The sequence below is a fragment of the Photobacterium kasasachensis genome (assembly GCF_050336885.1).
Taxonomy (GTDB): domain Bacteria; phylum Pseudomonadota; class Gammaproteobacteria; order Enterobacterales; family Vibrionaceae; genus Photobacterium; species Photobacterium kasasachensis.
The window spans coordinates 54148-111818 of record NZ_JAKJSH010000009.1 but is presented as its reverse complement, the minus strand read 5'-3'; the positions used below and the strand labels follow the sequence as shown (position 1 = coordinate 111818).

Below are 57671 nucleotides of genomic sequence, written 5' to 3'. Positions count from 1 at the left end.
ATGGGCTATCCATGTATCGGTCTGCCGGGCACCATTGATAATGACGTAGCAGGAACTGATTACACTATCGGTTACCTAACGGCGCTGAACACGGTTATTGATGCCATTGACCGTCTGCGTGATACGTCTTCTTCTCACCAGCGTATCTCAATAGTTGAGGTAATGGGTCGTCACTGTGGTGATCTTACCCTGATGTCTGCGATTGCCGGTGGTTGTGAATATATCATCACACCGGAAACAGGCCTGAACAAAGAAGAGCTGCTGGCGAAGATCAAAGAAGGGATCTACAAAGGCAAGAAGCATGCGATTATCGCACTGACTGAGCTGATGACGGATGCCAACGAGCTGGCGAAGTACATCGAAGATGAAACGGGCCGTGAAACGCGCGCGACAGTGCTCGGTCACATTCAGCGTGGCGGACAACCAACGGCATTTGACCGTATTCTTGCATCTCGCATGGGCGCGTATGCGGTTGATCTTCTGATGGAAGGCCAAGGCGGTCGCTGTGTGGGGATCCAGAATGAAAAAATGGTTCACCACGACATCATCGATGCGATTGAAAACATGAAGCGTCCAGTTCGCAAAGATCTGTACGATCTGGCTGACAAACTGTTTTAAGACAGGTTTTGCTTGATAGATAAAAGCCGACTTGAGAGTCGGCTTTTTTGTTTCTGTTGCTAGCGTGTGCCGGCTACTAAAAAGGCCTCCCGAAGGTGGCCTTTGTTATTCTTAATAATCAAACAAGATTATTTTTTCGCTTTAGCGGCTGCTTTTGCGATAGCTGCGAAGCTTTCTGCGTTCAGTGCCGCACCGCCAACTAGCGCACCGTCGATGTCCGGCTGTGCGAAGTATGCTTCAGCGTTCTCAGGCTTAACAGAACCGCCGTACTGGATTACAACTTTCTTGGCTACTTCTTCGCTCTTCTCAGCGATGTGTGCACGGATAGCTGCGTGAATACGCTGTGCATCGTCAGCTGTAGCGGCTTTACCTGTACCGATTGCCCAGATTGGTTCGTAAGCGATGATTGCACCGTCTAGGGCTTCAACGCCTTGGGTGTTGATCACAGCATCGATCTGACGAGCACATACTGCAAGCGTTTCGCCAGCTTCGTTCTGAGCTTCAGACTCACCGATGCAAAGAACAGGTGTCAGGCCGTGCTCTTTTAGGAAAGCAAATTTCTTCGCTACGAACTCGTCTGATTCGTTGTGGTATTCACGACGCTCAGAGTGGCCGATGATGATGTGGCTTGCACCGAAGTCTTTTAGCATCTCAGGAGAGATATCACCTGTGAATGCGCCGCTTGCGTTAACGTCGACATTCTGTGCACCAAGGATGATTTTGCTTTCACCTTTGCCGATTAGCTGCTCAGCTAGGTCAAGGTACATTGCTGGTGGAGCTACTGCTACGTCAACACCTTCAACACCTTTAAGTTCAGCATCAAGGCCCTTAAGTAGGTTAGATACCATTTCCTTGCTACCGTTTAGCTTCCAGTTACCCATAACCACAGGATGGCGCATAGCTTTTCTCCAAATCAATTTGATGTAAATAATAATACCAAAAAGCGTAATTCTCTGATCTGATCAGACAACTATGCTGTTTGGTATCCAGCCATTTTGTAAAAATATAACAGCCTTGGCTTATACTTTTACTGTCCAAAATCATTTCTGTGCTTGGTTGTACCTTTTTCAACAGAAAAAGTGAACTCTCGGCTGAAAATAATTTTAAATAATTTATTTTAGCAGATAAAAAAAGCAGAAAAAGACAGTGATCAATGGTTGAAAAATAAGCTAATTGCTTGGCTTGTCAGCAATAGATCAGGTAAGTTGGGTCTTCTGGGATACAGTTTCCTGTATTTTCAACGATTAACAGCATTTCTTAACGTCATGGAGGAAGATGTGCCGAATCTTGTCATGGAATATGCCGATCCGGTTGCCGAACGTGTCAATGTACCGGGGTTGTTGGAAGACTTACACCAAATCTTATTAACATGCGGCCTGTTTGAGCCCGACTCAGTTAAATGCCGCAGCTATCCCTGTCATACCTGGCTAGTTGGCACTGAGGGAGATCTCAATACCTTTATCCATATTGAGCTGAGTATGCTGTCGGGGCGCACTACGGAGCAAAAGCGGGAGCTGGCCAGAAGCTTGATATCGGTACTGGAGCAGCACGCAAGTACTATTAATAGCCTGACTGTCGATGTGCGCGACATGGATCGTGACAGCTTTATCAAGGTGAGCTGCTAACTTGCTGTCTGCAGGCTCATTCTTCCCGTTGCTGGGGCAATACCTCTTGCTCCTCTGACGGACGGGAGAAGGGCATTATCTTCGCCTGGTGTTCTGTTAGCGTCTCTGGCGCGTTCAGTGCCTGGGCAAAGCGTTTTAGCTGTACCTGCAGTTCGGCCATCAGCAGTATGTTGGTGTGGTTGGGGTTTTTCCCCTTGGCAATGACCTGGTTGATATGGCTCATCTGGGCCCGGAGCCGGGGTTGCATCTCGGCACTGGCATTGCTGATGATTTCTTCGCTCATCGACAGCCGTAGTGCTTCCAGCTCGTCAGGTGCCTGTTCCGCCATTGCTCGTAATTCATCAAAGGAAGGTAAATCCTGCATAAAGGCTCCCCCAATCTCGCCATCGGCGTCTATACCCACTAGATTCACCCTGAGCGATGAGTGGGCTGGTATGTGTTATGCCTTTAAAGGTAGCCAGTCCGTTTGTTGCGGACTGACTCAATTGTGAGACGTTGCATGAGATTGCAGTGAGACAAGGTGATCTTTGACCGTTAGCTAATGCCTACCAGTAGTGCTCCATGGTGATTTGACCGGGCTTGCGGCGCAGGTTCTTGGTAAGTCCCATCGACTCCAGCACGGCCTTGGTCTCACGGACCATTTCCGGGTTGCCGCAAAGCATGATCTGACTTTTTTCGGGGCTGAGCGGCAGGCCGATATGGCGCTCCAGCATGCCATCGGCTATCGCCTGCGGGATCCGGCCCGGAAGCGACAAGGGGGCTGGTTCGCGGCTGACAAAGGGCTGGACGATCAACTGTTCCGGATACTGTGCCTTGAGCTCGTTAATTTCAGCTTGATAACTGAGATCGGCGGCGTAGCGAACAGCATGGATCAGCACGACCTTGCGGAATCGACGCCAGACATCGGCTTCACGCAGGATAGACAGGTAGGGGCCGATAGCGGTTCCGGTCGCCAGCAGCCATAGGTGTTCGCTGTCAGGGACTTCATTGAGAGTGAAATAGCCATTGGCCCGTGCTGAAATAAACACGCTATCACCGCTATCAAGGGCATGGAGGCGTGGGGAGAGCAGGCCGTCGGCAACCCGGGTAGCATAGACCTCTATATTGTTATCGCTGGGGGGATTGACAAAGGAGTAGGCTCGCTGGACCATTTTGCCGTCAATTTCCAATCCAAGCTTAGTAAACTGCCCAGCCTTGAAGGGCTCTATATTTGCATGCAAGACAAGGCTAAACAGGTCACTATTCCAGTGACGATTGGTGATAACCTTCGCGGGGATCCAGTCGGCCATAATAATCTCCTAATTATGATTTTTGTATTCGATAAGCGCAGCGCCTCTCTCCGGCAATAATGTGTTCGTTTCGTTCGACGCGGTACTCGTTGCCCAACAGACGTTGGAAGACAGAAAGCTCTGATTTACATAGGGAAGGACAGCGCGTAGCGGCATGGCAGATCGGGCAGTGGTTTTCCACCAGAATGAAGTCTTCACCGTCCTGGTGAAGTTGGGCCATGTAGCCTTCCTGTTCCCTCAGGGTAGTAAGTATTTCCAGTTTTTCTCTTACATTATAGCTGTTTGCCAATGCATGCCGATATTGTTCAAAGGTTTGATTCTCTCTGCGTTCAACCACCTGGTTGAGCCCGTCGGTCCCAAAGAGCTCCTCGACAGAATCAAGCATTTGAATAATAAGTTCGCCATGGCGGTCGGCAAAGCGGCGGTGGCCCTTGCTGGTCAGGTTCCAGTGCCGGGTCGGGCGACCAACCTTGGCCTTGATATCCTGGTAATCAACCAATCCGTCTTCCTCTAGCCCCTGTAGGTGCTGGCGTACGCCCATGGTCGTCAGTTTGAATTCTTCGGCCAGCACCTTGGCTGTGACAGGGCCATCCTGCTTCATGCGATAGAGTATTTTTTCAATCGTTTTCATATCAGCTGCTACTTCCTTTATTGGTTTATTATGTAGCCAGTTAAGTAAATAAAGCAACAGCTTTACAAAGTTAAGTATAAACCAGAAGTGCCAAGCCGGTGGGAGAGCCTGCTGTTGGCTGTGCAGATAAAAAAAGGCGTACATCAAATGCACGCCTTCGTTACAACCTGAAGGGCCGGTTACAGAATATGCCCTTTGACAGCATCGTCTTTGCGTGCCAGATAATGGGTCGACTTGATACGTCGGATAGTACGGCATTTGCCGCGGATCAGCAGGGTTTCCGTCGTGGCGATATCGCCCTGGCGGCTGATTCCGTCAAGCAGATCACCTTTGGTAATGCCGGTGCCGGCAAAGATCACATTGTCGCTCTGGGCCATGTCTTCCATACGCAGCACGATGTTCGGTTCGATACCCATTTCGCGGCAGCGATCGATTTCAACCTGGCCCAGCTGGCGGTTTTCCTCGCTGTCGCCTTTGACCTCGTGGCGCGGCAGCAGGCGGCCGTGCATGTCGCCGCCCAGGGCGCGGATCGCTGCCGCCGAGACGACACCTTCCGGCGCGCCGCCGATGCAGTACATGACGTCAACTTCGCTGTCCGGCATACAGGTCAGGATAGAAGCTGCCACATCACCGTCAGGCACCGCAAACACGCGTACACCCATCGCCTGCATCTGGGCAATCACTTCGTCATGACGAGGCTTGGCCAGCGTGGTGACTACCAGGGTATCGAGCGTTTTTCCCAGTGCCGAGGCAATGTTTTCCAGGTTTTCAGTCAGCGGCAGGCTTAGGTCGATACAGCCTTTGGCCGTCGGGCCGACAACCAGCTTTTCCATATACATATCCGGTGCTTTCAGGAACGAGCCTTTCTCGCCGGCAGCCAATACGGCGAGGGCGTTGTTCTGGCCCATCGCCGTCATACGGGTGCCTTCGATAGGGTCAACGGCAATATCGACGGCATCACCGCCGGTTCCTACTTTTTCGCCGATATACAGCATAGGCGCTTCATCAATCTCGCCCTCACCGATCACAATTTCGCCCTCGATCTCGGTCTGGTTGAGAAGGGTACGCATCACTTCCACGGCAGCGCCGTCAGCGGCGTTTTTGTCGCCGCGGCCAAGCCATTTGTAGCCAGCCAGTGCTGCACCTTCGGTGACACGAGAAAATGCCATTGCTAAATCGCGTTTCATTGTTACTCCAGAAAGAAAAAAGGCCCAAAAAAAATCTGGCGCGATTTTATCACAGCTTGGGTGAAACGTTTGCGTTAATTTTTTGCCGTCGAAATGGCGCTATATTCGCGAAGATGGAGACGCTTGCACCCAGCGACGCGTGATTGCCAGCGTGGAAGCGAGAATAAAAAAGAAGGCCTGCATTGCAGGCCTTCTTGAGGGGGGAACTCAGAGGGAGTGTATGCTGTTAGATGTCGTCTTCGACAGCCCAGCTCTTGGCACACTCAACGGCACGCTTCCAGCCTCTGTAGCGGCGTTCACGTTTTTCTTCGTCACCGTCTGGAACGAAGTTGCGATCCAGTACGGCTTTGTCTTTCAGCTCGTCAATACTGCCCCAGAAACCAACAGCCAGGCCGGCCAGGTAACCTGCACCCAGTGCAGTTACTTCGGTAACAACCGGGCGGTGAACTTCGGTAGCCAGAATATCGGACTGGAACTGCATCAGGAAGTTATTGGCCACAGCGCCGCCATCGACACGAAGGGAAGCCAGGTTGATGCCGGAGTCCGTCTGCATTGCATCCAGAACATCACGGGTCTGGTAGGCCACACTCTCCAGCGTCGCACGAATAATGTGGTTGGAGTTAACACCACGGGTCAGGCCGACAATCGCGCCACGCGCATACGGATCCCAGTATGGTGCGCCCAGACCGGTAAAGGCCGGTACCACATAGGCACCGTTGGCACTGCCCACTTTCTCGGCAAAGTATTCTGAGTCTTTGGCATCGTCCAGCAGCTTCACTTCATCGCGCAGCCACTGAATTGAAGCGCCGCCCATAAATACCGCACCCTCGAGGGCATAAGCTACGTCACCGGTAGGGCCACAGGCCAAGGTGGTTAGCAGGCCATTGTGAGAGGTCACTTTTTCCTTGCCGGTGTTCATCAGAAGGAAACAACCTGTCCCGTAGGTGTTTTTTGCCTGGCCCGGCTCGACACACATCTGGCCGAACAGTGCGGCCTGCTGGTCACCGGCAATACCGGCAATCGGGATACGGGTACCGCCCTTACCACCAATGTTGGTCTGGCCGTACACTTCCGACGATGGCTTCACTTCCGGCATCATTGACAGCGGAATATCCATTGCCTTCAGAAGCTTCTCGTCCCATTGCATGGTGTTGATGTTGAACACCATGGTACGTGAGGCATTGGTGAAGTCAGTAACGTGGACACGTCCCTGAGTCATCTTCCAGATCAGCCAAGTATCAACGGTACCGAACAGAAGGTTACCGGCTTCGGCTTCTTCACGCGCCCCTTCGACGTTGTCCAGGATCCACTTGATCTTGGTGCCCGAGAAATAAGGGTCGACGACCAGGCCGGTATTGTCGCGAATATATTCTTCCAGCCCCTGTGCCTTCAGAGTTTCACAGGTGTCGGCGGTACGGCGACACTGCCAGACGATAGCGTTGTATACCGGTTTACCGGTGTTTTTGTTCCACACGATAGTGGTTTCGCGCTGGTTGGTGATACCGATACCGGCTACCTGATCGGAGCGGATACCGGCCTTGGCGAGAGCTTCAACCAGTGTCGAGCTTTGGGTCGCGTAGATTTCGAGAGGATCATGCTCAACCCATCCGGCTTTTGGATAGATTTGAGTAAATTCACGCTGTGACGAGCACACAATGTTTGCGTTGTGATCCAGCACAACGGCGCGGGAGCTGGTTGTACCTTGATCTAGTGCAACAATGTACTTTTGCTCTGTTGTCATGATGGTTTCCTCTAGTAGTAATTATATTTTAGGGTAGTAGAGAGATTTTTATGCTTTTGCTGCTTCGCTGTCACTTGCGCTTTCTTGCTCTTGTGCAACGGACTCAGCGTTGCCTGGCAGATAAGCACCAATGGCTTTCGGGTATAGCCAACCGCCGAAGCAGGCACCGAAGATAGGCGCCAAGATTGGAACGATCATATAAGGGATGTCTTTGCCGCCAGTGAGTGCCATATCACCCCAGCCGGCCAGGAAGGCAAAGAATTTCGGACCGAAGTCACGCGCCGGGTTCATGGCAAAACCGGTTAGTGGACCGAGCGAGCCACCGATCACCGCGATCAGAATACCAATCATCAACGGGGCCATCGGACCGCGAGGGGCTCCGTTTTTGTCATCTGTCAGGGCCAGGATGGCAAACATCAGTACGGCTGTGATTACAAACTCAACCGCAAAGGCACCACTGAAAGATAGGGCGGCATTCGGGTAGGTAGAGAAAATACCGGCGGTTGCCAGGCTTGCCTCACTGCCTCGAACAATTTGGTTGGTTGCTTCAAACTCTGCGAAAAGGTTGCTGTATAGGCTATAGATCAGAGCAGCGGTACAGAACGCGCCCAGTAGCTGAGCAGCAATGTAAGGCGCTACTTTGCGTTTGTCAAAGCCATGGAACAGTGCCAGGGCAATGGTGACGGCAGGGTTGATATGGGCACCGGATACACCAGCGGTACAATAGATGGCGATAGCGACACCTAGGCCCCACATGATGCTGATTTCCCACTGACCGAAGTTTGCACCAGTCAGTACAAGTGCTGCGACACAGCCAACACCGAAGAAAATCAATAGTCCTGTACCAATGAACTCGGCAATACATTCGCCAAGTAGCGTATGTTGTTTCGGGGTAGTCATTATTCAGTCCTTTTGTCGAATGTTGTAGGGGTATTTCTTTTATCTTTCTTATTCGCTCTTAATGTACTCGAACTAAACGTAATTGAAATGTTAAAGAATTAATTTTGTGCGTTCGAGCATAAAATTAGGTTCACTTTTGCGCGTTCGCGCAAACGGTTGCGGTTTTTTTGAACTCGATCAGCCTGGCTTGGGTGCACTGCAATTTGCTTGATATGCTGATTCAGGTATTTTGGTTTATCTTATTGAATTGGAATAAAAAATCCGGCCATGAAAAGGCCGGATGTGCCATAAGGGCAAGATCTTGGATAACTCCAAGAGAGATACGATCAAGATAAAAATTAGCATGGCAACCCTGCATTAAAATAGAGTTAGATCGCAATTCTAAGCATTTCGTCACGTTGCGCTCACACACCGTCGAGCATTTGTTCAGTTACTCGGCATTATGGTGAAAAAAGCTATGCTGGACGAATGTCGACAGGGTGGCCGGAGAGGACTGGCTGTATTTAGCTGGGGGCAGGCAAAATAACCGTCAGAATTGTGTAAATTTCACTCATTTGTTGCAAAGCGGCGGATTTGTAGATGCTAGAAGGCGGCAGCCTCGTTAGAATAGGCGCAACAGTAATGTAAACAGAGCCTGTGGGATATTACCTTAACGGTTTAAGGTAAAATGATAGGCGGAGATCAGGTGAACAATATGTCATTAGAAATGTTGGAAAAGCTAGAAGCCAAAGTACAGATGGCTGTTGATACAATTTCCCTGCTACAAATGGAAATTGAAGAACTAAAAGAACAAAACGATAGCCTATCGACTGAAGCTCAAGAGCTACGCTCTGGCCGAGAAGCGCTGGAACAAGACAACGAGAAGCTACGAAATGATCATCAGGCCTGGCAGGAGCGTGTACGCAACCTGCTTGGCAAGATGGACAGCGTCGAGTAAAAAAACAGAGCCTTTTGGCTCTGTTTTTTTATCTGTCAGGGACGCGATGTAATGAGAGGCTGGCAGCCTGATGGCTCCAGCTTGCTCGTTATCCTGCCTACTCGATATCCAGCGGCTCGGGTGAAAGGATAACGCCCGTCGTATCGGCATAGATGTGATCTTCCGGCAGGAAGGTGACCCCGCCAAAATTCACGGCGACATCAACTTCCCCTATACCTTGCTCATCGGCACCGACCGGAATGGAAGCCATCGCTTGGATGCCGAGCTCCATTTCGTCCAGATCATCGACGTTGCGGACACAGCCGTAGACAATAATTCCTTCCCATTCATTGGTGGCAGCCAGCTGTGCGATATCAGCATCAATGAGCGCGCGTCTCAGTGAGCCTCCGCCGTCGATAAGCAATACACGGCCCGCACCGGGTTGTTGCAGCACATCACGAATCAGCCCGCTATCTTCAAAGCACTTAATGGTTGTTACCTGGCCGCCGAAAGAGTTTCGGCCACCATAAGAGCTGAACATTGGCTCAACAACATCGACTTGGTCGAGGTAGATATCGCATAGTTCGGACGTATTATATTCCATAAGTTCGCTTCTTCTTGTGGCAATTGAAAAGGGTCGGTATACAGCCTGCTGAGCATGAGTCGTTGCTGATGGCTTTCTGCTAACCTGTTGAAAGTATAACTAGCCAATATGACATTGCAATAACGCCCCTCACAAAGCAGGGGCAAGTTAGCGCGTCAGATTCTAGCCGGCTGCCAGCACGACACCAGCGGCGAACAGCAGGTTTGTTAGCAGCGCACATTTCACCATGGTGGCCATCATCGGGCGCAGGGCGGCTCCGTCTGCTGACTGTAGTACCTGTTTCCCGTGCTTGAATAGCAGGGGGGCACTCAGGACAAACAGCCAGCCAAACGGCGAGTGCAGCTCAAGGGCGGCAAATAACGCCAGGCAGAGTACGCTGCCGGCCAGCAGGAACAAATGGTACTTGCGTCCCCAGTCGGGACCCATACGTACCGCCAGGGTGAGCTTGCCGCAGGCCCGGTCATTGTCGATATCCCGCAGGTTGTTGATATTCAATACACCAACGGCCAGCAGACCGCAGGCCGTGGCAGGCAGCATAATGACCGAGTCGATTTGACCTGCTTGCAGGTAGTAGGTGCCGGCAACGCCAAGCCAGCCAAAGAACATGAGTACCGAGAGATCGCCCAGGCCGCGGTAGCCGTAGGGCTTGTTACCGACGGTATAGGCAATGGAGGCTGCAATCGCCATCAGGCCCAGCAGCATAAAACCGAACATATCCTGGAGGTTGTTGCAGGCGATGAAGATCAGGCTCAGGCCGCTGGTGACGGTCAGCAGGATATTTAAGATCATCGCATTGCGCATCGCTGACGGGGTTACCAGCCCGGACTGGATTGCGCGTTGTGGCCCGAGGCGGTGCTCGTTGTCCGTTCCTTTGACGGCATCGCCATAGTCATTGGCCAGATTAGACAGGATCTGGAGTAGGAGTGCGGTCAGCAGGGCCAGGCCCGCTACTAAAGCAGAAAAACTTCCTTGCCATCCTGCGACTGCACTTCCGCATACAATCGATGCGACGGCCAGCGGCAAGGTTTTCGGTCTTGCGGCATCCAGCCAGATTGCGAGTGAAGATGAATTCATAATGTGCTTATTTCGGAATCAGTCGAAGGGCTATTATGGCGTATACACAGCGATGGGCAACTTTATCGGCAGATTGTTTGTTCAAGAACAAAAAAACGGCACCATAAGGCACCGTTTTGATATAGGAGAAGAACAAATAGATTGTTCAGGCTTACAGGATGAAGCGGCTCAAGTCTTCGTCTTCGACCAGCTCACCAAGACGCTCATTGACATAGGCTTCGTCGATAATCAGCTTGTCACCCGATTTTTCGGTCGCGTCGTAGGACAGCTCTTCCATCAGGCGCTCCATGACCGTGTGCAGGCGGCGGGCACCGATGTTTTCAGTACGTTCGTTAACCTGCCACGCGGCATCGGCCAGTTTGTTGATCCCACTTTCGGCAAACTCAATCTCTACCGATTCGGTGGCCATCAGCGCCTTGTACTGCTCGGTCAGTGAGGCATTTGGCTCGGTCAGGATACGCTTGAAATCGCCACTGGTAAGGGCTTCAAGCTCGACGCGGATTGGCAGGCGACCCTGAAGCTCAGGGATCAGATCCGATGGCTTCGCCACCTGGAAGGCGCCGGAGGCAACAAACAGGATGTGATCGGTCTTGACCATACCGTGCTTGGTCGATACGGTGCTGCCTTCTACCAACGGCAGCAAGTCACGCTGGACACCCTCGCGAGACACGTCCGGGCCCGATGACTCACCGCGTTTACAAATCTTGTCGATTTCGTCGAGGAACACGATGCCGTTGTTTTCAACCGCAAAGATGGCCTGCTCTTTCAGCTCTTCCTGGTTGACCAGTTTCGCCGCTTCTTCTTCGGTCGCCGCCTTCATCGCGTCTTTGATTTTCATCTTGCGCTTTTTGGTGGTGTTACCGGCCAGGTTCTGGAACATGCCCTGAAGCTGGTTGGTCATGTCTTCCATGCCCGGAGGGGCCATGATCTCGACACCCATCTGCGGGGCGGCGATTTCGATTTCGATCTCTTTGTCATCCAGCTTGCCTTCGCGCAGTTTCTTGCGGAAAGACTGGCGGGCCGTCGAGTTGCTGTCTGCTTCTTCGTTCTGGCCCCAGGCATCGCGCGCCGGCGGCAGCAGAATATCGAGAATGCGGTCTTCGGCCAGTTCTTCGGCGCGGAAGCGGACTTTTTCCATCGCCTGCTGGTGGGTCATTTTCACTGCGACATCAGTCAGGTCGCGGATGATGGTTTCCACTTCCTTGCCGACATAGCCCACTTCGGTGAACTTGGTCGCTTCAACCTTGATGAAGGGGGCGTTGGCCAGTCTGGCCAGGCGGCGGGCAATTTCGGTTTTACCGACACCGGTCGGGCCGATCATCAGGATATTTTTCGGGGTTACTTCGACACGCAGCTCTTCAGGAAGCTGCATGCGACGCCAGCGGTTACGCAGGGCAATGGCCACTGCACGCTTGGCTTTGTCTTGACCGATGATATGACGATCAAGCTCATGAACGATTTCGCGAGGAGTCATCTCAGACATTACGGCTTCCTTACTTGGTATCAAGCTCTTCGATTGTATGTTGGTGGTTGGTGAAGACACAGATATCACCGGCAATGTTTAGTGATTTTTCCGCAATTTCACGGGCGCTGAGATCGGTATTCTCCAGTAGGGCCGTTGCTGCTGCCTGGGCAAAATTACCACCTGAGCCGATTGCAATCAGATCATTTTCCGGTTGGACGACGTCACCGTTGCCGGTGATGATCAGAGAGCCGGTTTCATCGGCTACAGCAAGAAGGGCCTCTAGCTTGCGCAGCATACGGTCGGTGCGCCAGTCTTTGGCTAGCTCGACGGCTGACTTGAGAAGATGGCCCTGGTGCATTTCCAGCTTGCGCTCAAAACGCTCGAATAGGGTGAAGGCATCAGCCGTGCCGCCGGCAAAGCCTGCTAGAACTTTGTTGTTGTATAAACGGCGCACTTTGCGAGCGTTACCTTTCATAACGGTATTGCCCAGGGAAACCTGGCCATCACCGGCGATAACGACTTTACCGTTTCGACGTACAGATACGATAGTTGTCACGGTTTTACCTCTTTGAGTCTCTCCGGCCTTTGCCGGTATCGGTATTAATGCTTATCTGGGGGTGGGAAAAGTTTTTTTCAAGGTATCGATATTGGAAAAAGAAAAGGATGCGGTTGCATCCTTTTTCTTTTTTCTTATGTCGGTGGGGTGTCCTGAGCGGGGAGCCTATTCCCAGAACCAGATTGCGCACGGCTCGATACCGGCCCGGCGCAGCATATTGCGGTCACTCTCGGCTTTGCGCTTTTGTGGATAAGGACCGAGGATCACCCGGTACCAGTTACCTTTTTCGCCCTGGCTGATCTTGACCTGGCTGGTCAAGCCTTGGAAGGCGATCATAGCCTTGCGCTGTTCGGCCTGATCTTGGCTGCGGTAGGCGCCACACTGCATCAGGTAAGGGCGGCTAGGCTTCTGCTCTTTCTTGGCTTCAACCGGGACTTCCTTGTTTTCCAGCTCCTCGATATAGCGCCATTTCTCTTCCGGTTTCGGCGGCAGCTTTTTCTCTTGCGCCTTAACGGCGGGTTTCGGCTGTGGCTTCGGCGCGGGTTTTGGCTGAACGGTCTCGGTCTGTGGAGCCGGTGTCGTTGACAGGAAATACAGGCCGTAGCCGAGTGCGCTGACCAGGCACAATGCTATCAGTGCCCATTTTATCGGGAAGCCGCCGGAGGCGGGGGCTTTACGCGTGTTACGGGCTGGCTTTTTCGGCGAGCGTCCGCGTTTTACATAATCTTTTGTGGCCACGGTTAGAATAAACACAACGGGGAAAACAATTCTCGCTATGTTACAAAGTTGCGCTGGGGCTGACTAGTGCTGGGATCAGATCTGAACGAAATGCTTGCATGTCATTGGGTGAATTTTGTGAGCTTATGCCCAAAACATAAGCTCACATTGGGGGTGTGTTCCGGTTACTGGGCCGGTGGCGCCGCACTTTCCCGGATCACCAGCTTGGCATCGAGCAGGCGGGAGCCTGATGAGATCTCCTTGCCCTTGAGAATTTCAAGCAACATCAGCATCGACTGACGGCCGATTTCATAGCGTGGCTGAGACACAGTGGTCAGAGGTGGATCGCAGTATTCGGCGAACTGAATGTCATCGAAGCCGACAATCGATAAATCTTGTGGTACCCGGAAACCCAGACGCTTGGCTTGCTGCATAGCTCCGATGGCCATGACATCGTTATGGCACAACAGCGCCGTTGGTGGCTCGGGCAGGGACAGCAGGGCTGTGACGGCACGGGCACCGGCTGCGAACGTGAAATCGCCCTTGACGGTATAGGCCGGGTTGAGTTCGACGCCTGCACGACGCAATGCCTGTTGGTAGCCTTGCGATCGGAACTGGCACAGTGCTGCCGAGTCAGGCCCGGAAATTTGGGCAATGCGTTTGTGTCCCATCTGGGTTAGGTAGTTGACGGCCTCAAAGGCGGCAGTCAGGTTGTCGATATGAACGGTCGGAAGCTCAAGCTCCGGGGCAAACTCGCACGCCATGACCATAGGCGGCAGGTTCTTTTGCTCGGGTTTGCTGACATCGAACGGCAGGTCCGTGCCGAGCAGTAACATACCGTCAGCCTGTTTGGTGAAGACAAGATTGACGAATGAGTTCTCACGGGTTTTTTGCTGACCGCTGTCGCCTAGCAGTACCAGGTAGCCATGTTCCATGGCAGCTTCCTCGATACCCCGGATAATCTCTGTAAAGTAAGGATCACAGATGTCCGGCACGATAGTGACAATGGTTTTTGATTCGTTACGACGAAGATTCCTAGCCAGCGAGTTGGGTGAGTAGCCAGCATCCATGACGGCTTGTTCAACTTTTTTTCGGGTTGAAGCCGACACTTTCTCCGGGTTCATCAAGGCACGGGAGACCGTGGCTGTTGAGACACCGGCGAGCTGGGCAACATCCTTCATTGTCGCCATAATTACAGTTCCTCTCTATTTATATTTCTCTCATTATTGCCGGAGGATCATAGCCAAACCGGGCAGATACCTATACCAGCGAGCCTACTATTGTAGGCGCTCCGCAGGGGATTAAACATGCTCGAAATAGCATAAATTACATTCAAGGTGTGACATGAGTCGCATTGTTCATTTTAAGTTAAATCCTGCGGTTCGACATCAATCGACCACCTGACTTTCCTGGCCAGAGGCAGCAGTTGGATAGCTGGCTTGGCGATGGTCAGCATTTGCTGCAAGGTCTTGCGATCCGGCGTCTGGAGCAGTAACTGCCAGCGATAGCGGCCGGCCCGGCGTGACAATGGGGCAGGGTTGGGTCCCATCACCGGTGTCTCCTGGCAACAGAGCGGGCTGGACTCAAAAATGCCGCGAACTTGCTGTAAAAATTGCTCAACATGATCACTCTCGTTGGCTTCTGCGCGAAACAGGGTCAGATAGGTGTATGGGGGCAAAAATGCCTGCCTGCGCTCGTCAAGTGCACTGACGGTAAACTGGTCATAGCCTTTATGCAGCAGAGCCTGAAGCAGGGCGTGTTCGGGGTGGTGAGTTTGCAATATTACCTCACCGGGTTTGCTTGCACGGCCCGCCCGCCCGGCGACCTGGATGAACAACTGGGCAAGGCGTTCGGATGCCCGGAAGTCATTGCTGAATAAGGCACTGTCGACATCGATCAGGCTGACCAGGGTAACATCCGGAAAATGGTGCCCTTTGGCCAGCATCTGGGTCCCGATCAGAATTTGGTATTCATTGTTTTTGATCGCTTCAAGGTAGCTCTCGAGGCTGCCTTTGCGGCGGGTGCTGTCTCTGTCGATGCGTACGGTCTTGTATTCGGGAAACAAGGTTGCCAGCTGCTGCTCCAGCTGCTCGGTACCGACTCCGACGGCATTGAGCTGGGTAGAGCCGCAGTTGCCGCATTGCGGCATCATCGGGCGCTGGGTGGCACAGTGGTGGCAGCGAAGCTCTCCCGACTGCTGGTGGAAGGTGTAATAGGCATCACAGCGCTTGCATTCGGCGAGCCAGCCACACTCGTGGCAGATCACGGCCGGGGAAAAGCCGCGGCGATTGAGGAACAGCATGACCTGGTTGCCGGCCTCGAGGTGCTTGCGCATCCGGGCAATGAGCGGGGCAGAGAGCCCTGCCTCCAAGTATAGCCCTTTGACATCCAGCACCCCGTGCCGCGCCTGCTGGGCATTGCCGGCCCGGCGAGTCAGCGTCAGATGATGGTACTTACCGGTTTTGGCATTGTGGAGGCTTTCCAGGGCAGGGGTAGCCGAGCCGAGAATTATCGGGATGTTCTCCCGGTTGGCCCGCATTACGGCAAGATCCCGGGCATGGTAGCGCAGGCTGTCCTGCTGTTTGTAGGACGCATCGTGCTCTTCGTCGACGATGATGATGCCGAGGTTATCAAAGGGGGTGAACAGTGCCGAGCGGGTACCGATGATAATGCCAGCCTGGTTGTCCCTTCCGGCCAGCCAGGATGACAGCCGTTCGGTGTCATTCAGCCCGGAGTGAACCGTTTCCAGCGGGACGTTGAAGCGGCGGCGGAAGCGGTTGATGGTCTGCGGGGTCAGGCCTATTTCGGGCACCAGGATCAGTGCCTGCTTGCCGGCAGCCAGCACCGGTTCGAGCAGGTTGAGGTAGACCTCGGTCTTGCCGGAGCCGGTCACACCTTCCAGCAGGTAGCAGCCAAAGGCCGGGTTGGCATTGACGGTTGCGACCGCCAGTGCCTGCTCGTCGTTGAGCTTTGGCTTTTCCTCGGTGACGGCAAAGTCAGGTTGCCATTCCCTGCTGTCGGGGCGTTCTTCGAGAGATTCAACCCAGCCTTTGTCACTCAGTGTTTTCAGTATTGCCGAACTGACCTCCTCGGCCAGCAGGCTTTCGTGGCTGCTTTTACCATGGCGCAGGGTGTTGAGCACCTGCGCCTGTCGCGGGGCGCGGTTTAGCGCGGCCAGCGGCTGGTCGCGTCCGGCTTCGGTGATCTGCCACATTTTCAGGCTGCTCGGGGCTGCCTCCCGGCCCTTGCGTAATAGCGTCGGCATGGCATTGGCCAGCGTATCGCCGAGCGGGTACTGGTAATAGCTGCTGGCCCAGCTCAGCAGACCGAACAAGGGCGGATGCCACAGTGGCTCGCTATCCAGTACAGTGTTAACGGCTTTTAGCTGGCCCAGAGGAAAATCGGATTTATCCGTCAGTGATATAACGATCCCGATAAGCTGCTTCGGACCAAAAGGTACCTTGACCCGGCCGCCGATAACAGGGGACTGGCCTGGCTTTATCAAATAATCAAAAAGCTTATCCAGGGGGACAGGAAGAGCCACGCGGGCAATGTTGGGCGTCATAACTAACCGAGTAATCCACATATACTAAGATTAGGAAGTGTACATTGCTCGGCTGCGGGCGCAAAGCGGTGAAAAAAGGAGCGCATTAGTTGATCTGGGCGACGTGATTGATTACTATACGCCGCCTAATTTATCGTATTGGTGTCAGCTTGCTGATAGCCAAACGTTATACTGTTATTAACGCGTGTGGTGCCCGGCTTTGGATCGGGAGAGCGACACGGCCTTAGCTTTGAGGTTATCCCATGAAACAAGGTATTCACCCAGAATACACAGCAGTGAACGCTAAATGTTCTTGCGGCAACACTTTCGTATTTAACTCTACTATGAGTAAAGACATCAACCTTGATGTATGCGACAAGTGCCACCCTTTCTACACTGGTAAGCAGCGTCAGGTTAACACTGGTGGTCGTATCGACAAGTTCAACAAGCGTTTCGGTGCGCTTTCTAGCAAGTAATTGCCAGATGAATTTCGAAAAAGGGACGCGCAAGCGTCCCTTTTTTTGTCTGCAGGCGATACTCAACGCGGATGATTTTAGTCTTTTCCTCTGTACCTTTCTTTGTTTCTGGTTGTTTGACGTGGCAACTGGCACGTTTTCTACCCATTCTTCCGGTGTTTGTTCAAAATTCTGCTATACCTGAGTATTCCGGTGGGGATTAATTGGCTCGACCAGCGTTGCTGCGCTAGGATTTTGTATCGCTATAGAATATGATCTATCTCCCAATACCGAACTGAACATCATTTTCATTCAGGATCAAGACCACTATGTCTGAAGATTTTCGTCAACAAGCACTGCACTACCACGCTTACCCTGTTCCAGGTAAAACCGCTATTTCCCTAACAAAGCCGGCAGATACGGTTGAAGATCTGGCCCTGGCTTATAGCCCGGGTGTTGCAGAGCCTGTTCGAGAGATCGCTCAAAACGCAGAAAACGTTTACAAGTACACGGGTAAAGGCAACATGGTTGCCGTGATTACCAATGGTACCGCTATCCTAGGCCTGGGTAACCTTGGCCCACTGGCATCTAAGCCGGTGATGGAAGGTAAGTCATTGCTATTCAAACGCTTTGCGGGTCTGGATTCTATCGATATCGAAGTTAAGCACCGCACCATCGATGAGTTTGTTGATACGGTCGCCAATATTGCCGATACGTTTGGCGGTATCAACCTGGAAGACATCAAGGCACCAGACTGCTTTGAGATCGAGAAACGCTTGATTGAGCGTTGTGCGATCCCGGTCTTCCACGATGATCAGCATGGTACGGCTATTGTAACCGCCGCGGGTATGCTGAATGCCCTTGAGATCCAGGGCAAAAATATCAGCGAGTCTGTGATTGTCTGCCTGGGTGCCGGTGCTGCCGCTGTTGCCTGTATGGAGCTACTGATCAAGTGTGGTGCCCAGCGCGAGAAAATCTACATGCTGGATCGCAAGGGAGTTATCCATACCCGCCGTGACGACATCAATGAATACAAGCAGCTGTTCGCCAACAATACCGATAAGCGTACGCTGGAAGACGTGATTGAAGGCGCCGATATTTTCGTTGGCGTATCTGGCCCTAACTTGCTGACGCCGGAAGCGCTTAAGCTGATGGCCGATAAGCCGGTTGTGTTCGCCTGCTCGAACCCGGATCCTGAGATCAAGCCTGAACTGGCGCATGCCGTGCGTGATGACTTGGTGATGGGGACAGGCCGTTCCGATTACCCGAACCAGGTGAACAATGTAATTTGCTTCCCTTTCATCTTCCGTGGTGCCCTGGATGTACGCGCTAGCGTGATCAATGACGAAATGAAGCTGGCAGCCGTTCATGCCATTCGTGAGCTGGCCAAAGAGCCAGTGCCTGCCGAAGTTGTGAAAGCGGCGGGAGCTGACAAGCTGGAATTCGGTGCCGATTATATTATTCCTAAGCCGATGGATTCACGCCTGCTTCCTCGTGTTGCCAAGGCGGTAGCCCAGGCGGCCATTGACTCTGGTGTTGCGCAGATTGAGATGCCTGTGGGCTATATGGGGGGCGAGTAAGTCACCGTTTGGTTGAAATACTAAAAAACCAGCCCTAGGGCTGGTTTTTTTTTATCTGAAAACGGCAGTCTATATAAAACGTGCCAGTCTAGTATTATTCGTTGATGTCTTCGTATTTGATGCCCATTTCTTCCATCAGCTCCTTGGCTTCTGCCGGCAGATCGTCAGGGCGGTCTTTACGGATGTCATCGTCAGTCGGTAGCGGCTGGCCTGTGTAGGCATGCAGGAAGGCTTCGCACAGCAGCTCACTGTTGGTTGCGTGACGCAGGTTGTTGACTTGGCGGCGGGTGCGCTCGTCAGTCAGGATTTTGAGTACCTTTAATGGAATCGAAACGGTGATTTTCTTTACTTGTTCGTTTTTCTTACCGTGCTCCGCATATGGGCTGATGTATTCGCCATTCCACTCTGCCATTTTCTACCTTCTCAGCGATGTTGGATTCAATAAATTTAATATGGGTGAATTTTAGCGGGATTTACTGCCATAAGCAAAGACATATGGACGTCTAGAAGTGTTGACGTCCCAAATAAATGTGGTTAATGTTGTTGATTAAAAGTTATTCGAATGCAGGGCTTGCCCCAGACAAGGAAAGTAAATATGAGTGACAAGAAGCTTGCCACCGTTGCCGTACGTACCGGTATTGAATCAGACACGCAGCATAATGCTGTCGTTCCGCCAATTTACCTGACTTCTACCTATAGCTTCCCACAGCTGGGTGACCTTCCTCAATATGATTATTCACGTTCCGGCAACCCGACTCGAAATATGCTTGCAGATGCCTTGTCTGAGCTCGAGGGCGGAGCTGGCGGCGTGGTCACCAGTTGCGGGACGGCAGCGATCAATTTGCTGGTTTCTGCCCTGCTGGGGCCGGATGATTTGGTGATAGCCCCTCATGACTGCTATGGCGGCACCTACCGCTTGTTTAATACCCGGGCCGGTAAAGGTGACTTTAAGGTTGAGTTTATCGATCAGTCCGATCCGGATGTATTGGCGGCAGCACTGGCCAGGAAGCCTAAGCTGGTTTGGGTAGAAACCCCGTCTAACCCGCTGCTTCGGGTGGTGGATGTCGCCGAACTGTGTGAACAAAGCAAGCAGGTCGGTGCGTTGGTGGCGGTCGATAACACTTTCTTGTCACCTATCCTGCAGCAACCTATCGCGCTGGGTGCCGACTTTGTTGTCCACTCGACCACGAAATATATCAACGGTCATTCCGATGTGGTCGGTGGGGTGCTGATTTCCAAAGAGGCCGAGCAGGCCGAGAATATTGCCTGGTGGGCCAACTGTATCGGGGCGACCGGGGCGCCGTTTGATGCTTATTTGACCTTGCGTGGATTACGTACGCTGGCACCACGAATGAAAATGCACGAGGAAAACAGTGCGCAAGTGCTGGCCTACCTGCAGACCCAGCCGCTGGTCGGCCAGATCTATCATCCGAGCCAGCCTGATCACCCTGGTCATGATATTGCCGTCAAGCAGCAAAAAGGATTCGGCTCGATGCTCAGTTTCGAGCTGGCAGGAAGTTACCGTCAGCTTGAAGTGTTTGTCTCTGCATTGACGTGTTTTTCGCTGGCGGAATCGCTGGGAGGGACGGAAAGTCTGATTGCCCATCCGGCAAGCATGACGCACCGTGCCATGTCTGACGAGGCGCAGGTCGAAGCCGGGATCAAGCCGTCGCTGCTACGCTTGTCGGTGGGACTTGAAGATCCAAGCGATCTGATTGCCGATTTGGAACAGGCCTTCAAGCAAGCGGCGGAGGTAACTGAATGAGCCAGCCTGTAAACAGACAGACAGCCCTGCGGCAGTTACATAAGTTCGGCGGCAGTAGCCTTGCTGATCCTGATTGTTATCGTCGGGTGGTGACGATTTTGCAAGAGCACTCCGGCAGTGATGATTTGATTGTGGTGTCGGCCGCCGGAAAAACAACCAACCGCCTGATTGCCTGGGTCGAACTGCTGGGTAAGGATGGCCGTCAGGCCCACGAGGCCCTGCAAGAACTACGTGCCTTCCAGCAGCAGTTGATCACCGAGCTAGTAACAGGTTCGGTGGCAGATGAATTGCAGACTCAGCTACATTTTGAACTTAGCGAGCTGGCCCGGTTGGGCGAGTCAAAGCTCGACGAAGCAGCGATCGCAGCAATTTTGGGGCATGGTGAATTGTGGTCGGCACGTTTACTGTCCGCCTTGCTGGTACAAAATGGCTTGTCATCCGGACATCTTGACTCGCGAGAGTTTCTACGGGCGGAGCGCTCGGCCCAGCCGGAAGTGGATCGGGCCCAGTCGTGGCCGCTGCTTAAGGCGCAGCTGGCCCAGCATAGTCAGCACCGTATCGTGATCACCGGCTTTATGGCCCGTAACCAGAAAGGTGAAACCGTATTGCTGGGGCGCAATGGCTCGGACTATTCGGCGACCATCATTGGCGCGTTGGCTGAAGTTTCGAGAGTCACAATCTGGAGTGACGTTGCCGGAGTATACAGTGCCGATCCGCGTAAGGTCGGGGATGCCTGCCTGCTGCCTTTGCTGCGGTTGGATGAGGCCAGCGAGCTTGCGAGGCTGGCGGCACCGGTGCTTCACAGCCGGACATTACAGCCTGTTGCCCAGAGTTCGATTGACCTCACATTGCGCTGTAGCCACCAGCCCGAGTCGGGATCGACACGGGTAGAGCGGGTACTGGCATCGGGGCGCGGGGCCAAGATCATTACCTCGCTCGATGATGTCTGTCTGATTGAGCTGGACGTGGCTCGCTCTCATGATTTTGAGCCTATTTTGGGTGAGCTGGAGCGAACCCTGCAGCGGGCCCAGCTACTGCCATTGGCCCAGAGTGTCGAGGCCGATCAGGGACGTATTCTGCTCGCGTATACCGGTGAGGTCGTCAACAATGTATTGGGCCTGCTGCAAGACAGCGGTATTACCGCGGAGCTTCGTCTGCGGGATGGCTTCTCGGTGGTGGCCGCTGTCGGAGCCGGGGTGGTCAACAACGCCGTCCACTGCTACGGGTTTTATCATCAGCTAAAGAATCAGCCTGTTGAGTTCACGACCGAGCCGGACTCGGGGTTGAGCCTGGTGGCTGTGCTTAGAAAGATTGATACGGCCCCGCTGGTTGCGCAGATCCACCAGAGCCTGTTCCAAGCACAAAAGCGGATTGGTCTGGTACTGTGTGGCAAAGGTAATATCGGCAGCCGCTGGCTGGAGCTGTTTGACCGTGAAAAGGTGCAGCTGGAGAAACGCCATGGCATGAGCTTTACCCTGGTGGGGGTGGCCGATAGCTGCCGCCACTGGATTGACTTCCAGGGGATTGAACCGACCCGGGCACTGACAGCTTTTGATGACGAAGCGGTTGATTATGCCGAAGGCGAGCTGCTGAATGTGCTGGCTGCACACCCTTATGATGATGTGATGGTACTGGATGTGACAGCCAGCGCCGAGTTGGCTGCCAAATACCCGCAGATTGCCGAAAGCGGCCTGCATCTGATTTCCGCCAACAAGGTTGCCGGTTCTGCCTCGGGAGAGGACTATCATGCCGTGCAGGATGCGTTTGCCAAGAGCAGCCGTCATTGGTTGTATAACGCGACGGTAGGGGCCGGCCTGCCGGTCAACCATACGGTGCGGGACTTGCGTGAAAGTGGTGATGATATTATTGCCCTGTCGGGGATTTTCTCTGGCACGCTGTCATGGCTGTTCCAGCAGTTCGACGGTTCGCTGCCTTTCTCCCAGCTGATAGAACAGGCCTGGCAACAGGGGCTGACAGAGCCCGATCCTCGTCATGATCTCGATGGCAGCGATGTGATGCGCAAGCTGGTGATTCTGGCCCGTGAGTCCGGGCTGGACTTGGAGCCGGAGCAGGTCAAGGTGGAATCCCTGGTACCCGAGGAACTGGCTCCGCTGACACTGGACGGCTTTTTCGAGCAGGCTGGCGTGTTGGACGAGCTGCTCAATGAGCGGCTGGTCAAGGCGCAGAAGGAAGGCAAGGTATTGCGCTATGTGGCTCGTTTGGACAAAAACGGCAAGGCCGGTGTCGGAGTCGAAGCTCTGCCGCAGGAGCATGCACTGGCTAACCTGCTGCCTTGTGACAATATCTTTGCCATCGAAAGCCGCTGGTACCGGGATAACCCGCTGGTGATCCGTGGACCGGGTGCCGGTCGGGATGTGACTGCCGGGGCATTGCTGTCTGACATTAACCGGTTGGCAGCGATGTTATAGCTGCTTTTGCAGACAAAGATCGCCTAAGGAAATGCTGGTGTGGTCGAAGGTCTCGCCAAGAAAGCCTCTTATAGTATGAATCGCTAGTTTGTTGTGAAAAGCCCGCATCTTGCGGGCTTTTGCTTATTAGTGCGATGTTCGCTATGTTGAAGATCGTGCAAGATCAACTTGAGAAATATTCATGTTCACTTTGTTGACATTAAATTGGTTACAAGACATTCTGTAGACATATAGACGTCTAAACGGTTATTTAATGGCGTCACCATTTTAGGGAGCAGGCCCGGGGCCGGAACAGAAAGGAATAGACTATGGGGTATTCACACGCAAGTCACTTGGATTCGCTTAACCAGAACATCGCCGATCTTAACGGTGATATCAACGTTTCGTTTGAGTTCTTCCCACCAAGCAGCGAGCAGATGGAACAGACCCTGTGGAATTCTATTCACCGTTTGAAAACCCTCAAGCCGAAGTTTGTTTCTGTGACCTATGGTGCCAATTCCGGTGAACGGGATCGCACCCACTCCATCATTAAAGATATTAAAGAGCAAACCGGCCTGGTGGCGGCACCTCACCTGACCTGCATTGACGCTACCCGCGATGAGCTCCGCACCATTGCCCGTGACTACTGGAATAACGGTATCCGCGATATCGTGGCACTGCGTGGTGATTTGCCGGAGAAAGGCGTCAAGCCCGATATGTATGCCGCTGACCTGGTCGAACTGCTGCGAAAGGAAGCTGACTTTGATATTTCGGTAGCGGCCTATCCGGAGGTGCATCCCGAGGCAAAGAGTGCCCAGTCGGATTTGATTAATCTAAAGCGCAAGGTTGATGCCGGAGCGAGCCGGGCAATCACTCAGTTCTTCTTCGATGTCGAAAGCTACCTGCGTTTCCGTGACCGCTGTGTCGCTGCCGGGATTGATGTGGAAATTGTACCGGGCATCCTGCCGGTTTCCAACATGGTTCAGGCCAAACGCTTTGCCCTGGCAAACAATGTGAAGATCCCGGGCTGGCTGGAGAAGCAGTATCAGGGACTGGATGACGACCTGCTGAGCCGCCAGATGGTCGGTGCCAGCAATGCGATTGACATGGTGCGAGTACTGAGCCGCGAAGGGGTCAAGGATTTCCACTTCTATACCCTGAACCGTGCAGAGCTGACGTATGCTATCTGCCATACGCTTGGCGTTCGTGCCGAGGCCGGTGTCCAGGCGTAAGCAAGCTTTCCTTCCTGTACTGATAGCCATTAAAAAAGCCGCTTTATTAGCGGCTTTTTTCGATAATGGGATAAGGGTGCCAAGTTAGCCGTTAAGGGCTACCTTGCTGTCTGCACTGTCCATGTCCTTCAGCTCAACCAGTACTTCTTCAGCCCAGTCAATCCACGCCTGACGGTTGTGGATCCCACGGCGAAGCGTTAGACGATCAAGGCGTGCCTGACGGTCCATGTTCTTGTAGTCACCGAAATGGACTTTCTCCAGTTCGTGGTAGTGGTTCATCAGCGTGTGAGACTCTTCAATCAGCCCTTCCAGCTGCTGTTGCATCGGCACAGAATTGTGCACGCCACAAACCAGTAGCTTGGCAGAGAACTCATCGCGGATGGTTGGGTTGCGAGCAGGCTCCTGGAACCACTCAAACAGTGCCTGACGGCCCAGATCAGTGATGGAGTATACTTTACGATCCGGCTTGCCTTCCTGCGGTTCCAGTTTGCAGGTAACCTGATCGTTGGTTGCCATTTTGTTTAGCTCTCGGTAAACCTGCTGGTGGCTTGCCTTCCAGAAGTAGCCGATGCTGTGGGAAAATTCTTTTGTTATATCGTAACCGGTTGCGTCGCGGTTGCTCAGCACGGTCAAAATTACGTGTGGTAGTGACATCTCTTCTATCCGTTAAAATACTACAAATAAAAAACAATCAGACCGACGTTACCCTTCGCTCTTTGGCGTTTGTTATAATCGTCTTGTTGCAGTGCCTGATCGAGATCACGTAGCATACACATCAATGTGATCTTTATCGACACCAGAAGGTGATAATAACCATTTTGGGCAGCGTCCAATTGTTCATCTTGTGATGTTTGTCTATATCTTAAGGTTTCCGATGCACTGCAATATATTGTGATTCATCCATGTTCACAGTGCATGTGATTACTTTAGACTATGCGACTAGTTACATTACGTCTCATTATTGAGTCACTGTAATAAAAAAAGTGTGTAAAAGGTATAAATGGCATATCGGGCCTGATCAGGCTGAGGCGAAGGATTGGGTTTTGATGAGATCAGAAAAACAAAGGCCTCCACGCGGGAGGCCTTAATGTAGCACTTAGATGTTCGGGCAATCAGGTTAGCCTGTGTTGCGCATGCCTGTCGCGATACCGGCGATGGTTACCATCAGTGCCTCTTCCAGCATCGGAGATGGCTCATCTTGCTGACGGGTACGGTACAGCAGCTCGGCCTGAAGCATATTCAGCGGCTCAACATAGATGTTACGCAGGCGGATAGCCTCTGCACCCCATGGGTCCTGTTCCATCAGGTGAGCACTGTTCTCGACATTCAGAACGGCCTTGATGTCTTCCTGCAGCTGATCGCGCAGTTTCTGACCCATAGGCCATAGTGACTTGTCAGTCAGGCGCTGATCATAGTACTCGGCAATCCCGATGTTGGTTTTGGTAAATACCATTTCCAGCATGCCAAGGCGGGTCGAGAAGAATGGCCACTCGCGACACATATCTTCCAGCTGTTGGGCATGACCCTTATCAATCGAGAACTGAATCGCCTCACCGGCACCGAGCCAGGCTGGCAGTAGCAGACGGTTCTGACTCCATGCAAAAATCCACGGAATGGCACGCAGGCTCTCTACGCCGCCTTTCGGGTTACGCTTGGCCGGACGTGAGCCCAGCGGCAGTTTGCCCAGTTCCAGCTCCGGCGTGGCCGCGCGGAAGTACGGGACGAACTCTTCGTTGCCGCGTACCACGTTGCGGTAGGCTTCGCAGGAAACTTCAGACAGCACATCCATCAGCTCACGCCAGTCTTGCTTCGGCGCTGGTGGCGGTAGCAGGTTGGCTTCCAGAATCGCACTGGTGTACAGGCTCAGGCTGTTGACGGCAACTTCCGGCAGGCCGAGCTTGAAGCGGATCATCTCACCCTGCTCGGTAACGCGCAGGCCACCTTTCAGGCTGCGTGGCGGCTGTGACAGCAGTGCAGCGTGTGCAGGCGCACCACCGCGGCCGATAGAACCGCCACGGCCGTGGAACAGGGTCAGTTCGACACCGGCTTCTTCACAGACATCAACCAGGGCTTCCATCGCGCGGTACTGGGCCCAGCCAGCCGCCATCACACCGGCATCTTTGGCCGAGTCGGAGTAGCCGATCATGACCATCTGGAAATTCTGGATAAAGCCACGGTACCAGTCGATACTCAGTAGCTGCTTGATGACCGATTCGGCATTGTTGAGATCGTCCAGAGTTTCGAACAGCGGACAGACATCCATTCTGAACGGACAACCTGCTTCTTTCAGCAGTAGGTGGACAGCCAGAACATCTGAGGCAGTACGGGCCATGGAAATCACATAGGCACCCAGGGCTTCACGTGGCTGCTCGGCAATCGCCTTACAGGTTTCGATCACTTCCTGGACATCAGGTGAAGGCTGCCAGTCACGAGGCAGGAGCGGGCGTTTGGAGGCCAGCTCGCGCACAAGGAAGGCGACCTTGTCCTGCTCGCTCCACTGATCGTAGTCGCCGAGGCCCAGGTGACGGGTCAGCTCGGAAATAACATCAGAGTGGCGGGTACTTTCCTGGCGGATATCCAGACGTACCAGGTGGACGCCGAAGCACTTGATGCGGCGCAGCACATCCAGCAGCAGGCCGTCGGCAATGATGCCCATGCCGCATTCGTGCAGCGACTGGTAACAGGCATAAAGCGGATCCCATAACTGGTCGACATGCTCGATAATGCCGAAGTTAGGCACGCTCAGGCCTTTAATCTGAGCGTCGAGCACGTCACGGGTATTGGTGAGCTTGGCACGCAGATCCTTGAGGATGGCACGGTAAGGTTCGTGTTCGTCCCCGGCCAGCTCGCGTACCTGGTCGTTGCATTTGACCATCGACAGCTCGCTGACCAGCTCCTGAATGTCGCTCAGGTACAGATCGGCGGCTTTCCAGCGAGACAGTAGCATGACTTCGCGGGTGACCGACGAGGTCACAAACGGGTTGCCGTCACGGTCACCACCCATCCAGGAGGAGAATTTCACCGGCGAGGCATCAATCGGCAGACCTTCGCCTAGGTGGGTTGTTAGCTTTTCGTCGAACTGGCGCAGGAATTCCGGTACGGCCTGCCACAGGGAGTTTTCGACAACGGCAAAGCCCCATTTGGCCTCGTCAAGCGGGGTCGGGCGCTGCTGGCGGATCACATCAGAGTGCCACGCCTGGGCGATTAGCTGCTCGAGGCGCTGTTCGACACGCTGGCGCTCGCTTGGAGACAGCTCGCTCAGCTCCAGCTTGGAGAGGCATTTGTTGATCTGCACCAGCTTGTGGATCATGGTACGGCGGGCAATTTCGGTAGGGTGCGCCGTCAGTACCAGTTCGATGTTCAGATCTCGTACTGCCTGAATAGAATCAAACTGGCTGATATCACTGTTGCTGAGTTTGCCAAACAGGGTATCGATAGAGTCCGGGCTGCAGATGTGTTCTTCGCAGTGGCGGGATACCGTGTGATACTGCTCGGCAATGTTGGTTAGGTTTAGGAACTGGCTAAAGGCACGAGCTACCGGCAGTAGTTCGTCATCAGGCAGGTTTTGCAACTCATCGATCAGTTTCTCACGATCATCCTGATTTCCTGCGCGGGCAGATTTAGATAACTTACGTATGGCTTCCACTTTATCTAGCAATGGCTCGCCATGCGCATCTTTAATGGTATTACCCAGCAGGTGGCCGAGCATACTGACGTTACTTCTTAACGCGCTGTACTTTTCGTTCATATCGCATCCATCTCGTAATTTTGTTACATCCAAATCGCAATTGCGTTAGTGACAATCTATCCGTGATCCCACTTTCAGGTCAACTTTGATTACATTTAGCCGCCATAAATTGAAGCTAGATTGATATTTGTCATGATATGAAATCCAGTATGTAACAAATTTTCGTAAAAATGGGTCATAAGACACGCATTTAGTGTGCTATCTGCGCCGTATAGTGTGCTCTCTGCGCATAGTGCTATAACTTTCGTCGCTTAGCGGGTATTAGATCTGACAATTCTAATTAACATTTTTTTTATTCCTGCTGTTGACAGGCCAAGGATTAATCGGTAAACATATAAATGCAATCAAGATGAATAAAAATTTAGCTATTTATTGATGCCAATCTCGACGCAAAGTGTCAGCGCAAAGAATAGCTAAAGATGCTGAATGTAGGAAGTTATTAACATGAACCAGGCGACTATTCACAATCTGAATTCCCTCCGACGACGCTAAGTCTCACCGCCTGGTGCGCTCGTGCACCCCTTCATCCGCTGTATCTGCAGCATAGTTTCAAACACCAAGTATTAACTACTTAATGCATTAAAAACGGAATTTCATATGTTGAACACCTTCATTATCGGTGCCAGCGGTTATACCGGCGCAGAGCTGGCGAAAATGGTGCACACCCATCCACAATTGAATCTGGCGGGCTTGTTTGTATCGGCCAACAGCCTTGATGCCAACAAGCCTCTCAGCGAGCTGCATGGACAGCTCAAAGGAATTGTCGACCTGCCGCTTCAGCCTTTGACAGACCCTGATGCGGTTGCTGCCAAGGCAGATATCGTCCTGCTGGCCACGGCCCATGAGGTTAGCCACGACTTGGCAACGATTTTTCTCTCCAAAGGCTGTCAGGTGTTTGATTTGTCTGGCGCGTTTCGGGTGCAAGGCGATGACTTCTATACCCAGTACTACGGTTTCGAACATCAGCATCAGCATTGGCTTGAGAAGGCGGTTTATGGCTTGGCCGAGTGGAACAGCGAGGCGATAAAGCAGGCGCAGCTTGTGGCCGTACCGGGCTGCTACCCAACGGCATCGCAGCTGGCGCTGAAACCGCTTCTGGAAGCTAATCTTATAGATAAAGACCAATGGCCTGTTATCAACGCGGTGAGCGGTGTTTCCGGCGCAGGCCGTAAAGCCACTATGGTCAACAGCTTCTGCGAGGTCAGCCTGCAGGCCTATGGCATCTTCGGACATCGACATCAGCCGGAGATTGCAACACACCTTGGCTGCGATGTGATTTTCACCCCGCACCTTGGCAATTTCAAGCGCGGGATCCTGGCAACGATTACGGCCAAGTTGGCCGCGGGCGTTGATGCCGGGAAAGTGGCCGAGGTTATGCAGCAAGCCTATCAGGGCACCAATACCCAACATGCCGTCAGGCTGCTGGGCGAGCAAACGGCGAGTATTCAGGATGTTGTTAACACTTGCTTCTGCGATATTGGCTGGAAGGTACAGGGTCAACACATAATTTTAACATCGGCAATTGATAATTTATTGAAAGGTGCTTCATCCCAAGCGATGCAGTGCATAAATATTCGAAACGGTTTCCCGCAATTAACGGCGTTGGTTTAGGAGGTAGCACCATGAGTCAGGTCCCTTTGGTAATTAAGTTAGGTGGTGCTGTGCTGTCATGCACGGACACGCTGGAAAAACTGTTCGGTGCGATCAGCCATTATCAGGAAAAAGCCCAGCGACCACTATTACTGGTTCACGGCGGCGGTTATCTGGTTGACGACCTGATGGAAAAACTGCAGCACGAGACTGTAAAGAAAGAAGGCCTGCGGGTGACCCCGAAAGAGCATATTCCCTTCATTGCCGGCGCGCTGGCCGGTACGGCCAACAAAGTTTTGCAGGGACAGGCGATTAAATCAGGCGTAGCTGCTGTGGGCCTGAGCCTTGCCGATGGCGGCCTGTGCCAGATCACTGAGCTGGACCCGGAGCTGGGTTCAGTCGGCAAGGCTGCCCCGGGCAATAGCGAACTGGTGAAGTTGATTATGGCCTCTGGCTATTTGCCGATTGTCAGCTCGATTGGCCTTGATGGTGATGGCGAACTGATGAACGTCAATGCCGATCAGGCGGCGGTTGCGGTGGCGGCGGCGCTGGATGCTGAACTGGTTCTGCTGTCGGATGTCAGCGGCGTGCTGGACGGCAAAGGGCGGCTGATTGCCAGCCTGACTGAAAACGAAGCCGAGGCGCTGATCACCCAGGCCGTGATCACCGATGGCATGGTCGTCAAGGTACGGGCTGCTTTCGAAGCTGCGAAAGCACTGGGACGGCCGATTGAAGTGGCGACCTGGCGTTACCCGGACAAGCTGGAAGCCTTGTTCGATGGCCAGAGTATCGGCACCAAGTTCTCGGTGTAAGCCGGACTGAAACAGAATTTATTTGATTAGAACACCCATTATATTAAAACGCCTGAGCGGTATGACCGTCGAGCAGGCAAGCAGGAGAGCATTATGAGCAAGGTAACTAAAGTAGTATTGGCCTATTCCGGCGGTCTGGACACATCAGCGATTATTCCATGGCTGAAAGAAAACTATGACTGTGAAGTTGTGGCGTTTGTGGCCGATGTCGGCCAGGGTGAGGCAGAGCTGGAAGGGATTGAAGAGAAGGCATTGGCCTCGGGAGCATCTTCTTGCTTCATTGCTGACCTTAAGGACGAAATGGTCGCTGACTATATCTACCCGAGCCTTAAGACCGGTGCTATCTACGAAGGCAAGTACCTGCTGGGTACTTCAATGGCACGTCCGATTATCGCCAAGGCACAGGTTGAATGTGCACTGGAAGTCGGTGCTGATGCCGTCTGCCACGGCTGTACCGGTAAAGGTAATGACCAGGTACGTTTTGAAAGTGCCTATGCGGCCCTGGCACCACAGCTGACAGTGATTGCGCCTTGGCGTGAGTGGGATCTGCGTAGCCGTGAGGCTCTGCTGGACTATCTGGCCGAGCGTGACATCCCATGTACGGCGTCACTGGAAAAAATCTACTCGCGTGATGCCAATGCCTGGCATATTTCGACTGAGGGCGGGGTACTGGAAGATACCTGGAACCAGCCTAACGAGCTGTGCTGGGTCTGGACCAAAGATCCTGAAGATGCGCCAGAAAAACCAGAAACCGTGTCAATCCTGATTGATAAAGGTGAAATTGTTGCGGTTGACGGCGAAGCGATGTCACCACTCAACGTTCTGACCTACCTCAACGAGAAAGGTGCCGAGCATGGCGTCGGCCGTATCGACATCGTCGAGAACCGTCTGGTGGGGATGAAATCCCGTGGCTGCTACGAAACTCCGGGTGGCACGATTATGAACGAGGCACTGCGTGCAGTTGAACAGCTGGTTCTCGAAAAGGAATCGTTTGAGTTCCGTGAGTCTATCGGCCTGAAAGCCTCGCACCTTATCTATGACGGTCGTTGGTTTACCCCGCTTTGCAAATCACTGCTGGCAGCTGCCGATGAGCTTGCTCAGGATGTGAGCGGTGAAGTTGTGGTGAAACTCTATAAGGGGCAAGCTACAGTTGTTCAGAAGCGCTCGTTAAACAGCCTGTACTCGGAAGAATTTGCCACCTTTGGTGAAGATGAGGTTTATGACCACAGCCATGCTGAAGGCTTTATCCGCCTGTACTCGCTGGCCAGCCGTATTCGTGCGTTAAACGAACAAAAGAAAAATAAATAATTCAAAGCAATGAGCAAGTCGAGTAGCGAAGCATAGGAGAAGTACCATGGCACTATGGGGCGGACGTTTTAGTCAGGCAGCTGACACACGGTTCAAGCAGTTCAACGATTCACTACGTTTTGATTACCGTTTGGCGGAGCAAGACATCGTTGGTTCTATTGCATGGTCAAAGGCACTGCGTCAGGTGAATGTCCTGACGGACGAAGAGCAGCAGCGGCTCGAGCTGGCGCTGAACGAGCTTAAGCTGGCGGTGATGGAAGATCCGGAGCAAATCCTGCGCTCTGATGCCGAGGACATTCACAGCTGGGTTGAGCAGCAATTGATCAGCAAGGTGGGGGATCTGGGTAAGAAACTGCACACCGGTCGTTCGCGTAACGATCAGGTTGCGACGGATCTGAAGCTATGGTGTCGTCAGCAGGGCCAGCAGCTACTGTTGATGCTCGATAAGCTGCAGAACCAGTTGGTCTCGGTCGCCCGTGACCATCAGGGGACGGTATTGCCTGGCTATACCCATTTGCAGCGGGCCCAGCCGGTGACGTTTGCCCACTGGTGTCTGGCCTATGTGGAAATGTTCGAACGTGATCATTCGCGGCTTCACGATGCGCTTAATCGTCTTGATACCTGTCCGCTGGGTTCGGGGGCGCTGGCCGGTACGGCCTATCCGATTGACCGCGAGGAGCTGGCTCATAGCCTGGGTTTCCACCGGGCAACCCGTAACAGCCTTGACTCGGTGTCGGATCGTGACCACGTGATGGAGCTGTTGTCGACGGCCTCTATTTCGATGCTGCACCTGTCACGGATGGCGGAAGACTTGATCTTCTATAACTCCGGCGAATCGAACTTTATCGAGCTGGCGGATACCGTGACCTCGGGCTCGTCTTTGATGCCGCAGAAGAAAAACCCGGATGCGCTGGAGCTGATCCGGGGTAAATGTGGCCGGGTATACGGTTCGATGGCTGGCATGATGATGACGGTGAAGGCATTGCCGCTGGCCTACAACAAAGACATGCAGGAAGACAAGGAAGGTTTGTTTGATGCCCTTGATAGCTGGCATGACTGTATGGAAATGGCAGCGCTATGTTTTGACGGTATCAAGGTCAACAAAGATCGTACCCTCGAGGCGGCGATGCAGGGCTACTCGAATGCTACCGAGCTGGCCGACTACCTGGTTGCCAAAGGTATCCCGTTCCGTGAAGCGCACCATATTGTCGGGGTGGCGGTGGTAGCGGCTATCGACAAAGGCTGCGCACTGGAAGAGCTGTCACTGGCCGAAATGAAAGCCTTCTCCGAGGTGATAGACGAAGATGTGTATCCAATCCTGACGATTGATTCGTGTCTGGATAAGCGTTGTGCTCTTGGCGGGGTTGCGCCAAACCAGGTCGATTACGCGATTGGCCAGGCCGAGAAGCGTCTTGAGAAGCGATACTCGCCGGGTGTGAAGGTACGGGGAGCACGTCTGACCGACCTTGATGCCATTGAGGGCATGGTTGTCTACTGGGCTGGACTGGGTGAGAACCTGCCACGGATGCGCAATGAACTGGTGCGTGATATCGGCTCGTTCGCCGTGGCCGAACACCACGGAACCGTGACGGGATGTGCATCGCTGTATGTCTACGACTCCGGATTGGCAGAAATTCGCTCACTGGGTGTAGAGGCCGGCTGGCAGCAGCAGGGCCAGGGTAAGGCGATTGTCGAACATTTGATTGAGAAAGCCGGTCAGATGGCGATCAAGAAGGTCTTTGTTCTGACGCGTGTGCCTGAGTTCTTTATGAAGCAAGGCTTTATCCCGACATCTAAGTCGTTGTTGCCGGAAAAAGTGATGAAAGACTGTGATCGTTGCCCGCGTCAGCATGCCTGTGACGAAGTCGCGCTGGAAGTGCGTCTGGATCAGGAGCAGGCGATTCCGACAGTAAATGTCGCGTAACGGCTAGCTCGCTATTCGAATGTAAAAAATCCGGCCGCAGGCGTTATCCTGCAGGCCGGATTTTTTCATGGCGATTGTTGCTGGCGCGCGCTCTTGTTGGTCTTTTTTAGCCACAACATGAAGGCGACTACCCAATGGGCGATCAGCAGCAGGCTGAAGGCGGTGGCGGCAAAAAGAAGGGTAATGGACTCCACGATGGTAGGGGTAGGCAGGTAGAAGTAATACCAGGCGCCCCAACTGATCACGCTCAGTACTGACAGCTGAACCATACATTGGCGGCATCGCCCGAGCTTTTGTTTGAATACTTGCGCCGCTTGGCAGCTACGACAACCCATGATGTCATCCGAATTGCTTTGACAGAAAATAGGATTGTACATGAAAAAAGCCCTCCGGATGGAGGGCGGATCGGTAGTGCAGGAGAGTTGTTGTGTTGATTAACAGCCTGGGCCACAGTCCAGACAGTGCTTGATCATTTCCGGACCCAGGTGCAGTTTGGCATTGAGGTCACGCAGTGCGGTGCGAACCCCTTCTTCGATTACCGGGTGATAGAAAGGCATGTCTAGCATTTCTGCCACGGTCATCTTGTTTTGGTGTGCCCAAGCCAGCAGGTGCGCCAGATGCTCGGCATTCGGGCCCATCATTTCGGCCCCTAGGAAGCGGCCGGTACCGTGTTCGCCGTAGACATGCAGCATCCCTTTGTTGCGCAGCATGACACGGGAACGGCCCTGATTTTCAAACGACACCTCACCGGTTTCGAAACAGCCACAGTTACCAAGACGTGTAGTAATTTCCTTGTAGGTTTCGCCGACCATTGCAATTTGCGGATCAGAGAAGACTGCCGAGATTTTCGAGCGGCGCAATCCGGCACGAATATCCGGGAAGCGGCCGGCGTTGTCACCGGCAATACGCCCCTGGTCAGCCGCCTCGTGTAATAGCGGAAGTTGGTTGCTGGCATCTCCGGCGATAAAAATATTCTCGGCCGACGTCTGCAGGGTAAAGTGATCGGCTACCGGTACACCACGTTCATCCAGTTCCAGCGAAGTATTCTCAATCGCCAGCTTATCGACATTCGGGCGGCGGCCTGTGGCAGCCAGGACATAGTCGACAGTGATCACTTTGAATTCGCCGTCTTTATCCAGGTACTGGATCTCGACAGCATCACCAATACGTTTCATGCTCTCGAGCCTGACATCGGCATCGAGGTAGAACTCTTCGTTGAAGGCCTTATCGGCATAGGCCATAACCGCAGGGTCGGTGAGTGGACCCACCTGGCCACCAAGTCCAAACATGACAACCTCTACACCGAGGCGTTTCAGAGCCTGGCCCAGTTCTAGGCCGATAACGCCGGGGCCGAATACCGCAACCGAACTTGGCAGATCGTCCCAGTTGAACACATCATCATTGATGATCAGGCGATCACCCAGCTCGTTCCATACTGCCGGATAGGCAGGGCGGGAGCCCGTTGCCACCACAATACGCTTGGCGGTGATTTGGGTATGATCGTCGACGGTCAGGGTGTTGTTGTCGATGAACTTGGCATAGCCGGAAATCTTGTCTTGTGACGGGATTTCGTCGACCCCTTCCAGAACAAAGCCGACAAAGCGGTCGCGCTCGCGTTTGACACGGTCCATGACTTCACGGCCGTTAATGACGATTTCGCCTTGCGGATGGACACCAAATGCCGGTGCTTTTTCGATCTGGTGAACGCTTTCTGCAGCAGCAATCAGCAGTTTAGATGGCATGCAACCAACGCGGGCACAGGTTGTGCCGTAAGGACCGCCTTCAATCATTACTACGCTATCGGTATGGGCCTTGGCTGCGCGGTATGCGCCCAGGCCTGCGGTGCCACCACCGATGACTGCAACATCAACATTCAGGGTTTTCATTATTGCTCTCTCCACTCAAATCTTGCCAGTTTTCGGCTTTATTTGTAACGGTGGGGCATCACGCCCCACCTTGTTATTGCGTTGGCCGATTTAGCCCAGGAATGCTTCTAGTTCTTCGCTGCCGCCGATGTGCTTGCCGCCGATAAATACCTGAGGCACGGTGCTGCGACCGGAAACTGCACGCAGGCTGACAGTGGTTGCATCCTTGCCCAGGATAACTTCTTCATATTGCAGTCCCTTGTCGATAAGGTTCTGCTTTGCCTTGGCACAGAACGGACAGCCAGGCTTGGTAAATACAGTGATTGACTCTTGCAGTTTGTGCTCGGGAGCGACGTACTGAAGCATGGTGTCGGCGTCAGAAACTTTGAACGGGTCGCCCGGCTCTTCGTTTTCGATGAACATTTTTTCTACCACGCCGTTTTTCACCAGCATGCTGTAGCGCCATGAGCGAGGACCGAAACCAAGTTCCTCCTTGTCGACCAGCATACCCATACCTTTTGAGAACTCGCCGTTGCCGTCTGGGATGAAGGTGATGTTTTCTGCTTCCTGATCAGCCTTCCAAGCGTTCATAACAAAGGTATCGTTGACCGATACACACAGGATGTCGTCGACACCGTGTTCGGCAAGAACTGAAGCCAGTTCGTTGTAGCGAGGCAGGTGGCTTGAAGAACACGTTGGAGTGAAGGCGCCTGGCAGGCTGAATACCACAACTGTCTTGTTGGCAAAAAGTTCGTTGGTTGTCAGGTCAACCCACTGGTCTCCCTGGCGGGTGTGGAAGGTAACCTGTGGGACTGCCTGGCCTTCTTTTGATGCGAACATAATATTTTCCTCAATAATTCAAATGTGTATAGATGGTTTTTATGTCTCAACCGGAGCTTACTCTTCGCTGCTCCGTTTTGATGTGATGATTATGTCGATTTTGACTTGATAGCTCTAATCGTTTGCTGCTATGGTTTTGATAGTTAATTTCTATCAAAAGATATCTAGTCATGAACATTCGAGATCTTGAGTATCTGGTGGCGTTGTCTGAGCATAAGCATTTCAGAAAAGCGGCCGAGGCCTGTTTTGTCAGTCAGCCCACCCTGAGCGGCCAAATCCGCAAGCTTGAAGACGAGCTCGGTGTATCCCTGCTGGAGCGAACCAGTCGCCGGGTGCTGTTTACCGATGCCGGTCTGAGCCTGGTCTCGCAGGCGCAAAAAGTGCTGCTGGAGGTCAAGGTGCTGACGGAGCTTGCGAGCCAGCAGGGGGAAAGTATGGCCGGGCCGCTGCATATCGGGTTTATTCCGACCGTCGGTCCGTATTTGCTGCCGCACATTATTCCGCAGCTCAAGGCTTCGTTTCCGCAACTCGAGTTGTTCCTCCATGAGGCGCAGACCCATCAGTTGGTCCGACAGCTGGAAGAGGGCAAGCTGGACTGTATTATTCTGGCCGCCGTCAAAGAGACCGAGCATTTCATTGAGCTGCCGCTCTACAATGAACCTATGGTTCTGGCGGTCCCTGAGGAGCACCCTTGGGCCAAGAAGGAAACGCTGGATATGGCCCAGTTAAATGGTGAAACCTTGCTGATGCTGGGGGACGGCCATTGTTTGCGGGATCAGGCGATGGGCTTTTGCTTTGCCGCCGGTGCCCATGAGGATGGCAGCTTCAAGGCGACCAGTCTTGAGACGTTGCGCAATATGGTTGCTGCGGGAAGCGGGATCACACTGCTGCCTAAACTGGCAACGCCCAAAGAGCAGAGTCGTGACGGGGTGAGCTATGTAAAAGCCTGCGATCCGGTACCGACCCGATTGATCACTCTGGCATACCGACCGGGCTCACCACTGCGGGGGCGCTATGAGAAAATCGCCGAGCTGATCAACCAGCATATTGCGGTACGCTTTAGTGCTGACTAGGTTGTAATGAGATATCAGCTTAAGTTAGAGACGTAGGCTTTGTTGTCAGATATAAAAAGAGCGCCAATCGGCGCTCTTTTTTGTGTGGCTAACCCGTCCTGATATGGGGCAGGTATTGCAGGATGATGACTTAGAACAGTTCGTCGGAACTGTCTGATTCAAAAATCCCGTCAGAGGATCCTTCGCCCACCTGCTCGGTCGGCTCTGTCCCTTTCTCGAAGTACTCGAACATCGAGGTGTAATCATTACGGTTGCTGAGCTTGCCGGTATCGCGGTCAATCCGGACCTTGACGATATCGGACGGTAGCTGCTTGCGCTGAACTGGCACATCTTCTAGGGCAGTTTCCATAAAGGTTACCCAAGCCGGCTGGGCTGTTTTGGCCCCGGCTTCACCGCCAGAAATCTGTTTCTTGTCCAGATTGTTGTTCCAGGCGGCTTTACCCAGCTCACGGCTGTGATCATCAAAGCCGACCCAGGACGTCGCGACAATATTCGGGCCGAAACCTGAGTACCACGCATCTTTCGAGCCATTGGTGGTACCGGTTTTACCGCCGACATCACGTCGCTTGAGTACCTGACCGCGCCAGCCGGTGCCGTTCCAGCCGCTGCCATGACGCCAGTCGCCGCCACCCCAGATATTGCTCTCCAGCATCTCGCGAACGAGGAAGGCATTTTGCTCGGAAATAACCTGTGGCGCATAGCGCGTCTGCTGCTGGTCGCTTTCTATGGCACTGCCGGTATCGCCCAGTTCCTGCTCGCTGATAGCAATGTCATTCAGTACCGCCCGGCTGGCTGCGATGTTATTGCCGGCCTGCTGCTGTTCCCGCTGACAGTCGTTGTTGCAGACAATATTCGGGTTGGCCTGATAGACCAGATTGCCGTAAGGATCTTCAACGCGCTCGATGAAGTAAGGCTCGACATAATAGCCGCCGTTGGCAAAGACAGAGAAACCCTGGGCCATTTCTAGCGGTGTCAGGCTGCCTGCGCCCAGGGCAATGGCTTCTGCCCGCGGCAGATCTTCGCGCTTGAACCCGAAGCGGGTGAGGTAGCTGATGGTATCGTCCAGCCCGACATTTTGAAGTACCCGCACGGCCATCACGTTTTTCGACTGTGCCAGTCCAAGGCGCAAGCGTGTTGGGCCGTTATAGGTGGGTGGCGAGTTTTTAGGACGCCATGCCGTGCCCATGCTCTTGTCCCAGCGGTTGATTGGTGCGTCATTGACCAGGGTTGCCAGCGTCATGCCTTTTTCCAGCGCCGCCGAGTAAATGAACGGTTTGATGCTGGAGCCGACCTGACGGATGGACTGGGTGGCACGGTTAAATTTGCTGTGGACAAAGTTGAAGCCGCCGACCATGGCTTTGACTGCGCCGTTTTGTGGGGAGACCGCGACAAAGGCTGTATTGGCATCCGGCACCTGGCTCAGTACCCACTGCTGCTCTTTTTGCTGTACCCAGATTTGCTGACCGGCCGCCAGAATATCTGCCGCGGTTTTCGGCGCAGGTCCCTGGCGAGTGTCGGTCATAAACTTACGGGCCCATTTCATTCCGCTCCACTCAATGGTGTGCTGCTCGCCGTCATTGGTCAGAACCTGGGCGCTCTTGCCGCTGGTGGCCATAACGACGGCGGCCTGGAGCTCGCCATAGCTCGGCTGTTTGTTCAGGTGCTCGATAACCTTGTCTGTCGTCCAGGCTGTCTGTTCGGGTTTCCAAAGCGTGGCGACAGCGCCTCTGAAACCATGGCGCTGGTCATAGCTCAGCAGGTTGTTGACTGCTGCCGTCTGGGCCGCACGCTGTAGCTTGGGATCAACCGTGGTGTAGATACGCATGCCGGAGGTATAGGCATCTTCACCGTAGCGCTCAACCATCCAGGCGCGGGCGCGCTCGGCAAAATACGGTGCATTGAGTTCAATTTCTGCACCGTGATAACGGGCGAGAATTGGCTCGGATCGGGCCTGATTGAGTTCAGCCTGGGTGATGTAGCCTTCGGCAAACATACGACCCAGGACGACGTTACGACGTGTGGTGGCGCGATCCATCGAGTAGATCGGGTTCATGGTCGACGGGGCTTTCGGCAGGCCGGCGATAATGGCAATTTCGCTCAGGGTCAGCTGGCTGACCTCTTTGCCAAAATACACCTGTGCTGCTGCACCGACACCGTAGGAACGGTAGCCGAGGTAAATTTTATTGAGGTAAAGCTCGAGGATTTCTTCCTTGCTCAGCAGTTGCTCGATATGGATAGCGATAAAAATCTCTTTGATTTTTCGCATTATCTTCTTTTCGTTGGAGAGAAAGAAGTTTCGGGCCAGCTGTTGGGTAATCGTACTTGCGCCCTGTTTGGCCGAGCCCGAGGTGGCCACGACAAAGGCGGCACGGGCGATACCGATCGGGTCAATACCGGGGTGGTCGTAGTAACGGCTGTCTTCGGTCGCGATGACCGCATTGATCATTTGCGGCGGAATATCGTCAAGTGCCAGTGGAATGCGTCGTTTCTCCCCGAACTGGGAGATCAGCTTTCCGTCTGCACTGAATACCTGCATAGGTGTCTGTAATTCAACATTTTTTAGAGTTGCAACATCTGGGAGCTCTGGTTTTACATAAAGGTAAAAACCAAAGATAGTACCGACTCCAAGAATTGTGCAAATCATTGCAAGGATAAGTAATCGCTTTATGAACTTCACTTGAGAATTCCTGTTACACCATCATTCGACCGTTCAATCTATTTCAACCAATAGTATAAAGATAACTTAAATAAAATTAACGCCATAGGTTGGTGTTTGTTAGAAAAATATATTGCTTTTCCATTAACAGGGAGCATAGCACGGTATGTTTCGGAACCCACCAATAATTGGCATTGATATCGGCCATCATAGCGTTAAAGCGGTCGTCTTGAACCCAAAAAAAGAGCAACTGGAACTCTCTGCCTTTGCAGAAATTACCTTGCCCTCTTCGGTTATTAACGACCAGCATAGCGTGAATACCTCAGCCTTGTTGTCAGCAATACGTAAATTAAAAAAGAGTCTGCCGTTTAACGCCAGAAAAGTGGCCATCGCCCTGCCGGACAGCGCGGTTATTAGCAAAGTGATCCAGCTTGATACGAATCTGAGTGACGAGGAAGCGGAGTTTGCGGTGATCCAGGCGCTCAGTGCTTCTTCCCCCTTTCCGGTTGAAGAGCTCAGTTTGGATTTTTTTCCGCTGTCATCGGACGCTTTTGTTGAAACGGCAACGACCGTACCGTTTCAGGTGTTTGCTGCGCGAAAGGACACCATAGACAGCCGGGTCAAGGCATTAAAAAAGGCGGGCCTGCATCCCGGGGTGGTCGAACTTCAGACACACGCACTGTTGTGGCTGGGCGAGTATATAGCCGAACGCAACGCGATGCAGGAGTTGTGGGGCATTGTGGATATCGGGATGCACTGTACAGAATTTAGTATCAAGCCACCTGGCGGTGCGGCCTACCACCGCGAAATGGCTTTCGGTACCTCACTGGTGAGCGGGAATATGGCTGGCGGCAGTGAAGAGCCGGGGGGCTTTGTCCCCGAACTCGGACAGGCCGAAGTCTTTACCAAGCAGCTGGCAGATCACCTCAAGCGACAGTTTCAGCTTTATAACTCGACACACCCGCGCTCGGTGCTAAAAGGGATTTGGCTGTGTGGCGGGGGCCAGCATGTTGTGCTGGAAGAACTGCTGGCCCGGCTGCTGGGTGTCGAAGCGAGCTGGATTAACCCTTTTCGTTATTTTCCCTGCAGCAAAAAGCTGGGGCAGATCGCCAGCAATAGCTATTACGGCCAGTATGCGGTTGCGGCCGGGCTGGCTATAAGGGGGGCCAGTCAATGATTGCACGCTTGAATTTGTTGCCGTGGCGGGAGGAAAAGCGAAAGCAGCATAAGCAACGTTTTTTTACCATCCTGGCGGGCGTCATGCTGGCCGTCGCTGCCGTACAATGGCTGCTGGCGAGCTACATTGAGCAGCAGCAGGCGCACCAGCAGGCACGGAACCAATTGCTGCAGCAGGAAATATCAACGCTCGAGCGCCAGCTCGCATTTTTACCCGGCCTCGACAGGCAGCGCGCTGCACTTAACAAGCGGCTTGGGGTGATAGGGGACATTCAGCAGGAGCGTAATCAAACCACGCACCTGCTGAGTATATTGCCCGGTATTGTCCCGCAGGGAGTCTACCTCGACAGTGTGTCTATGTCGTCCAACCGGATCGCCGTCAATGGGATCGGTGACTCTACCGGTCGGTTGGCAATACTGTTATCCAATGCCGAGCAGTCCCCCTGGCTGGAGGATGTGGCCATGCACTCGATTGTGGCAACGAAAGGTGACCAGGCACAGGACCAGACCCGGTTTAAAGCCTCGTTTACCCTGGCAACGCATCCGGAGTCGGCATCCGAGAAGACCCATAGTCAACAAGGAAAACGGCAGTGAGTGACTGGCAGGATTTAGACCTGGATGAAATAACCGAGTGGCCGTTGATACCGCAATGTGCCGTGGCGTTGTTTCTGGCATTGGCGATGGGCACAGCTGGCTATTGGTACTGGCTGACACCGTTGCAAGAGGAGCTGACCCAGCTCAAGCATACAGAACGGGAGCTTCGCCAGCAGGTTGGAAAGCGGGCCAGCCAAGTGGCGGCCCTGCCCAAGGTAAGAGATCAGATAGAAGCGCTGGAAGAGCGCTATCAGTATGTCGTACAGCAATTGCCCGAGGAGGAAGAATTGGCAAGCCTGCTGTCTGGCGTGAATGACATCGGGGTCCGCAACGGCCTCGAGTTTCAACGTATCGAATGGGGCCCCAGGCGTGAACACCCCCTGTATTACGAACTTCCCATCAATATTGCCCTGACTGGCCGCTACGTAAACATCGGTCAGTTTGCGGAGTCGGTTGCCAAGCTATCACGTATTGTGACCCTGAATGACTTCGATTTAGTTTTTCTCCGGCAGCACCAGAACCAGGAAACCCTGTCGCTGAAGGTGTCTGCCAGTACCTATCGTTTTAAAGCGCCGAAATAGAGGTGGCCAGTTTGAAAAGGATGTCATTGCTAGTCTTCATGTGCTGGCTGGTGGTTGGCTGCCGGGCCAATGAAGATTCTGTTCAGCAGTTTATCGAACAGGCCCATAACCAGGCTCTGGTGCAGATAGAACCCCTGCAGGAACAGTATGTTTTCGTGGCTGACGAGTTTGTTATGGCGAGCAACCGAATCCCCTTTGTACGCCCTCGCCCGGAACTGAAGACAGTCGGACAGGAGAGAGATATGGCTTGCTGGCAGCCGGATATGACACGTACACGCAGCGCTTTGGAGGGCATACCTTTGGCCCAGCTCAGGATGAAAGGGGTTATCGGTGACAAGCGTGTACTCTGGGCGATCATTGCCAGGCCAGACGGCAAGCTGGAAAAAGTCCGGGACGGGCACTACCTAGGTCTTAATTTCGGCAAGGTTCGACAGGTTAGCCCGAGCAGTGTCGAGATTGAAGAAGTATTACCTGACGGTATGGGGTGCTGGTTGAAAAGGCTGACCACATTGCCACTCGCTTCCGCAGGTTCTGCCGTATAGAAGGAAGAAACAAAAGATGAAACGGAGTTTTCCAGTATCCACTGGTGCGTGGGCCAGATATTGGCTGCCTTTGTGGCTGTGTCTGGTCTCGATGGCTTTTCCTGTGACTGCCGTGATGGTGGTGGATAACCAGATAGCCGATATAGATTTCAGGCGGGACAAGCAAAGGGGGGTACTCAGTGTCAAGCTGGCCAAGCCCCAGTCGCTGGTTGATATGCGCAAGTCCGGCAGGCAGCTTTACATTGAAATGGTGGGGACGACGCTCAGTGACGAGATGGTGTACCTGCTCGATGTTGCCGATTTCGCAACGGTTGTCGAGTCGGTCGAGACGCTGCGGACCGAAAAGGGGGCCCGGCTGGTGCTCAACACAACCGCCGACTTTGTCTACGACTATGACTTGAAAGGAGCAATGTTAACGGTGTTTGTTGCCGGCCGGCCTGAGCAGGCCAAGGCGGGGCAGAGCCGTGACGTGAGCTACAGTGGCAAGCCTATTTCAATTAACTTTCAGGATATTCCCGTTCGTAACGTGCTTCAGTTGATTGCGGAATATAACGATTTCAACCTCGTGGTCTCAGATTCTGTGCAGGGCAGTGTGACTCTGCGTTTGGATGATGTGCCCTGGCCCCAGGTGCTGGAAATTATTCTGCAGGCCAAAGGGCTGGACAAGCGGGTGCAGGGCTCGGTGGTATTGATCGCTCCGAAGCAGGAGCTGACCCAGAGCGAGCAGCAGGTTCTGGAGGCCAGGCGTAAGGAGCAGGAACTGGCTTCATTGCGCTCGGAAATCATTCAGGTCAATTTTGCCAAAGCCACGGATCTTGCCGAGTTGCTTCGGGGGGGAGACGGGGGCAGCAGCATGCTCTCAAACCGGGGCTCCCTGCATGTCGATGACCGTACCAACTCATTGATTGTCAATGATCTTGGTGAGCGTATCGATACTATCAAGAATATCATTGCCGCGCTGGATATTCCGGTCAAGCAGGTTCATATCGAGGCCAGGATCGTTTCGGTCAATGAAGGGGATATTGATGAAATCGGGGTTCGCTGGGGGGTACTGAGTAGCAGCGGCAGCAAGACGGTCGGCGGCTCGATTGAGAGCAATCTCAACTCTGTCGGGCTGTTGGAAGAAGAGGCGACAGTGGAAGATTTCCTTAACGTCAACTTGGCCGCCACTCAGGCCGGGGCCTCCAGTATTGCCTTCCAGGTTGCCAAAATGGGCGATATCCTGCTGGATCTCGAGCTCTCTGCCCTGCAGTCGGAAAATAAGCTGGAAATCATTTCCAGCCCGCGGCTTGTCACTACCAACAAGCAGATGGCCTATATCGAGCAGGGGACTGAGATCCCCTACCTGGAGGCCTCGTCAAGCGGGGCGGTATCTGTTGGCTTTAAGAAGGCGGTACTGAGCCTGATGGTGACGCCGCAGATCACCCCGGATGACAAACTGGTGCTGGATTTAGTGGTGACCCAGGACAAACCGGGAGATGTCGTGAGTACCGGTACCAGCGAGGCGGTAGCCATTGATACCCAGCGAATCGGCACCCAGGTGCTGGTGAATAATGGCGAGACGGTGGTGCTGGGAGGGATTTATCAGCACCAAACTAATAACTCGATCAGAAAAGTCCCCGTATTGGGGGATTTGCCGATACTTGGTGCCTTGTTCCGCCACAAACTGAACAAGCTGGCCAAGCGAGAGTTGCTGATCTTCGTGACCCCGAAGATAGTGATGCGGTGAGTACACGGGAGTAATGGGCTGTGCAGGTAGGGTTGACGGTGTGATTGTCTAGATGTGCGCAGCACCATTATGAAAAGCTAACTTATTGTGTTTATTGATGGCTTTGGCCTCTACAAGGCGATTATTCCACAAGATCCCCGTGTCGATGCGTGTCTCAAGGGTAATTAAATTGGTAATGAGGCACACTAGCTATTGCCAAATGATAGCGAGTCCTGAGATAATTTTCGGTCTTATCACGAATTAAATGTGAGGAAGTTGGCGCCTCGGGCTTATTTATCGATAGCCTGCGGGCGGTGTCGTTTTATTAACCGCGCGTAAAATTGCTAAAAATGGCTGAAAAACGAAATATTTTCCTGGTCGGCCCAATGGGTGCCGGCAAAAGCACTATTGGTAGACATCTTGCACAGCAGCTACATATGGAATTCTTTGACTCTGATTCTGTCATTGAAGATCGTACTGGAGCCGATATCAGCTGGGTATTCGATGTGGAAGGTGAAGACGGTTTCCGTGTTCGCGAAGAGAACGTGATCAATGACCTGACCCAGGAGCAAGGGATCGTCCTTGCGACAGGTGGTGGTTCCGTTAAAAGTAAAGAGAACCGCAACCGCCTTTCTGCTCGTGGTATTGTGGTTTATCTTGAAACTACCATAGAAAAACAACTCGCCCGTACTCAGCGTGACAAAAAGCGTCCTCTGCTACAGACAGATACGCCACGCGAAGTACTTGAAGCTCTGGCAGAAGAGCGTAACCCTTTGTATGAAGAGGTTGCAGACTATGTAGTTCGCACTGACGATCAGAGCGCCAAGGTAGTTGCAAACCAAATCATCAAAATGCTTGAAGAGCGTTAATCAATAGTAAGAGAAGCTGACCATGGAACGGATCAACGTCAACTTAGGTGACAGAAGCTACCCAATCTCAATCGGCGCCGAGTTATTTACTGACCCGGCGTTGTTTTCCTCTGCCATCAGTGCCGGTCGACGTGTTGTCGTGGTCAGCAATGAAACGGTGTCGCCGCTGTATGCCGATACAGTGATGGCGACTATCCGTCAGCTCCAATGCGATGTCGCTCTGCTTTCGCTGCCTGACGGGGAACAATACAAAACCCTGGAGACCTTCAACCAAATCATGACATTTTTGCTGGAAGGCAATTACGGTCGTGATGTGGTGATTGTTGCGCTCGGAGGCGGTGTTATTGGTGATGTGGTGGGGTTTGCAGCTGCCAGCTACCAGCGTGGTGTTGATTTTATCCAGGTACCGACCACCCTGCTGTCACAGGTGGACTCATCTGTCGGCGGTAAAACGGCGGTAAATCATCCGCTGGGCAAAAACATGGTTGGAGCCTTTTACCAGCCTAAGGCCGTTGTGATTGATAACCACTGCCTGAAAACCTTGCCTGAGCGCGAGTTTGCTGCCGGGATGGCAGAAGTGATCAAGTACGGTATTATCGCTGACAGCGAATTCTTCACCTGGCTGGAGCAAAACCTCGAGAAGCTGCAGGCATTGGATAATGATGCGCTCAGCTATGCGATCGGTCGCTGCTGCCAGATCAAAGCGGATGTTGTTGCTGCCGACGAAAAAGAGTCAGGCGTACGTGCATTGCTGAATCTGGGGCATACTTTTGGCCATGCTATTGAGGCTGAAATGGGTTATGGCAACTGGCTGCACGGCGAAGCGGTGTCGGCAGGCACAGTACAGGCCGCCCAGACTGCCCATCTGCATGGTCTATTGTCGTCAGATGATGTCCAGCGAATTACCCGTTTGCTCGAGCGGGCTAACCTACCGGTCAAAGCCCCGGCATCAATGAATTTTGATTGTTATATGAAGCATATGATGCGGGATAAAAAAGTCTTGTCAGGTCAGCTAAGGCTGGTATTACCGACATCTATCGGTAGTGCCGAGGTCGTGGCTGATGTGCCCCACGATATCTTGCGTCGTGTGATTAATTCTTGAAGTTGTGAACAACCATGACTCGTGACACCTCAGTCGCAGCGTTGGATCTGGATACCCAGGTCCAACTCCTTTCCCGTATACAGTTTTTAACCCGCTTTAGTTCTAATCTTATTCAGATAACTGGCCGCGAAGGGGCCGGTAAAACATGGCTGGCACAGCGTTACCTGGAACAATGGGCGCAGGGTAGCAACCAGACGCTATTGCTTTGCCACAGGGCACAGTCCGACAGCCAGCATCGCTCTATCATACTGAAGCAGCTTGTTGCCCAGCCGGTTTTCAACGAACAGGACCCGCTGCAGGAAAGTGTCGATCGCATGCTCGGAAGTGGTCCTGCCAATTTACTGCTGGTTATTGATGATGCGCACTTGCTCAGTGCGACGCTCATTGCCGAGCTATGGGCCTTGGTGCAACAGGCGCAGAACATTCCTGGCTGGCAAATCAACGTGTTGCTCTTTAGCCAGTCGGGGCGGCTGGACAAATATCTGAGCCAGGTTTCCCATGGTCAGGGGGCGGCACCGCTTGAGTTGGAAATTGTTGATTTCAGTGAACAAGAAGTGCAAACCTTTGTCGAAGTGATATTTGCCACAGATAGGTTGGATGCCCACGGAAGGCGCGCGTTGAGGGATAAAGCGGCAGCGTCATCGCCTGTTCCCGGGGCACTGATGCAACTAGAACAAACGGAGCAGACAAATATGGCCAGTTCACGATCACGTACCTTATCGCCAATGACATTGCTGGCTGTTTTACTCGTTGTTGCAGCTGCCGGACTGGCGTTCGTCTTTTTTCCGGCAGGTGATTCCGAGCCGGTTGTTGCACAGACTGAGAGTCCGGAACCGGCCGACGAGGCTCGTCAGGCACTGACCCTGTCAACCGGACAGGTGGAAGAAGAGCTGAGCGAATCGCTGCCTGAGCCAATATCCGGCGAAACAGCGCTATCGCGAGATGTTACCGATACCATCAATGATGATTCTCATCACCTGCCTCAGGAGATCTCGCTGGAGGGGCTGACTGTTGGCCGCAGTGATGATAACCAGCGGGTTGTCCTGCCGTCAGATGTCGTGGATGCGATGATCACCGAGCAGGAGCTGGGGGGCAGTGGAGCCATGGCGGTTGCCGATCAGCCGGCTATTGAAGAGGCTGTGAGTGAAGCCATTCAGCCTGCGGATACGGCAGAGCAGACAGGTCGGGAGATCGCATCGGTGGCAGGTGAGCAGGTCCCGCAAAGCGAGCCCGGATCCGATGCTTTGCCTGAGCCTGTCTCAGCAGCTCCCGCAGAGCAAGCGGAAGAGGAAAGCACCAATCTTGGGGCTGCCCTGAAAGGGGTCGACAAGCGCCATTATGCGCTGCAGCTGGCTGCTCTCAAGTCACTGTCGGCAGCCAATAAATTCATTGCTGAGTACCAAATCGCCAATATTGCAACCATCTATGAGACCCGCCGCAATGGCGAGCCGTGGTTTATTGTGATCAGTGGTGATTACCCGAATATTGTTGCTGCCCGCAGGGCGGAAACACAGTTGCCGGAGAGGCTACAAGTTGTTCAGCCATGGGTAAAATCCTACGCACAGATCCATCGTGAAATCGAGCGGGTGAAATAATCACAGCGGCAAGCAGATAATTACGTGAATTGGTATCAGACTCGGGGTGAAATGAGGTACAATCCGCCACCTTTCGTAACAATATCGGTTCTGGTGGTGGTTAGCTGAATGAAAAAGCATCGTGCATTCCTTAAATGGGCTGGAGGCAAATACTCTCTGGTCGAGGATATCGAGCGCCATCTGCCACCTGCGCGTAAACTGGTCGAGCCCTTCGTTGGGGCCGGCTCTGTCTTTCTGAATACCGATTTCGAGCATTATCTGCTGGCGGACATCAATCCGGATCTGATCAATCTCTATAATACTCTGAAAGAGAAGCCTGAGACCTATATCAACGACGTGAAAAGCTTTTTCACACCGGAGTACAACCAGAAAAGCGCATACCTGGAAATTCGCGAAGCCTTTAACAAGACCGATGATCCCTATCTTCGTTCTCTGTACTTCCTGTATATGAACCGTCATGGCTTTAATGGCTTGTGTCGTTATAATAAGAAAGGCGGCTTCAACGTCCCGTTTGGCTCCTACAAGAAGCCGTATTTCCCCGAAGAAGAAATGTATTTCTTTGCCGAGAAGGCCAAGCGCGCGACGTTTGTTTGCGAAGGCTATCAGCAGACGTTTTCCCGGGCCCGTAAAGGGTGCGTGATTTACTGCGATCCGCCTTATGCGCCGTTGTCGACCACGGCGAATTTTACTTCATATGCAGGAAATGGGTTTAGCTTAGATGATCAGGCGGCATTGGCCGATGTGGCAGAAAAGGCCGCTACTGAGCGTGACATACCGGTATTGATATCCAATCACGATACCACGCTGACTCGCCGTCTGTACCACGGTGCCGAGCTGTCCGTGGTTAAGGTGAAGCGCACCATCAGCCGTAACGGCAGCGGACGCAATAAGGTGGATGAGCTGCTGGCGTTGTTCAAGCCGCCGGTAGACTAGCGCCCATGGGTGGCTGTGACGACAAGCGTGATGGCAGCCACTAGGGCAATAAATAACAGAATCCCACTGATCCCGGCAATAATAAATGGCCAGGGTGACTTCTGGCTGAAGTCATGCTGGCGGTTGCGATCCGACTGTACCCCGAATAAGGCCGCCGCGATGCTGAGAGCCAGGCTTTTTGGCTTGTTGCTCTGATTTTTCTTACCGTTAACACGTTGTTTTTCCATTCCCACCTCCTCATGCTCTAAAAGCATAGTCATTATATTATCAATTGCAGGTAGAAATCCGTTAAGACATCATTCTTTGGATCGGGTAGAATTGCGCCGATTTCCGATTTCCGATTTCCGATTTCCGATTTCCGATTTCCGATTTCCGATTTCCGATTTCCGATTTCCGATTTCCGATAACGTTTTCGTAAGTACCGTATAGAGGCTGAACATGAAGGACTTTTTGATCGCTCCATCTATCCTGTCTGCAGATTTTGCTCGTCTTGGCGAGGATGTCGAGAAAGTATTGGCTGCAGGTGCCGATGTTGTGCACTTTGATGTGATGGACAATCACTATGTACCGAACCTGACATTTGGTGCGCCAGTGTGCAAGGCACTGCGTGATTACGGTATTACAGCGCCGATTGATGTTCATCTGATGGTTAAGCCAGTCGACCGTATTATTCCTGATTTTGCCAAGGCCGGTGCCACGATGATCACCGTCCATGCCGAGGCTACTGAGCACCTGGATCGTACGCTGCAGCTGATCAAAGAACACGGCTGTCAGGCAGGGGTGGTCTTTAACCCGGCTACACCGCTGCATTATCTAGACTATGTCATGGATAAAGTGGACTTGATCCTGCTGATGTCGGTTAACCCAGGCTTTGGCGGCCAGTCATTCATTCCGAATACACTGGATAAGCTGCGAGAGGTACGTAAGCGTATTGAAGCCTCTGGCCGTGAAATTCGCCTGGAAATAGACGGTGGCGTCAAGGTCGACAACATCCGTGAAATTGCCGAGGCGGGTGCGGATATGTTTGTTGCAGGCTCGGCTATTTTCAGCCAGCCGGACTACAAGGCGGTGATCGATGAAATGCGCGCCGAGCTGGCCAAGGTAGAGCGTTAATGGATCACTTCAAAGGCATTAAGTTTATTGCTTTTGATCTGGACGGAACGCTGCTTGACAGTGTTCCTGATCTGGCAGAAGCGGCCGATCAGGCCATGCGTGCCCTGGGGCGTCCCGGCGTCACGGTCGAGCAGGTGACTACCTGGATCGGCAACGGTGCCGATATTCTGATTGGCCGGGCGCTAAGCCGTAGCCTTGAGGTAGACCCTGAGCTTGATCCCGAGCTGCATAAAGAGGCCCGCCAGCTGTTTGACCGTTTTTACGATGCCGGCGGCCATAAGCAGAGTGCGCTTTACGACGGGGTGAAAGATACCCTTGCCGCTTTTCATCAGGCTGGTGTGCCGATGGCTATCGTCACCAACAAGCCTGCCCAGTTTGTACCGCACCTGTTGGAGCAGCACGGTATTAGTGACTATTTTGTCGATGTGATTGGCGGTGATACCTTCCCGCTTAAGAAACCGGATCCTTTTGCTCTGCACTGGTTGATGGAAAAGCACCGGCTGGCCGCATCTGAAATGCTGATGGTTGGTGATTCACGTAACGATATCTTGGCGGCAAAAGCAGCGACATGTTATGTTGTCGGATTGACCTACGGTTACAATTACGGTCAGCCGATCAGTGACAGTAAACCCGATATTGTGCTGGATCACTTTAGCCAGTTGGCAGAAGTGGTTAAACTAGATAGCTAGTACGATCAGGTCTGCGTATATCTGACGATAAGTTTTGAATATTAGTCAGCGGCACTTGTGCCGCTGCTTATCTTTAGTGACATAGGAAATCCCATCATGAGTAAACCCATTGTATTGAGTGGCGTCCAGCCTTCTGGCGAATTGAGTATTGGTAACTATTTGGGGGCGTTGCGTCAGTGGGAACAGATGCAGGATGATTATGACTGCCAGTACTGTGTAGTCGACCTTCACGCTATCACTGTCCGTCAGGATCCGAAGGCGCTTCACGAAGCCACGTTGGATGCATTGGCTATCTGCCTGGCGGTTGGTGTCGATCCTAAGAAGAGCACGCTGTTTGTCCAGTCGCATGTGCCGGAGCATGCCCAGCTAGGCTGGCTGCTTAACTGTTATACTCAGATGGGTGAACTGAGCCGAATGACCCAGTTCAAGGACAAGTCACAGCGCCATGCCAATGACGTCAATGTCGGCTTGTTTGGCTACCCGGTACTGATGGCAGCCGATATCCTGCTGTACGGAGCACACCAGGTACCAGTGGGCAGCGATCAGAAGCAGCACCTTGAGCTGGCCCGTGATATCGCCACTCGTTTCAACAACATTTACGGTGCTGGCGAGGCCATTTTCCAGGTGCCAGAACCTTATATTCCGGCAATTGGCGCACGTGTTATGAGTCTGCAGGATGCGACCAAGAAAATGTCCAAGTCTGACGACAACCGCAAGAATGTGATCACCCTGCTGGAAGAGCCTAAGTCGATCATCAAGAAGATCAACAAGGCGCAGACAGATACCGAAACCCCGCCGCGCATCGCTCACGGCGTCGACAAGGCCGGTATCACCAACCTGATGGGCTTGTACTCGGCCGCAACCGGCAAGTCGTTCGAAGAGATCGAAGCCCAGTATAAAGGGGTGGAAATGTACGGCCCGTTCAAGAAAGATGTTGGCGAAGCGATTGTTGCCATGCTTGAACCTGTCCAGGCGGAATACAAGCGTATCCGTGAAGACCGCGCCTACATGGACTCAGTCATGAAAGCCGGTGCCGATAAGGCCTCTGAACGTGCTGCCGTTACCCTGAAGATGGCTTACGAAGCGGTAGGTTTTGTTGCCCGTCCGTAAGAGATACTAAGTGGTATTATTTTTCAAAACCGGCCTTCTGGCCGGTTTTTGTTTCATGTTTTTCTGAAATCATGGCTTGCCTTTCTTGTCCCCTATAGCAAAATAGACCGCCAACTCATCCTGGGAGCTGATGTATCAATGCTGCTGATTATCGACAATTATGACTCTTTCACCTACAACCTGTACCAATACTTCTGCGAGCTGGGCGCAGAGGTGAAAGTTGTGCGTAATGATGAAATTGATATCGCTGGCATTGAGGCCCTGTCGCCTTCCCACCTGGTGATCTCGCCGGGCCCCTGTACGCCTGATGATGCAGGTATTTCGCTGCAGGCCATCGAATATTTTGCTGGTAAGCTGCCGATCCTGGGGGTTTGTCTGGGTCACCAGTCGATTGCACAGGTCTTCGGCGCCAAAGTGGTGCGTGCCCGTCAGGTGATGCACGGCAAGACATCGCCAGTTGTCCATACCAATTGCAGCGTATTCGAAACCCTGAATAATCCGCTGACTGTTACCCGTTACCATTCGCTGGTGGTAAAGGCCGATACATTACCGGATTGTTTTGAAGTGACGGCCTGGACTGAGCGCGAGGGTGAGTTCGACGAAATCATGGGAATCGCCCACAAGACGCTGCCGATCGAAGGGGTGCAATTCCATCCTGAGAGTATTTTGACTGAACAGGGTCACCAGCTTCTGGCTAACTTTCTGCGCCGCTAACAGAGCAGAAAGTACAGCAACAGGATTTTCTGCTGAATGAACCTCTGACGCAGTCAATAATCTACTCACCAGGTTGCGGAATTTTCTCTGCCTTTCGATTGGAAAGGTCCGTAAATCTGTCTTATTTCCGCGATCCTCATCACTTTTTTTAACATTTTGTTGGCGTTTTTCAGGAAAATCCTCTGGCAAGCTTATGCACTAGAGGTGAAGCCCACAGCCTTTATTTCCTCAGCGGAAATACACTTTTTTCCATTGTGTTGTTAATAAACTTCCCTCAAACCCGCATAAATATGTATTCAACAGAGCGTTAGCCAACCCAGATAAAGGATAAAAAAAATATTCTGCTATTGGAATTGGTTAATAAAATGTAAATACTATGCTTAAGACGCAATACACAGAAGGAAAGGATGATGGCAATGGAGCACAAAGTAGGACGTCAGCTGTTTGATGAGGTGATGGTACCTTGTTATTCCCCGATGCAGATCGTACCGGTGAAAGGCCAGGGTGCACGCGTGTGGGATCAGGATGACCGCGAATATATTGATTTTGCCGGCGGTATCGCAGTGAGCTGTCTGGGCCATTGTCACCCTGTTATGGTCAATGCACTCAAGGAGCAGGCCGATAAGCTATGGCATTTAAGTAATGTCATGACCAACGAGCCGGCGCTGCGTCTGGCGAAAAAGCTGACCGAGCACAGTTTTGCTGAAAAGGTGTTCTTTGCCAACTCAGGTGCCGAGGCTAACGAGGCGGCGCTGAAACTGGCCCGTCGCTATGCGGCCGATAAGTTTGGCCCGGAAAAATCTGAAATTATCTCATTCCAGCAGGGCTTCCATGGCCGTACCTTCTTCACAGTAACTGTCGGTGGGCAGGCAGCCTATTCTGATGGCTTCGGTCCGAAACCCGGTGACGTGACCCACTTAGTATACAACGACCTGTCGACACTGGCTGAGCACATGTCAGAGCGTACCTGTGCGGTGATGATGGAGCCGCTGCAGGGTGAAGGCGGAATCATTTCGCCGACCCAGGAGTTTATCCAGGGCGTACGTGAGCTTTGCGACAAGCACAATGCGCTGCTGATCTTTGACGAGGTCCAGACGGGTAATGGCCGTACTGGTGACTTTTATGCCTACCAGGGGCTGGGTGTCACACCAGATATTCTGAGCACGGCGAAATCATTGGGCGGTGGTTTCCCGATTGGTGCCATGCTGACAACTTCTGAGCTGGCTGTTCACCTGAAGGTTGGTACACATGGCTCGACCTACGGCGGTAACCCGCTGGCTTGTGCCGTTGCCGAAGCGGTTGTGAATGAAGTCACTAAGCCAGAGGTACTGGACGGTGTTAAACAGCGCGAGCAGTGGTTCCGTGAAGGACTGGCTCAAATAAATGCTAAATACCCAATCTTTGACGAGGTACGTGGTAAAGGCTTGCTGCTGGGTGCTGCCCTGAATGAAGAATGGCAGGGACGTGCCCGTGATATTTTGCTGGCGGCCGGAGAAGAAGGGCTGATGGTACTGGTTGCCGGTGCTAACGTCGTGCGCTTTACTCCGTCACTGGTGATCGACAAGGCCGATATCGATGAAGGTATGGCTCGTCTTGAGCGCGCGATTGCCAAGCTACATTAATAAAAGTTACACCAATAAAAGGCGACATCAATAACGCTGCACCAATAAATAAGCGATACCAATACATCCTTAAAACATGCAGTGGCTGACAGGAGCCTGGCCACTGCAGTTGCCTGTTTCCGAACATGAAACGGCAATCAATTCACTAGAAAACAATGAGCTAGCGGCAACTGCCGCTACCTGCATCAGGAGGGAGTTCGATGCTGGTTATACGTCCTATTACTGAAGCCGACTTACCGGCGCTAATGCAATGCGCCGAAGAGTCCGGTCATGGTTTTACTTCACTACCGGTGAATGAAGAAATCCTGCGCAACAGGATTGAACACTCGGTGGAGAGCTTTGCCAAAGCCGTCACCAAGCCGGGGCCGGAAGGTTACCTGATGGTGGCAGAAGACACCAAGACGGGAGAAATTGCCGGTACGACAGCAATAGAAGCCGCTATCGGGCTGGACAATCCCTTTTATACCTACCACCTGAGTACCGTGGTTCACTCATCTCGTCGTCTGAATGTTCACAATGTGGTGAAAGTACTGACATTTGGTAATGACTACACCGGTGTGAGCGAGCTATGCACCCTGTTCCTACGTCCGGAATGGCGTCAGGGGCTGAATGGTCGCCTGCTGTCGAAGTGCCGTTTCATGATGATGGCCGAGCACCCGGAGCGATTTGACACCACGGTGATTGCCGAAATGCGCGGCGTTTCCGATGAGGAAGGGCATTCGCCGTTCTGGGAATGGCTGAAAGAGCACTTTTTCTCGATTGATTTTACGTTGGCAGACTACCTGACCGGGATTGGGAAGAAGGGCTTTATTGCCGATCTGATGCCGAAGTTGCCGATTTACGTCAACCTGCTTAGCCCGGAAGCCCAGGCGGTGATTGGCGAGGTACATGAAAAAACACGCCCGGCACTGCGTTTGCTGGAAAAAGAAGGATTTAGTTGCCGCGGTTATGTCGACATTTTTGATGCCGGCCCGACTGTCGAGTGTGATACCCGCAATATAGAATCAGTACGCCATTCGCAGCGTTGTAGCGTTGTGATTGGCGAGTCTGCGACAGGCAAAGACTGCATTATCAGCAACAGCTCATTTGAGAATTTCCGGGCTGTTGTCGGTAAGGTCGTCCTTGATGAAGAGAAGGCGATCGCGCAGATGGACGCGGAAATGGCAGAAGCACTGCAGGTGAAAAATGGTGATCAGGTTCGCCTGATTGCGCAATAAAAAGGACGGGAGAACATCATGACACAATGGATAGCAGGAAACTGGCAGGAAGGTAATGGCGAAGCGATGCAGTCACTGAACCCGTTCAGCGGTGAGGTGATCTGGCAGGGAAAAGGCGCGACTGCCGAGCAGGTCGAGCTAGCTGTTGCCGGTGCCCGTCAGGCTCTCCTGAGCTGGCGTAAAACAGCCTTTAGTGAACGTCAGGCCATCGTTGAGCGTTTTGCCGAGCTGGTCAAAGAAAACAGCGAACATATTGCCCGCACCATTGCCGAGGAAACCGGTAAGCCGTTGTGGGAGACCCGAACGGAAGCCGGGGCGATGGTCGGCAAGATAGCCATCTCGCTACGCGCCTATGATGAGCGTACCGGCCACAAGCAGAAAGAAGTGGCCGGAAGCCAGGCCATTTTGCGTCACCGTCCGCTGGGTGTCATGGCAGTCTTCGGTCCTTATAACTTCCCGGGCCACTTGCCTAACGGCCACATTGTGCCTGCGCTGCTGGCCGGAAATACCGTTGTATTCAAACCGTCAGAACTGACGCCGAAAATTGCCGAAGAGACCATGAAGCTGTGGCAGCAAGCCGGCTTGCCAGGCGGGGTGATTAATCTGGTGCAGGGGGCCCGTGCCACGGGTGAGGCCCTGGCTGGTTCTTCCGGTATCGATGGCTTGCTGTTTACCGGCAGCGCCAATACCGGTCATATCCTCCACCGTCAGTTTGCCGGTCAGCCGGGCAAGATGCTGGCGCTTGAGATGGGCGGCAATAATCCGATGGTTATCTCCGAGGACTATGGCGAGCTGGAAGCGACTGTCTACACTATTATTCAGTCAGCCTTTATCAGTGCCGGACAGCGTTGTACCTGTGCCCGTCGTCTGTATCTGCCGCAGGGCGAGAATGGGGATGCGCTGCTGACGCGTCTGGTCGAGGCCACATCGCAGCTTGTTATCGACGGCCCGTTTGCCGAGCCGCAGCCATTTATGGGGCCGCAAATCTCCGAGGCGGCCGCTGACGGTATCGTCCGTGCTCAGGCCAACTTGGTGAGCTTGGGAGGCGAGGTTCTGCTGGAAGCCAAACGCGGCCAGGGGGCGGTAGTGACGCCGGCTATCATCGAGGTGAGCAAGGTGGCCGAGCTACCGGATGAAGAATACTTCGGCCCGCTCCTGCAGGTTGTCCGTTATCAGGGGCTGGAGCAGGCGGTAACGCTGGCCAATGATACCCGCTACGGTTTGTCGGCAGGGCTTGTTTCTACCCGCGACGAAGAGTGGCAATACTTTATTGATCACATCCGTGCCGGGATTGTAAACCGTAACCGGCAGCTAACCGGGGCCAGTGGTGATGCACCATTTGGTGGACCGGGCGCATCCGGCAACTTACGACCGAGTGCATATTACGCTGCGGATTACTGTGCGTATCCGATGGCATCGATGGAAGGTGATCAAACTGAGTTACCGGCTCAGCTATCACCGGGTATCAAGCTGTAAGCGCGAGAAAGCGGAATTAATCGACAAGGGGATAGCATCATCATGGAAAGGGTTGAACAACTGTTTAATGCGCTGTGGCAAGATTATACCCAGCGTCTATGTCCGTCGGCAGGTCAGGTTCATGATCTGCTGGAGGAAGGTGAGCCCCTGCTCAATGATCATATTGCGCTGCGGACGTTTAACCTTCCGCAGGTCGGGCTTGACCGCCTGGCTGCGCCATTTATTGCCATCGGCTATAAACCGTGCGGCAAGTACCATTTCGAGGCGAAGAAGCTCTATGCCGAGCACTTTGAGCACCCGAATCCGTTGGCACCTAAAGTTTTTATCAGTGAATTGATGGTGGGGCAGTTCTCGTCATTGTTACAGGAGACGGTACGCGATCTGGTTAACCAGGTACCGGAAGAAGCCATGCATGATCCGGCGTTTCTTTACGGCGGGCGGTTATGGGATCTGGACTATGCGACCTATGAGCTGTTGTCGGCAGAAAGCGAATATGCCGGTTGGTTG

The 57671-nt window shown here is 53.1% G+C and carries 52 protein-coding genes (2 of these 52 only partly in view); 30 read left to right on the top strand and 22 right to left on the bottom strand.

What is annotated here, in order from left to right; translation table 11 throughout:
• A protein-coding gene (gene pfkA, locus L4D19_RS14005) for a 6-phosphofructokinase (protein WP_428452960.1) crosses the window boundary here: on the top strand, positions 1 to 618 show its 3' portion. It extends 345 nt beyond the left edge of the window; 618 of the gene's 963 nt are visible here — the last part of the coding sequence; its start codon lies beyond the left edge, outside the window; it ends in the stop codon at positions 616 to 618.
• A 128-nt stretch (positions 619 to 746) separates the two neighbouring features.
• On the opposite strand, the gene tpiA is transcribed toward pfkA, so the two are convergent.
• Positions 747 to 1517, bottom strand: coding sequence for a triose-phosphate isomerase (gene tpiA / locus L4D19_RS14000; RefSeq protein ID WP_428452959.1), 771 nt, complete (start codon positions 1515 to 1517; stop codon positions 747 to 749).
• A gap of 378 nt (positions 1518 to 1895) precedes the next feature.
• Between tpiA and L4D19_RS13995 the strand changes: the two genes are divergently transcribed.
• Positions 1896 to 2243 carry a 5-carboxymethyl-2-hydroxymuconate Delta-isomerase gene (locus tag L4D19_RS13995; protein WP_075763049.1) on the top strand — a complete coding sequence of 116 codons (348 nt, stop codon included), beginning with the start codon at positions 1896 to 1898 and terminating at the stop codon, positions 2241 to 2243.
• A 16-nt stretch (positions 2244 to 2259) separates the two neighbouring features.
• On the opposite strand, the gene L4D19_RS13990 is transcribed toward L4D19_RS13995, so the two are convergent.
• The 6 genes from L4D19_RS13990 to L4D19_RS13965 form a co-directional block, all read right to left on the bottom strand.
• Positions 2260 to 2607 carry a DUF3135 domain-containing protein gene (locus tag L4D19_RS13990; RefSeq protein WP_428453067.1) on the bottom strand — a complete coding sequence of 116 codons (348 nt, stop codon included), beginning with the start codon at positions 2605 to 2607 and terminating at the stop codon, positions 2260 to 2262.
• Between the two features lie 181 nt (positions 2608 to 2788).
• Positions 2789 to 3532 carry a ferredoxin--NADP reductase gene (locus tag L4D19_RS13985; protein WP_428452958.1) on the bottom strand — a complete coding sequence of 248 codons (744 nt, stop codon included), beginning with the start codon at positions 3530 to 3532 and terminating at the stop codon, positions 2789 to 2791.
• A gap of 13 nt (positions 3533 to 3545) precedes the next feature.
• Positions 3546 to 4163, bottom strand: a complete 618-nt coding sequence (locus L4D19_RS13980) for a helix-turn-helix transcriptional regulator (protein WP_428452957.1) — start codon at positions 4161 to 4163, stop codon at positions 3546 to 3548.
• A gap of 179 nt (positions 4164 to 4342) precedes the next feature.
• A complete protein-coding gene (gene glpX, locus L4D19_RS13975; RefSeq protein WP_428452956.1) occupies positions 4343 to 5350 on the bottom strand; it encodes a class II fructose-bisphosphatase in 1008 nt (335 codons plus the stop codon).
• A gap of 226 nt (positions 5351 to 5576) precedes the next feature.
• On the bottom strand, positions 5577 to 7091 hold the full coding sequence (glpK, locus tag L4D19_RS13970) for a glycerol kinase GlpK (RefSeq protein WP_428452955.1): 1515 nt from the start codon (positions 7089 to 7091) through the stop codon (positions 5577 to 5579).
• A 48-nt stretch (positions 7092 to 7139) separates the two neighbouring features.
• Positions 7140 to 7991 carry an MIP/aquaporin family protein gene (locus L4D19_RS13965; RefSeq protein ID WP_075762986.1) on the bottom strand — a complete coding sequence of 284 codons (852 nt, stop codon included), beginning with the start codon at positions 7989 to 7991 and terminating at the stop codon, positions 7140 to 7142.
• Positions 7992 to 8685: 694 nt separating this feature from the next.
• Here L4D19_RS13965 and zapB point away from each other — a divergent pair.
• On the top strand, positions 8686 to 8928 hold the full coding sequence (gene zapB / locus L4D19_RS13960) for a cell division protein ZapB (protein WP_075763046.1): 243 nt from the start codon (positions 8686 to 8688) through the stop codon (positions 8926 to 8928).
• 97 nt (positions 8929 to 9025) lie between these two features.
• On the opposite strand, the gene rraA is transcribed toward zapB, so the two are convergent.
• The 7 genes from rraA to priA form a co-directional block, all read right to left on the bottom strand.
• Positions 9026 to 9511 carry a ribonuclease E activity regulator RraA gene (gene rraA, locus L4D19_RS13955; protein WP_428452954.1) on the bottom strand — a complete coding sequence of 162 codons (486 nt, stop codon included), beginning with the start codon at positions 9509 to 9511 and terminating at the stop codon, positions 9026 to 9028.
• Between the two features lie 162 nt (positions 9512 to 9673).
• Positions 9674 to 10585, bottom strand: a complete 912-nt coding sequence (locus tag L4D19_RS13950; RefSeq protein WP_428452953.1) for a 1,4-dihydroxy-2-naphthoate polyprenyltransferase — start codon at positions 10583 to 10585, stop codon at positions 9674 to 9676.
• Between the two features lie 151 nt (positions 10586 to 10736).
• Positions 10737 to 12068: an ATP-dependent protease ATPase subunit HslU gene (gene hslU, locus L4D19_RS13945; protein WP_075762982.1), complete on the bottom strand. Its 1332-nt coding sequence runs from the start codon at positions 12066 to 12068 to the stop codon at positions 10737 to 10739.
• A 10-nt stretch (positions 12069 to 12078) separates the two neighbouring features.
• The gene (gene hslV / locus L4D19_RS13940) at positions 12079 to 12606 is read right to left on the bottom strand and encodes an ATP-dependent protease subunit HslV (protein ID WP_075762981.1); all 528 of its coding nucleotides are present in this window, start codon (positions 12604 to 12606) and stop codon (positions 12079 to 12081) included.
• 165 nt (positions 12607 to 12771) lie between these two features.
• Positions 12772 to 13344: an SPOR domain-containing protein gene (locus L4D19_RS13935; RefSeq protein WP_160652759.1), complete on the bottom strand. Its 573-nt coding sequence runs from the start codon at positions 13342 to 13344 to the stop codon at positions 12772 to 12774.
• A 164-nt stretch (positions 13345 to 13508) separates the two neighbouring features.
• The gene (gene cytR, locus L4D19_RS13930) at positions 13509 to 14513 is read right to left on the bottom strand and encodes a DNA-binding transcriptional regulator CytR (RefSeq protein ID WP_075762980.1); all 1005 of its coding nucleotides are present in this window, start codon (positions 14511 to 14513) and stop codon (positions 13509 to 13511) included.
• A 173-nt stretch (positions 14514 to 14686) separates the two neighbouring features.
• Positions 14687 to 16888, bottom strand: a complete 2202-nt coding sequence (priA, locus tag L4D19_RS13925) for a primosomal protein N' (RefSeq protein ID WP_428452952.1) — start codon at positions 16886 to 16888, stop codon at positions 14687 to 14689.
• A 242-nt stretch (positions 16889 to 17130) separates the two neighbouring features.
• Between priA and rpmE the strand changes: the two genes are divergently transcribed.
• Positions 17131 to 17343 carry a 50S ribosomal protein L31 gene (rpmE, locus tag L4D19_RS13920; protein ID WP_128785132.1) on the top strand — a complete coding sequence of 71 codons (213 nt, stop codon included), beginning with the start codon at positions 17131 to 17133 and terminating at the stop codon, positions 17341 to 17343.
• Positions 17344 to 17651: 308 nt separating this feature from the next.
• On the top strand, positions 17652 to 18902 hold the full coding sequence (locus tag L4D19_RS13915) for a malic enzyme-like NAD(P)-binding protein (protein WP_428452951.1): 1251 nt from the start codon (positions 17652 to 17654) through the stop codon (positions 18900 to 18902).
• A 94-nt stretch (positions 18903 to 18996) separates the two neighbouring features.
• On the opposite strand, the gene metJ is transcribed toward L4D19_RS13915, so the two are convergent.
• Positions 18997 to 19314: a met regulon transcriptional regulator MetJ gene (metJ, locus tag L4D19_RS13910; RefSeq protein ID WP_075762976.1), complete on the bottom strand. Its 318-nt coding sequence runs from the start codon at positions 19312 to 19314 to the stop codon at positions 18997 to 18999.
• Positions 19315 to 19497: 183 nt separating this feature from the next.
• Here metJ and L4D19_RS13905 point away from each other — a divergent pair, with 183 nt between their 5' ends.
• The 3 genes from L4D19_RS13905 to metF all read left to right on the top strand — a co-directional run bounded on the left by L4D19_RS13905 (position 19498) and on the right by metF (position 24307).
• Positions 19498 to 20667, top strand: coding sequence for an O-succinylhomoserine (thiol)-lyase (locus L4D19_RS13905; RefSeq protein WP_428452950.1), 1170 nt, complete (start codon positions 19498 to 19500; stop codon positions 20665 to 20667).
• Entirely contained in the window at positions 20664 to 23096 is a 2433-nt protein-coding gene (locus L4D19_RS13900) for a bifunctional aspartate kinase/homoserine dehydrogenase II (RefSeq protein WP_428452949.1), read from the top strand. The genes L4D19_RS13905 and L4D19_RS13900 overlap by 4 nt, the downstream gene beginning before the upstream one ends.
• Positions 23097 to 23404: 308 nt before the next feature.
• A complete protein-coding gene (metF, locus tag L4D19_RS13895; protein ID WP_428452948.1) occupies positions 23405 to 24307 on the top strand; it encodes a methylenetetrahydrofolate reductase in 903 nt (300 codons plus the stop codon).
• Positions 24308 to 24391: 84 nt separating this feature from the next.
• Here metF and L4D19_RS13890 read toward each other — a convergent pair whose 3' ends face one another.
• Together L4D19_RS13890 and ppc are read right to left on the bottom strand one after the other, a co-directional pair.
• On the bottom strand, positions 24392 to 24961 hold the full coding sequence (locus L4D19_RS13890) for a PadR family transcriptional regulator (protein ID WP_075762972.1): 570 nt from the start codon (positions 24959 to 24961) through the stop codon (positions 24392 to 24394).
• 463 nt (positions 24962 to 25424) lie between these two features.
• Positions 25425 to 28055, bottom strand: coding sequence for a phosphoenolpyruvate carboxylase (gene ppc, locus L4D19_RS13885; RefSeq protein WP_428452947.1), 2631 nt, complete (start codon positions 28053 to 28055; stop codon positions 25425 to 25427).
• A 597-nt stretch (positions 28056 to 28652) separates the two neighbouring features.
• Between ppc and argC the strand changes: the two genes are divergently transcribed.
• The 4 genes from argC (at position 28653) to argH (ending at position 33689) form a co-directional block, all read left to right on the top strand.
• Entirely contained in the window at positions 28653 to 29666 is a 1014-nt protein-coding gene (argC, locus tag L4D19_RS13880) for an N-acetyl-gamma-glutamyl-phosphate reductase (protein WP_428452946.1), read from the top strand.
• Positions 29667 to 29677: 11 nt separating this feature from the next.
• Entirely contained in the window at positions 29678 to 30457 is a 780-nt protein-coding gene (gene argB / locus L4D19_RS13875) for an acetylglutamate kinase (protein ID WP_075762969.1), read from the top strand.
• A 93-nt stretch (positions 30458 to 30550) separates the two neighbouring features.
• Positions 30551 to 31765, top strand: a complete 1215-nt coding sequence (locus L4D19_RS13870; protein WP_428452945.1) for an argininosuccinate synthase — start codon at positions 30551 to 30553, stop codon at positions 31763 to 31765.
• 46 nt (positions 31766 to 31811) lie between these two features.
• Positions 31812 to 33689, top strand: a complete 1878-nt coding sequence (gene argH, locus L4D19_RS13865) for an argininosuccinate lyase (protein ID WP_428452944.1) — start codon at positions 31812 to 31814, stop codon at positions 33687 to 33689.
• Positions 33690 to 33754: 65 nt separating this feature from the next.
• Here the strand turns inward: argH and L4D19_RS13860 are convergent, their stop codons facing one another.
• The 3 genes from L4D19_RS13860 to L4D19_RS13850 form a co-directional block, all read right to left on the bottom strand.
• Positions 33755 to 34066, bottom strand: a complete 312-nt coding sequence (locus tag L4D19_RS13860) for a DUF3624 domain-containing protein (RefSeq protein ID WP_428452943.1) — start codon at positions 34064 to 34066, stop codon at positions 33755 to 33757.
• Between the two features lie 57 nt (positions 34067 to 34123).
• A complete protein-coding gene (locus tag L4D19_RS13855; RefSeq protein ID WP_428452942.1) occupies positions 34124 to 35575 on the bottom strand; it encodes a dihydrolipoyl dehydrogenase in 1452 nt (483 codons plus the stop codon).
• A 90-nt stretch (positions 35576 to 35665) separates the two neighbouring features.
• Complete coding sequence (locus L4D19_RS13850; RefSeq protein WP_428452941.1) at positions 35666 to 36394, bottom strand: glutathione peroxidase; 729 nt, start codon at positions 36392 to 36394, stop codon at positions 35666 to 35668.
• Positions 36395 to 36564: 170 nt separating this feature from the next.
• Here L4D19_RS13850 and oxyR point away from each other — a divergent pair, with 170 nt between their 5' ends.
• Complete coding sequence (gene oxyR, locus L4D19_RS13845) at positions 36565 to 37467, top strand: DNA-binding transcriptional regulator OxyR (RefSeq protein WP_428452940.1); 903 nt, start codon at positions 36565 to 36567, stop codon at positions 37465 to 37467.
• Between the two features lie 130 nt (positions 37468 to 37597).
• Here oxyR and L4D19_RS13840 read toward each other — a convergent pair whose 3' ends face one another.
• The gene (locus L4D19_RS13840; RefSeq protein WP_428452939.1) at positions 37598 to 40144 is read right to left on the bottom strand and encodes a penicillin-binding protein 1A; all 2547 of its coding nucleotides are present in this window, start codon (positions 40142 to 40144) and stop codon (positions 37598 to 37600) included.
• A 145-nt stretch (positions 40145 to 40289) separates the two neighbouring features.
• Here L4D19_RS13840 and pilM point away from each other — a divergent pair, with 145 nt between their 5' ends.
• The 9 genes from pilM to L4D19_RS13795 all read left to right on the top strand — a co-directional run bounded on the left by pilM (position 40290) and on the right by L4D19_RS13795 (position 49223).
• Positions 40290 to 41300 (top strand): type IV pilus biogenesis protein PilM, encoded by a 1011-nt coding sequence (gene pilM, locus L4D19_RS13835; RefSeq protein WP_428452938.1) that lies wholly within the window; start codon positions 40290 to 40292, stop codon positions 41298 to 41300.
• Positions 41297 to 41893, top strand: a complete 597-nt coding sequence (locus L4D19_RS13830) for a PilN domain-containing protein (protein ID WP_428452937.1) — start codon at positions 41297 to 41299, stop codon at positions 41891 to 41893. The genes pilM and L4D19_RS13830 overlap by 4 nt, the downstream gene beginning before the upstream one ends.
• Entirely contained in the window at positions 41890 to 42474 is a 585-nt protein-coding gene (locus L4D19_RS13825; RefSeq protein WP_428452936.1) for a type IV pilus inner membrane component PilO, read from the top strand. The genes L4D19_RS13830 and L4D19_RS13825 overlap by 4 nt, the downstream gene beginning before the upstream one ends.
• Before the next feature lie 20 nt (positions 42475 to 42494).
• On the top strand, positions 42495 to 43016 hold the full coding sequence (locus tag L4D19_RS13820; protein WP_428453066.1) for a pilus assembly protein PilP: 522 nt from the start codon (positions 42495 to 42497) through the stop codon (positions 43014 to 43016).
• Between the two features lie 16 nt (positions 43017 to 43032).
• Entirely contained in the window at positions 43033 to 44745 is a 1713-nt protein-coding gene (locus L4D19_RS13815) for a type IV pilus secretin PilQ (protein WP_428452935.1), read from the top strand.
• A 329-nt stretch (positions 44746 to 45074) separates the two neighbouring features.
• Positions 45075 to 45593: a shikimate kinase AroK gene (aroK, locus tag L4D19_RS13810; protein WP_075762958.1), complete on the top strand. Its 519-nt coding sequence runs from the start codon at positions 45075 to 45077 to the stop codon at positions 45591 to 45593.
• A gap of 22 nt (positions 45594 to 45615) precedes the next feature.
• Entirely contained in the window at positions 45616 to 46695 is a 1080-nt protein-coding gene (gene aroB, locus L4D19_RS13805; RefSeq protein WP_075762957.1) for a 3-dehydroquinate synthase, read from the top strand.
• Between the two features lie 14 nt (positions 46696 to 46709).
• Positions 46710 to 48290 (top strand): AAA family ATPase, encoded by a 1581-nt coding sequence (locus L4D19_RS13800; RefSeq protein WP_428452934.1) that lies wholly within the window; start codon positions 46710 to 46712, stop codon positions 48288 to 48290.
• A 108-nt stretch (positions 48291 to 48398) separates the two neighbouring features.
• Complete coding sequence (locus L4D19_RS13795) at positions 48399 to 49223, top strand: Dam family site-specific DNA-(adenine-N6)-methyltransferase (RefSeq protein WP_428452933.1); 825 nt, start codon at positions 48399 to 48401, stop codon at positions 49221 to 49223.
• Here the strand turns inward: L4D19_RS13795 and L4D19_RS13790 are convergent.
• Positions 49220 to 49450 (bottom strand): DUF2970 domain-containing protein, encoded by a 231-nt coding sequence (locus L4D19_RS13790; protein ID WP_428452932.1) that lies wholly within the window; start codon positions 49448 to 49450, stop codon positions 49220 to 49222. The genes L4D19_RS13795 and L4D19_RS13790 overlap by 4 nt on opposite strands.
• 211 nt (positions 49451 to 49661) lie before the next feature.
• On the opposite strand from L4D19_RS13790, the gene rpe reads away from it, so the two are divergent.
• From rpe to L4D19_RS13750, 8 genes are all read left to right on the top strand, one after another.
• Entirely contained in the window at positions 49662 to 50336 is a 675-nt protein-coding gene (gene rpe, locus L4D19_RS13785; protein ID WP_075762953.1) for a ribulose-phosphate 3-epimerase, read from the top strand.
• On the top strand, positions 50336 to 51025 hold the full coding sequence (locus L4D19_RS13780; RefSeq protein ID WP_428452931.1) for a phosphoglycolate phosphatase: 690 nt from the start codon (positions 50336 to 50338) through the stop codon (positions 51023 to 51025). The genes rpe and L4D19_RS13780 overlap by 1 nt, the downstream gene beginning before the upstream one ends.
• Positions 51026 to 51121: 96 nt before the next feature.
• On the top strand, positions 51122 to 52135 hold the full coding sequence (trpS, locus tag L4D19_RS13775; RefSeq protein WP_428452930.1) for a tryptophan--tRNA ligase: 1014 nt from the start codon (positions 51122 to 51124) through the stop codon (positions 52133 to 52135).
• 138 nt (positions 52136 to 52273) lie between these two features.
• The gene (locus tag L4D19_RS13770; protein ID WP_428452929.1) at positions 52274 to 52849 is read left to right on the top strand and encodes an aminodeoxychorismate/anthranilate synthase component II; all 576 of its coding nucleotides are present in this window, start codon (positions 52274 to 52276) and stop codon (positions 52847 to 52849) included.
• Between the two features lie 410 nt (positions 52850 to 53259).
• Positions 53260 to 54471, top strand: a complete 1212-nt coding sequence (locus tag L4D19_RS13765) for an aspartate aminotransferase family protein (RefSeq protein WP_428452928.1) — start codon at positions 53260 to 53262, stop codon at positions 54469 to 54471.
• A 200-nt stretch (positions 54472 to 54671) separates the two neighbouring features.
• Positions 54672 to 55688: an arginine N-succinyltransferase gene (gene astA, locus L4D19_RS13760; RefSeq protein ID WP_428452927.1), complete on the top strand. Its 1017-nt coding sequence runs from the start codon at positions 54672 to 54674 to the stop codon at positions 55686 to 55688.
• 18 nt (positions 55689 to 55706) lie between these two features.
• Complete coding sequence (gene astD / locus L4D19_RS13755) at positions 55707 to 57164, top strand: succinylglutamate-semialdehyde dehydrogenase (protein WP_428452926.1); 1458 nt, start codon at positions 55707 to 55709, stop codon at positions 57162 to 57164.
• 42 nt (positions 57165 to 57206) lie between these two features.
• A protein-coding gene (locus tag L4D19_RS13750; protein WP_428452925.1) for a DUF1338 domain-containing protein crosses the window boundary here: on the top strand, positions 57207 to 57671 show its 5' portion. It continues 330 nt past the right edge of the window; the window shows 465 of its 795 coding nt (coding positions 1-465); its start codon is at positions 57207 to 57209; the stop codon falls past the right edge of the window.

Excerpts from the sequence above, each read along its gene's own strand:
- tpiA (WP_428452959.1), bottom strand. The coding sequence starts at position 1,517 with ATGCGCCATCCTGTGGTTATGGGTAACTGGAAGCTAAACGGTAGCAAG.
- L4D19_RS13990 (WP_428453067.1), bottom strand. The coding sequence starts at position 2,607 with ATGCAGGATTTACCTTCCTTTGATGAATTACGAGCAATGGCGGAACAG.
- L4D19_RS13985 (WP_428452958.1), bottom strand. The coding sequence starts at position 3,532 with ATGGCCGACTGGATCCCCGCGAAGGTTATCACCAATCGTCACTGGAAT.
- L4D19_RS13980 (WP_428452957.1), bottom strand. The coding sequence starts at position 4,163 with ATGAAAACGATTGAAAAAATACTCTATCGCATGAAGCAGGATGGCCCT.
- glpX (WP_428452956.1), bottom strand. The coding sequence starts at position 5,350 with ATGAAACGCGATTTAGCAATGGCATTTTCTCGTGTCACCGAAGGTGCA.
- glpK (WP_428452955.1), bottom strand. The coding sequence starts at position 7,091 with ATGACAACAGAGCAAAAGTACATTGTTGCACTAGATCAAGGTACAACC.
- L4D19_RS13965 (WP_075762986.1), bottom strand. The coding sequence starts at position 7,991 with ATGACTACCCCGAAACAACATACGCTACTTGGCGAATGTATTGCCGAG.
- zapB (WP_075763046.1), top strand. The coding sequence starts at position 8,686 with ATGTCATTAGAAATGTTGGAAAAGCTAGAAGCCAAAGTACAGATGGCT.
- rraA (WP_428452954.1), bottom strand. The coding sequence starts at position 9,511 with ATGGAATATAATACGTCCGAACTATGCGATATCTACCTCGACCAAGTC.
- L4D19_RS13950 (WP_428452953.1), bottom strand. The coding sequence starts at position 10,585 with ATGAATTCATCTTCACTCGCAATCTGGCTGGATGCCGCAAGACCGAAA.
- hslU (WP_075762982.1), bottom strand. The coding sequence starts at position 12,068 with ATGTCTGAGATGACTCCTCGCGAAATCGTTCATGAGCTTGATCGTCAT.
- cytR (WP_075762980.1), bottom strand. The coding sequence starts at position 14,513 with ATGGCGACAATGAAGGATGTTGCCCAGCTCGCCGGTGTCTCAACAGCC.
- priA (WP_428452952.1), bottom strand. The coding sequence starts at position 16,888 with ATGACGCCCAACATTGCCCGCGTGGCTCTTCCTGTCCCCCTGGATAAG.
- rpmE (WP_128785132.1), top strand. The coding sequence starts at position 17,131 with ATGAAACAAGGTATTCACCCAGAATACACAGCAGTGAACGCTAAATGT.
- L4D19_RS13915 (WP_428452951.1), top strand. The coding sequence starts at position 17,652 with ATGTCTGAAGATTTTCGTCAACAAGCACTGCACTACCACGCTTACCCT.
- metJ (WP_075762976.1), bottom strand. The coding sequence starts at position 19,314 with ATGGCAGAGTGGAATGGCGAATACATCAGCCCATATGCGGAGCACGGT.
- L4D19_RS13905 (WP_428452950.1), top strand. The coding sequence starts at position 19,498 with ATGAGTGACAAGAAGCTTGCCACCGTTGCCGTACGTACCGGTATTGAA.
- L4D19_RS13900 (WP_428452949.1), top strand. The coding sequence starts at position 20,664 with ATGAGCCAGCCTGTAAACAGACAGACAGCCCTGCGGCAGTTACATAAG.
- metF (WP_428452948.1), top strand. The coding sequence starts at position 23,405 with ATGGGGTATTCACACGCAAGTCACTTGGATTCGCTTAACCAGAACATC.
- L4D19_RS13890 (WP_075762972.1), bottom strand. The coding sequence starts at position 24,961 with ATGTCACTACCACACGTAATTTTGACCGTGCTGAGCAACCGCGACGCA.
- ppc (WP_428452947.1), bottom strand. The coding sequence starts at position 28,055 with ATGAACGAAAAGTACAGCGCGTTAAGAAGTAACGTCAGTATGCTCGGC.
- argC (WP_428452946.1), top strand. The coding sequence starts at position 28,653 with ATGTTGAACACCTTCATTATCGGTGCCAGCGGTTATACCGGCGCAGAG.
- argB (WP_075762969.1), top strand. The coding sequence starts at position 29,678 with ATGAGTCAGGTCCCTTTGGTAATTAAGTTAGGTGGTGCTGTGCTGTCA.
- L4D19_RS13870 (WP_428452945.1), top strand. The coding sequence starts at position 30,551 with ATGAGCAAGGTAACTAAAGTAGTATTGGCCTATTCCGGCGGTCTGGAC.
- argH (WP_428452944.1), top strand. The coding sequence starts at position 31,812 with ATGGCACTATGGGGCGGACGTTTTAGTCAGGCAGCTGACACACGGTTC.
- L4D19_RS13860 (WP_428452943.1), bottom strand. The coding sequence starts at position 34,066 with ATGTACAATCCTATTTTCTGTCAAAGCAATTCGGATGACATCATGGGT.
- L4D19_RS13855 (WP_428452942.1), bottom strand. The coding sequence starts at position 35,575 with ATGAAAACCCTGAATGTTGATGTTGCAGTCATCGGTGGTGGCACCGCA.
- L4D19_RS13850 (WP_428452941.1), bottom strand. The coding sequence starts at position 36,394 with ATGTTCGCATCAAAAGAAGGCCAGGCAGTCCCACAGGTTACCTTCCAC.
- oxyR (WP_428452940.1), top strand. The coding sequence starts at position 36,565 with ATGAACATTCGAGATCTTGAGTATCTGGTGGCGTTGTCTGAGCATAAG.
- pilM (WP_428452938.1), top strand. The coding sequence starts at position 40,290 with ATGTTTCGGAACCCACCAATAATTGGCATTGATATCGGCCATCATAGC.
- L4D19_RS13830 (WP_428452937.1), top strand. The coding sequence starts at position 41,297 with ATGATTGCACGCTTGAATTTGTTGCCGTGGCGGGAGGAAAAGCGAAAG.
- L4D19_RS13820 (WP_428453066.1), top strand. The coding sequence starts at position 42,495 with ATGTCATTGCTAGTCTTCATGTGCTGGCTGGTGGTTGGCTGCCGGGCC.
- L4D19_RS13815 (WP_428452935.1), top strand. The coding sequence starts at position 43,033 with ATGAAACGGAGTTTTCCAGTATCCACTGGTGCGTGGGCCAGATATTGG.
- aroK (WP_075762958.1), top strand. The coding sequence starts at position 45,075 with ATGGCTGAAAAACGAAATATTTTCCTGGTCGGCCCAATGGGTGCCGGC.
- aroB (WP_075762957.1), top strand. The coding sequence starts at position 45,616 with ATGGAACGGATCAACGTCAACTTAGGTGACAGAAGCTACCCAATCTCA.
- L4D19_RS13800 (WP_428452934.1), top strand. The coding sequence starts at position 46,710 with ATGACTCGTGACACCTCAGTCGCAGCGTTGGATCTGGATACCCAGGTC.
- L4D19_RS13795 (WP_428452933.1), top strand. The coding sequence starts at position 48,399 with ATGAAAAAGCATCGTGCATTCCTTAAATGGGCTGGAGGCAAATACTCT.
- L4D19_RS13790 (WP_428452932.1), bottom strand. The coding sequence starts at position 49,450 with ATGGAAAAACAACGTGTTAACGGTAAGAAAAATCAGAGCAACAAGCCA.
- rpe (WP_075762953.1), top strand. The coding sequence starts at position 49,662 with ATGAAGGACTTTTTGATCGCTCCATCTATCCTGTCTGCAGATTTTGCT.
- L4D19_RS13780 (WP_428452931.1), top strand. The coding sequence starts at position 50,336 with ATGGATCACTTCAAAGGCATTAAGTTTATTGCTTTTGATCTGGACGGA.
- trpS (WP_428452930.1), top strand. The coding sequence starts at position 51,122 with ATGAGTAAACCCATTGTATTGAGTGGCGTCCAGCCTTCTGGCGAATTG.
- L4D19_RS13770 (WP_428452929.1), top strand. The coding sequence starts at position 52,274 with ATGCTGCTGATTATCGACAATTATGACTCTTTCACCTACAACCTGTAC.
- L4D19_RS13765 (WP_428452928.1), top strand. The coding sequence starts at position 53,260 with ATGGCAATGGAGCACAAAGTAGGACGTCAGCTGTTTGATGAGGTGATG.
- astA (WP_428452927.1), top strand. The coding sequence starts at position 54,672 with ATGCTGGTTATACGTCCTATTACTGAAGCCGACTTACCGGCGCTAATG.
- astD (WP_428452926.1), top strand. The coding sequence starts at position 55,707 with ATGACACAATGGATAGCAGGAAACTGGCAGGAAGGTAATGGCGAAGCG.